The sequence below is a fragment of the Paenibacillus mesotrionivorans genome (assembly GCF_046098205.1).
Lineage (GTDB): Bacteria > Bacillota > Bacilli > Paenibacillales > NBRC-103111 > Paenibacillus_AR > Paenibacillus_AR mesotrionivorans.
In genome coordinates this window covers 1-57,671 of the sequence record NZ_JBJURJ010000028.1, presented here as the reverse complement: position 1 = coordinate 57,671, position 57,671 = coordinate 1, and the positions used below count along the sequence as shown (strand labels likewise).

At 55.4% G+C, this 57,671-nt stretch carries 51 protein-coding genes (1 of these 51 running past the window's edge); 44 read left to right on the top strand and 7 right to left on the bottom strand.

The window, feature by feature from the left end:
* Window positions 1–918: the 5' portion of a nucleoside recognition domain-containing protein gene (locus tag ACI1P1_RS28755; protein WP_416220026.1), read on the bottom strand. 309 nt of this gene lie to the left of the window's left edge; only the first 918 of its 1,227 coding nucleotides appear in the window; the start codon lies at window positions 916–918; its stop codon lies off the left edge, out of view.
* A 52-nt stretch (window positions 919–970) separates the two neighbouring features.
* On the opposite strand from ACI1P1_RS28755, the gene ACI1P1_RS28750 reads away from it, so the two are divergent.
* Complete coding sequence (locus tag ACI1P1_RS28750) at window positions 971–2,107, top strand: YlbL family protein (RefSeq protein ID WP_416220024.1); 1,137 nt, start codon at window positions 971–973, stop codon at window positions 2,105–2,107.
* Window positions 2,108–2,137: 30 nt separating this feature from the next.
* Here the strand turns inward: ACI1P1_RS28750 and ACI1P1_RS28745 are convergent, their stop codons facing one another.
* Window positions 2,138–3,412 (bottom strand): nucleotidyltransferase, encoded by a 1,275-nt coding sequence (locus ACI1P1_RS28745; protein WP_416220023.1) that lies wholly within the window; start codon window positions 3,410–3,412, stop codon window positions 2,138–2,140.
* Window positions 3,413–3,563: 151 nt separating this feature from the next.
* Here ACI1P1_RS28745 and ACI1P1_RS28740 point away from each other — a divergent pair, with 151 nt between their 5' ends.
* From ACI1P1_RS28740 to ftsY, 14 genes are all read left to right on the top strand, one after another.
* On the top strand, window positions 3,564–4,070 hold the full coding sequence (locus tag ACI1P1_RS28740; protein WP_416220022.1) for a YceD family protein: 507 nt from the start codon (window positions 3,564–3,566) through the stop codon (window positions 4,068–4,070).
* 47 nt (window positions 4,071–4,117) lie between these two features.
* Window positions 4,118–4,291, top strand: coding sequence for a 50S ribosomal protein L32 (gene rpmF, locus ACI1P1_RS28735; RefSeq protein WP_113018656.1), 174 nt, complete (start codon window positions 4,118–4,120; stop codon window positions 4,289–4,291).
* Between the two features lie 222 nt (window positions 4,292–4,513).
* Complete coding sequence (locus ACI1P1_RS28730; RefSeq protein ID WP_416220021.1) at window positions 4,514–5,107, top strand: sigma-70 family RNA polymerase sigma factor; 594 nt, start codon at window positions 4,514–4,516, stop codon at window positions 5,105–5,107.
* Window positions 5,100–6,071: a DUF4367 domain-containing protein gene (locus ACI1P1_RS28725; RefSeq protein ID WP_416220019.1), complete on the top strand. Its 972-nt coding sequence runs from the start codon at window positions 5,100–5,102 to the stop codon at window positions 6,069–6,071. Before ACI1P1_RS28730 ends, ACI1P1_RS28725 begins: the two co-directional genes overlap by 8 nt.
* Window positions 6,072–6,310: 239 nt before the next feature.
* Window positions 6,311–6,940, top strand: coding sequence for a transcription factor FapR (fapR, locus tag ACI1P1_RS28720; protein WP_416220018.1), 630 nt, complete (start codon window positions 6,311–6,313; stop codon window positions 6,938–6,940).
* Window positions 6,924–7,922: a phosphate acyltransferase PlsX gene (gene plsX / locus ACI1P1_RS28715; protein ID WP_416220017.1), complete on the top strand. Its 999-nt coding sequence runs from the start codon at window positions 6,924–6,926 to the stop codon at window positions 7,920–7,922. The genes fapR and plsX overlap by 17 nt, the downstream gene beginning before the upstream one ends.
* 2 nt (window positions 7,923–7,924) lie before the next feature.
* A complete protein-coding gene (locus tag ACI1P1_RS28710) occupies window positions 7,925–8,911 on the top strand; it encodes a beta-ketoacyl-ACP synthase III (protein ID WP_416220058.1) in 987 nt (328 codons plus the stop codon).
* A 173-nt stretch (window positions 8,912–9,084) separates the two neighbouring features.
* A complete protein-coding gene (gene fabD / locus ACI1P1_RS28705) occupies window positions 9,085–10,011 on the top strand; it encodes an ACP S-malonyltransferase (protein WP_416220016.1) in 927 nt (308 codons plus the stop codon).
* A 95-nt stretch (window positions 10,012–10,106) separates the two neighbouring features.
* Window positions 10,107–10,850: a 3-oxoacyl-[acyl-carrier-protein] reductase gene (fabG, locus tag ACI1P1_RS28700; protein ID WP_416220015.1), complete on the top strand. Its 744-nt coding sequence runs from the start codon at window positions 10,107–10,109 to the stop codon at window positions 10,848–10,850.
* Window positions 10,851–10,927: 77 nt separating this feature from the next.
* Window positions 10,928–11,161, top strand: coding sequence for an acyl carrier protein (gene acpP / locus ACI1P1_RS28695; protein ID WP_416220013.1), 234 nt, complete (start codon window positions 10,928–10,930; stop codon window positions 11,159–11,161).
* Between the two features lie 176 nt (window positions 11,162–11,337).
* Window positions 11,338–12,582 carry a beta-ketoacyl-ACP synthase II gene (gene fabF / locus ACI1P1_RS28690; RefSeq protein WP_416220012.1) on the top strand — a complete coding sequence of 415 codons (1,245 nt, stop codon included), beginning with the start codon at window positions 11,338–11,340 and terminating at the stop codon, window positions 12,580–12,582.
* Window positions 12,583–12,695: 113 nt separating this feature from the next.
* Window positions 12,696–13,397: a ribonuclease III gene (gene rnc / locus ACI1P1_RS28685; RefSeq protein WP_416220011.1), complete on the top strand. Its 702-nt coding sequence runs from the start codon at window positions 12,696–12,698 to the stop codon at window positions 13,395–13,397.
* 221 nt (window positions 13,398–13,618) lie between these two features.
* Entirely contained in the window at window positions 13,619–17,200 is a 3,582-nt protein-coding gene (gene smc / locus ACI1P1_RS28680; RefSeq protein WP_416220010.1) for a chromosome segregation protein SMC, read from the top strand.
* Window positions 17,201–17,242: 42 nt separating this feature from the next.
* Window positions 17,243–18,232, top strand: a complete 990-nt coding sequence (ftsY, locus tag ACI1P1_RS28675) for a signal recognition particle-docking protein FtsY (RefSeq protein ID WP_416220009.1) — start codon at window positions 17,243–17,245, stop codon at window positions 18,230–18,232.
* A gap of 602 nt (window positions 18,233–18,834) precedes the next feature.
* Here the strand turns inward: ftsY and ACI1P1_RS28670 are convergent.
* Entirely contained in the window at window positions 18,835–19,605 is a 771-nt protein-coding gene (locus ACI1P1_RS28670) for a hypothetical protein (protein WP_463605685.1), read from the bottom strand.
* 407 nt (window positions 19,606–20,012) lie between these two features.
* On the opposite strand from ACI1P1_RS28670, the gene ACI1P1_RS28665 reads away from it, so the two are divergent.
* The 7 genes from ACI1P1_RS28665 to gndA all read left to right on the top strand — a co-directional run bounded on the left by ACI1P1_RS28665 (window position 20,013) and on the right by gndA (window position 28,522).
* On the top strand, window positions 20,013–20,609 hold the full coding sequence (locus ACI1P1_RS28665; protein ID WP_416220007.1) for a hypothetical protein: 597 nt from the start codon (window positions 20,013–20,015) through the stop codon (window positions 20,607–20,609).
* Between the two features lie 116 nt (window positions 20,610–20,725).
* On the top strand, window positions 20,726–21,733 hold the full coding sequence (locus tag ACI1P1_RS28660) for a LacI family DNA-binding transcriptional regulator (protein WP_416220056.1): 1,008 nt from the start codon (window positions 20,726–20,728) through the stop codon (window positions 21,731–21,733).
* Between the two features lie 173 nt (window positions 21,734–21,906).
* A complete protein-coding gene (locus ACI1P1_RS28655) occupies window positions 21,907–23,394 on the top strand; it encodes a tagaturonate epimerase family protein (protein ID WP_416220006.1) in 1,488 nt (495 codons plus the stop codon).
* A 35-nt stretch (window positions 23,395–23,429) separates the two neighbouring features.
* Window positions 23,430–24,698, top strand: a complete 1,269-nt coding sequence (locus ACI1P1_RS28650) for a nickel pincer cofactor-dependent isomerase, group 22 (protein WP_416220005.1) — start codon at window positions 23,430–23,432, stop codon at window positions 24,696–24,698.
* A gap of 1 nt (window position 24,699) precedes the next feature.
* Window positions 24,700–26,253, top strand: a complete 1,554-nt coding sequence (locus tag ACI1P1_RS28645) for a gluconokinase (protein ID WP_416220004.1) — start codon at window positions 24,700–24,702, stop codon at window positions 26,251–26,253.
* A 54-nt stretch (window positions 26,254–26,307) separates the two neighbouring features.
* Window positions 26,308–27,075 carry an SDR family oxidoreductase gene (locus ACI1P1_RS28640; protein WP_416220002.1) on the top strand — a complete coding sequence of 256 codons (768 nt, stop codon included), beginning with the start codon at window positions 26,308–26,310 and terminating at the stop codon, window positions 27,073–27,075.
* 37 nt (window positions 27,076–27,112) lie between these two features.
* The gene (gene gndA / locus ACI1P1_RS28635; RefSeq protein WP_416220001.1) at window positions 27,113–28,522 is read left to right on the top strand and encodes an NADP-dependent phosphogluconate dehydrogenase; all 1,410 of its coding nucleotides are present in this window, start codon (window positions 27,113–27,115) and stop codon (window positions 28,520–28,522) included.
* Between the two features lie 51 nt (window positions 28,523–28,573).
* Here gndA and ACI1P1_RS28630 read toward each other — a convergent pair whose 3' ends face one another.
* Together ACI1P1_RS28630 and ACI1P1_RS28625 are read right to left on the bottom strand one after the other, a co-directional pair.
* Entirely contained in the window at window positions 28,574–29,218 is a 645-nt protein-coding gene (locus ACI1P1_RS28630) for a hypothetical protein (RefSeq protein WP_416220000.1), read from the bottom strand.
* A gap of 319 nt (window positions 29,219–29,537) precedes the next feature.
* The gene (locus ACI1P1_RS28625) at window positions 29,538–30,662 is read right to left on the bottom strand and encodes a YncE family protein (RefSeq protein WP_416219999.1); all 1,125 of its coding nucleotides are present in this window, start codon (window positions 30,660–30,662) and stop codon (window positions 29,538–29,540) included.
* A 344-nt stretch (window positions 30,663–31,006) separates the two neighbouring features.
* On the opposite strand from ACI1P1_RS28625, the gene ACI1P1_RS28620 reads away from it, so the two are divergent.
* From ACI1P1_RS28620 to ACI1P1_RS28605, 4 genes are all read left to right on the top strand, one after another.
* On the top strand, window positions 31,007–32,170 hold the full coding sequence (locus ACI1P1_RS28620) for a response regulator (RefSeq protein WP_416219998.1): 1,164 nt from the start codon (window positions 31,007–31,009) through the stop codon (window positions 32,168–32,170).
* 546 nt (window positions 32,171–32,716) lie between these two features.
* On the top strand, window positions 32,717–33,154 hold the full coding sequence (locus ACI1P1_RS28615) for a MerR family transcriptional regulator (RefSeq protein ID WP_416219997.1): 438 nt from the start codon (window positions 32,717–32,719) through the stop codon (window positions 33,152–33,154).
* A gap of 33 nt (window positions 33,155–33,187) precedes the next feature.
* Window positions 33,188–36,316, top strand: a complete 3,129-nt coding sequence (locus tag ACI1P1_RS28610) for a hybrid sensor histidine kinase/response regulator (RefSeq protein WP_416219995.1) — start codon at window positions 33,188–33,190, stop codon at window positions 36,314–36,316.
* Window positions 36,317–36,408: 92 nt separating this feature from the next.
* Window positions 36,409–36,912: a shikimate kinase gene (locus ACI1P1_RS28605; protein WP_416219994.1), complete on the top strand. Its 504-nt coding sequence runs from the start codon at window positions 36,409–36,411 to the stop codon at window positions 36,910–36,912.
* 2 nt (window positions 36,913–36,914) lie between these two features.
* On the opposite strand, the gene ACI1P1_RS28600 is transcribed toward ACI1P1_RS28605, so the two are convergent.
* Complete coding sequence (locus tag ACI1P1_RS28600) at window positions 36,915–37,220, bottom strand: rhodanese-like domain-containing protein (protein ID WP_416219993.1); 306 nt, start codon at window positions 37,218–37,220, stop codon at window positions 36,915–36,917.
* A gap of 261 nt (window positions 37,221–37,481) precedes the next feature.
* Here ACI1P1_RS28600 and aroA point away from each other — a divergent pair, with 261 nt between their 5' ends.
* The 15 genes from aroA (at window position 37,482) to ACI1P1_RS28525 (ending at window position 50,462) form a co-directional block, all read left to right on the top strand.
* Window positions 37,482–38,783: a 3-phosphoshikimate 1-carboxyvinyltransferase gene (aroA, locus tag ACI1P1_RS28595; RefSeq protein ID WP_416219992.1), complete on the top strand. Its 1,302-nt coding sequence runs from the start codon at window positions 37,482–37,484 to the stop codon at window positions 38,781–38,783.
* A 43-nt stretch (window positions 38,784–38,826) separates the two neighbouring features.
* Window positions 38,827–39,660 carry a C39 family peptidase gene (locus ACI1P1_RS28590; protein WP_416219991.1) on the top strand — a complete coding sequence of 278 codons (834 nt, stop codon included), beginning with the start codon at window positions 38,827–38,829 and terminating at the stop codon, window positions 39,658–39,660.
* 34 nt (window positions 39,661–39,694) lie between these two features.
* A complete protein-coding gene (locus tag ACI1P1_RS28585; RefSeq protein ID WP_416219990.1) occupies window positions 39,695–40,123 on the top strand; it encodes a CoA-binding protein in 429 nt (142 codons plus the stop codon).
* An 82-nt stretch (window positions 40,124–40,205) separates the two neighbouring features.
* On the top strand, window positions 40,206–40,868 hold the full coding sequence (thiE, locus tag ACI1P1_RS28580) for a thiamine phosphate synthase (protein WP_416219989.1): 663 nt from the start codon (window positions 40,206–40,208) through the stop codon (window positions 40,866–40,868).
* A 149-nt stretch (window positions 40,869–41,017) separates the two neighbouring features.
* Entirely contained in the window at window positions 41,018–41,785 is a 768-nt protein-coding gene (locus ACI1P1_RS28575; RefSeq protein ID WP_416219988.1) for a hypothetical protein, read from the top strand.
* Window positions 41,786–41,862: 77 nt separating this feature from the next.
* Entirely contained in the window at window positions 41,863–42,081 is a 219-nt protein-coding gene (locus tag ACI1P1_RS28570) for a hypothetical protein (protein WP_416219987.1), read from the top strand.
* Window positions 42,082–42,099: 18 nt separating this feature from the next.
* Complete coding sequence (locus ACI1P1_RS28565; protein ID WP_416219986.1) at window positions 42,100–42,420, top strand: spore coat protein; 321 nt, start codon at window positions 42,100–42,102, stop codon at window positions 42,418–42,420.
* A 161-nt stretch (window positions 42,421–42,581) separates the two neighbouring features.
* Window positions 42,582–44,477 carry a glucose PTS transporter subunit IIA gene (locus ACI1P1_RS28560; RefSeq protein WP_416220054.1) on the top strand — a complete coding sequence of 632 codons (1,896 nt, stop codon included), beginning with the start codon at window positions 42,582–42,584 and terminating at the stop codon, window positions 44,475–44,477.
* Window positions 44,470–46,185, top strand: a complete 1,716-nt coding sequence (gene ptsP / locus ACI1P1_RS28555; RefSeq protein ID WP_416219985.1) for a phosphoenolpyruvate--protein phosphotransferase — start codon at window positions 44,470–44,472, stop codon at window positions 46,183–46,185. The genes ACI1P1_RS28560 and ptsP overlap by 8 nt, the downstream gene beginning before the upstream one ends.
* 130 nt (window positions 46,186–46,315) lie before the next feature.
* On the top strand, window positions 46,316–46,849 hold the full coding sequence (locus ACI1P1_RS28550) for a type 1 glutamine amidotransferase domain-containing protein (RefSeq protein ID WP_416219984.1): 534 nt from the start codon (window positions 46,316–46,318) through the stop codon (window positions 46,847–46,849).
* Complete coding sequence (locus tag ACI1P1_RS28545; RefSeq protein ID WP_416219983.1) at window positions 46,846–47,262, top strand: VanZ family protein; 417 nt, start codon at window positions 46,846–46,848, stop codon at window positions 47,260–47,262. The genes ACI1P1_RS28550 and ACI1P1_RS28545 overlap by 4 nt, the downstream gene beginning before the upstream one ends.
* 149 nt (window positions 47,263–47,411) lie before the next feature.
* Window positions 47,412–47,834 (top strand): hypothetical protein, encoded by a 423-nt coding sequence (locus ACI1P1_RS28540; RefSeq protein ID WP_416219982.1) that lies wholly within the window; start codon window positions 47,412–47,414, stop codon window positions 47,832–47,834.
* A gap of 312 nt (window positions 47,835–48,146) precedes the next feature.
* Entirely contained in the window at window positions 48,147–48,488 is a 342-nt protein-coding gene (gene ytxJ, locus ACI1P1_RS28535; RefSeq protein WP_416220053.1) for a bacillithiol system redox-active protein YtxJ, read from the top strand.
* 129 nt (window positions 48,489–48,617) lie between these two features.
* Complete coding sequence (ccpA, locus tag ACI1P1_RS28530; RefSeq protein WP_416219981.1) at window positions 48,618–49,622, top strand: catabolite control protein A; 1,005 nt, start codon at window positions 48,618–48,620, stop codon at window positions 49,620–49,622.
* Between the two features lie 99 nt (window positions 49,623–49,721).
* Window positions 49,722–50,462 carry a 5'-methylthioadenosine/adenosylhomocysteine nucleosidase gene (locus ACI1P1_RS28525; RefSeq protein ID WP_416219980.1) on the top strand — a complete coding sequence of 247 codons (741 nt, stop codon included), beginning with the start codon at window positions 49,722–49,724 and terminating at the stop codon, window positions 50,460–50,462.
* A 703-nt stretch (window positions 50,463–51,165) separates the two neighbouring features.
* Here ACI1P1_RS28525 and ACI1P1_RS28520 read toward each other — a convergent pair.
* A complete protein-coding gene (locus tag ACI1P1_RS28520; RefSeq protein WP_416219979.1) occupies window positions 51,166–54,357 on the bottom strand; it encodes a transglycosylase domain-containing protein in 3,192 nt (1,063 codons plus the stop codon).
* A gap of 494 nt (window positions 54,358–54,851) precedes the next feature.
* On the opposite strand from ACI1P1_RS28520, the gene tyrS reads away from it, so the two are divergent.
* The 3 genes from tyrS to ACI1P1_RS28505 all read left to right on the top strand — a co-directional run.
* Window positions 54,852–56,108 carry a tyrosine--tRNA ligase gene (gene tyrS / locus ACI1P1_RS28515; protein WP_416220052.1) on the top strand — a complete coding sequence of 419 codons (1,257 nt, stop codon included), beginning with the start codon at window positions 54,852–54,854 and terminating at the stop codon, window positions 56,106–56,108.
* A gap of 112 nt (window positions 56,109–56,220) precedes the next feature.
* A complete protein-coding gene (locus ACI1P1_RS28510) occupies window positions 56,221–57,363 on the top strand; it encodes a 5-methyltetrahydropteroyltriglutamate--homocysteine S-methyltransferase (protein ID WP_416219978.1) in 1,143 nt (380 codons plus the stop codon).
* A gap of 118 nt (window positions 57,364–57,481) precedes the next feature.
* A partial coding sequence (locus ACI1P1_RS28505; RefSeq protein ID WP_416219977.1) for a hypothetical protein occupies window positions 57,482–57,671 on the top strand: 190 nt, incomplete at its 3' end.

Genomic DNA, 57,671 nt, shown 5'->3' with positions numbered 1-57,671 from the left:
CTGCATGAAGCCCATTGCCTGGGCGTGAACCGACAGACCGCTCCACGCCAAAGCGGCACCGATGGCGGCCGCGCGGAGGGCAGGCGCCCAAGAGGTGATTGTGCTGTATGCATAGGCGCCGAGATGGGGCTCCAGCACGCCGGGGGCCAGCTGGAGGAACCACTGGGCGGCGGGGCTTGATCCCAGGAATAACCCGGCCAGCCGCACGGCTACGGAAAAAGCCATGATCAGACCGCCGATGAGAAGCAGGGCATAAATGGACTGGGTGACGGAGTCACCCAGCATTTTGCCGAAAACGCGGCCGTCATTGAGGCGGGCTTCCTCCATGGCGCGGAGGGCCTTATGCGGAAGGCGGCGGAGGCGAACAGTGGACGCACGCGGTGCTTCTTTACCCCGCTGACGCGTGCAGAAGCCGGCCATAATGGCGGACAGATAATGGATGATGGCCAGTAAGATACCGCTTTCGGGGCTGTGCAAAAAGCCTGCACCCACTACACCCACAATCAGCATGGGATTGGCCAAGTGGCCCAGTGCCGCCAGTCTCTCTGCTTCGGCGGAGCTCACCCCGTGCTGCTGGCTCAGCTTGGCCGCAGCGTCAGCAGATAAGGGGTAGCCGCCGGCAATACCTGACGCCAGCACCCAGCCTCCTGAGCCGGGAAGGCGGAAGACCCTCCGCATCAGCGGCTCCAGGAATACACCCAAACCATGAACAAGGCCAAAGCCCAGAAGCAGCTCCGTCATGATAAAAAAGGGCAGAAGCGCAGGGAACACCCAATCCCACCACAGACGGAGCCCCGAGAGGGAGGCTTGGAAGGCTTGTTCGGGGTAAGTGATGACCGAAACGACGAAAGCGGCGGTCACAAGGCCCAGGAACAGGGTATACATGTATTGGCGGCTGCGTTTGTTTCCCGATTGCATAGGCAATCACCTTCCGATCATGGGTTTGTACCATATGTACGCCGTTCGGAGGATGAATAGACCAAGCCTGCTTAGGCCAACACTGCCCGCCTTGACGACACCGGCGGGGGAAGGAATGGGATCGGCCGTGAAAACGATGGACAACGGGCGGACGCTTTATGCAGCACGCGCCGTTATTTCGGGATTTCTGGCGTTGGTATTTTGCTATGTTACATTATTTGTTCCATTGCCATACTACATCTTCCAGCCGGGAACAGCGGACGATCTGCAGGGGATGGTCCATGTGCAGGGAGGCGGCTATCCGGAAAGTGGCAGGTTTCTTTTGACCACCGTTGGTGTGAGCAATGCTACATTGGCCAAAATGGTGGAGGCCCGTTTCAGAGGTTACGAGGTGCACCGGCAAACCTCCGTGCGCCAGCCGGGGGAATCGGAGGAAGAGTATGGGGAGCGCCAGCACCAGGTAATGCTGACCTCCCAATCCAATGCTATACAAGCCGCATACCGGGCTGCAGGGATTGGCTACACTATCGCCAGCAAGGGGATTGTGGTGCTGAGTACGGCGGTTGGATTGCCTGCAGAGGGAGTGTTGGAGCCGGGTGATGTGATTTTGAAGGCTGACGGCCTTCCGGTGGATGCGGGAAGCAAGCTGGATGCTCTTCTGGCGGGTAAAAAAGAAGGGGATGCGGTGCGTCTTACCTATAAGCGGGGAGGCGTGGCGATGGAGGCATCCTTCACCCTGCGGGCTTTGCCAACAGCAGTGGAGGGAGGCCGGAAGCTTGGGATCGGCATCGTCACGGCTGACCGCAAGGCGGTCCAGGCCACCACGCAGACTGACGCGGTAACCGTGGAGGCAGGGGATATCGGGGGGCCTTCGGCAGGCTTCATGTTCGCCCTGGAAACCTACGGATTGCTGCTGGCAGATGATTTGTCCCGGGGGTATACCATCGCCGGTACTGGCACCATCGATCCGCAAGGTGTAGTCGGGGCCATCGGCGGCGCCCGCCACAAGGTCTCCGCCGCCCACCAGGCAGGGGCGGACATCCTGTTTGTGCCCCGGGACGAACAGTCTGCAGGTGAAGCCAAGAAGCAGGCCGGCAAGCTGCATACGTCCATGAAGGTGGTGGAGGTAAGCACCCTACAGGAGGCTATTGCCTACCTGGAAAGTTTGCCGCCGAAGACAGCGGGCTAAAGGCTGTAGGCTAGGGGAGGCCAATCTGCTCTACACCCGGTCCAACTGCAGCGGAGGCTGTGTGAAGTCCCGCTGCCACTGGGAGGGATCCAGCTCCCGGTAGCCCAAGCTGTAGACGGCGCCGGCCCGGATATCCATCCCGAGCCAAGCGGGGTCCTCCGCGGCGGCAGCACGGGTAATAACGGGCAGGGAGGCGGTCACGCGCATCCGCTTGAGCAGGGCTCTTCCCTTGGAACTGAAGCCCAGCACCCGGATGCAGGCAGGACCGGCCTGCAGGCTCTCCCGGCTGAGGCTTTGCTGCGGGTGTCCCAGCAGAATCCGCAGGAGCATCCGCTGCAGCTTGGTGCGGGTATACCGTTTGGTTTTAAGCAAATCCAGAAGCGATTCAACCGGCGAGGCGGTATCTGGAGGCAGTTGGGTCAAGCTGTGTTTGATCCGGTGCTCCAGTCCTTCGGTAACCTCATGGAGCTGCCGCAGCTCCTCTTCCGGCCGGGAGAGCAGCTGGGTGAACAGGGGGCGTGCGTAATGCTCCCAGCATAAGGGGCCCCGCCCTGCGGCATGCTCCCGCAAGAGAATATCCAGCGTATAAGCCGGCACGTACGGAGCAACGGCCCTTAAAGCCGCTTCGTCCGGCGACTTCCAGCCCGTGCCGAAGAGAAGCTTGCGCAGGGCAGTGGCGCTGGCAATGGACGTGCCCGTAATGTCAGCCTGATGGAAACCGGCTTCCCGCCGGGGTAATGTCAGCGGTATAATGGGGCTTTGCAGACGCTGCAGCGCCAGCATGTAATGAAGGCCCAGAATGGTGTTGGGCTGGTCCAAGGGCGGCAGGGGTCCGTCAGCGTCGTTGTCTATGCCGAACCGGCGGACAGCCGCGGCATAAGCAGCCGGATAGCTGGCGCCCTGCTTCAGCTCCTCCTGCAGCAGGCTGCGGAAAGCGGCGTCCTCCCGGTGGAGCAGTCCGGCCAGTCGGGAGAGCGGCTCCAGGGAACCCTCCTCGCTGCCGAAGCACAGCGCGTCCACCACGCCGGTGGCATCCAGGAGCCTGACTGCACCGTAGGCGAACCATTCCGCCGGCTGGCAGGCATAGGCCACCGGCAGCTCGATGACCACGTCGGCGCCCATGTGGAGGGCCATTTCGGCACGGGCCCACTTGTTGACGACGGCGGGTTCGCCCCGCTGCAAAAAATGCCCGCTCATCACGGCCACACAGGATTCCGCCCCGGCGGCTTGCTTGGAAGCCTCAAAATGATGCACATGCCCGTTGTGCAGCGGGTTGTATTCTACAATAATGCCGACTGTTTTCATGACGGTCCTCCAGCTAACATTGCATTTTATCCCGTTCCTTTAGCCATACTTAAAGAATATACCACATTTTTCTTATCAAATCTTGAATGAGGCGTTGACAAAACCTACTGAAAATCGATATAATAAATTTTGTTTGTTTGGGGTGATAACAATGATGATAAGCATCCGGGAATTAGCTCAAAAAAATGCTTCTGTTGCGCTCAAGGGCGTCTTCGATCTCTCCGGTGTTTTTACCGGGCGCGAGGACATTCAGATTGTGGGCAAGCTGGAAGCCGAACTTAGCGCCCATTCCCAAGGCGGATTGGCCGAGGTGGAGGGAACACTCCGCTTCAAGGTTCACTCTCTATGCTCCCGCTGTTTGACCCCTGTGGATGAGACCCTTGCAGTTCCCTTCCGGGAACGGTTCGCATCCCGGCCTGACGCTGTCCCCCAGGAAGATCAGGACGAAGTGCATCTGGTAACGGACGATCACATTACGCTGGATCCCTATGTGGAAGAAGCGGTGTGGCTGGCATTGCCACTGGCTCCCGTCTGCAGCTCCGGCTGCAAGGGATTGTGTCCCCAATGCGGGACCAATCTCAACGAGAAGCCCTGCGGCTGCAGCAATGACAGCATTGATCCGCGGCTGGCGGGACTGGCTGATTTTTTTAAGCAATAAGCGCTCCAGGCGATTATGGATGGTAATTTGTTGAAGGAGGTGGGAACATGGCAGTCCCTTTTAGAAAAATTTCCAAGACTCGTCGCGACAAGCGCCGTACTCACTTCAAATTGGAAGTCCCCGGCATGGTTAAATGCGACCAATGCGGCGAATTGAAACTTTCGCACCGGGTGTGCAAGGTTTGCGGAACTTACAAGAAGAGAGAGATTATTAAGCAATAATCTCGCTTCCTAGCGCATGAAGCGCTCCCCCTTAACGGGCGGAGCGCTTTTTTGCTTTTTTTTTACTCCTGTTGTGTAATGAAATGCCACCTCCGGCGTATTAACAGGTGTATGAAAACGGACAACCGCCGGCTTTGGCAAAGGGCGCCCTGCCATTAAAGCCGCGGAGGTTCAAGCACATACAGCGCAAGGATGAGACGCGAGCAGAAAGAAGGGACAAGAATGACACAGCCGCAAACCATACCTCTGGCGCTTGCGGAGGAGATGTACGAAGCAGCCGCGGAACGGCCCAATGCTGCGGGTTCGCCGCAAGCCTCCTTCGGAGCGGTCTTCGAGCTGTATTATGAGCGTGTGTTCCGCTACATCCGCTACCGGGTAACGTGCGAGTACACGGCCGAGGATCTGACAAGCCAGGTGTTCGAACGTGTGATGGGCCGGTTCGCTTCCTTCCGGGCGGATAAGGCACCGTTTGAGGTGTGGCTGTTTGCTATCGCCAAGAACGCCGTCAATGATTATGGCCGGCAGCAGCGGAGACGGAGGTTTTTTTCGCTGGAGGCGATTAAACATGCGGCCTCCGCCGGCAAAACTCCCGAGGCTATGGCTCTTGCCGGGGAGGCGAAGGACAGCCTGCTCCAGGCTATGTCTGTGCTGAACCCGAAGGAGCGCAGCATTCTGGCGCTGAAGTTCGGAGCAGAGCTCAAGAACGGAGAGATTGCCAAGCTTGCCGGAATGAGCGAAAGCAATGTGGGGGTAACGCTGTACCGGTCCATGAAAAAACTGAGAGCAGAGCTGGAGAGGAAGGGCTGCCATGAGTGAAAAAAGAAGGATACGCAACTTTGTAAAAGAGCTGGATGCCTGTCTGGAAAGCGGCAAGGTCCCGCCATCCGCTGACAGATCCAAGGAATGTACCGATATGCTGGAGCTGGGGGTGGCATTATCCGGAGCCGTCCGTACTGGCGGAAGCCATAAGGATGCCGTCCGGCAACGCGTCCTAAAGGCTGCTCAACCCGGAAGCACGAGCCTCCGGCGGACTCCCCGGTGGAGGCTCGTGAGAACCGGTGCAATCGCCGCCACTTCCTGCCTGCTGGCTGTGCTGCTGCTTGCTCCCACCTCCTTTGCCGGAGATTGGATGCGTTCTGTGGTCCATACCATCTCGTTGGGACACATCACCGTCTCCCAAATGGAGGAAACCCGGCCGGAGACCATGCCGTTTCCTGCTGAGTTGAAGGGTAAAATTTTTACCAAGGACGGTAAACTCGTAGAGGAGTGGGCCGGGCACGAAAAACCCTTTTATACCGCGGAGGGTGAGGAAATAGCAGGTGTAACCAACGGGGAGATTATTACCCGGAAGCAAATGGAGGCGGAACCGGCTCCTGAAATCATTCGGATTGAGGATGCCTCGGTTATTCCGGAATACACCGCCTTTAAGGCAGGGCTGCCCGCTTATGTGCCGGAGGGGTTCGTATTTGACCGGGCTGAGGTGTACAAAAAGGGGGATAAGTACCTGGATGTGTATTATCTCAACCCGGCTACGGGCAAAACCATCCATATCCAGGAACGGCTGGCGGATGAGGAAACCGCCTATGCCATGTCCACCGAGCATAAAGTGGAGCAAGTACGGGTAAGCGGAGTTGATGCCGTGATCATAGGAGGCAAGACCATCGACTGGGAGAAGGACGGTGTTCTCTACAGCATTATGACCGGGAAATCCGGCGTGAAGCTGGATAACAGCCAATTGATCAGAATGGCCGAATCGATAGAGCCGATTTCCGCCAAATAACGGCTGCCGGTGCCTTATACAACAACATCTCTGCAATTCCGGAGCCTCCCTCATGGGGGGCTTTTCTTTTTGCGGATAATTCGTTATACTACAATTTAGCACCAGGTATTAAAACTACATAGCAAAACTCCGGCGCAGCATGCCGTGGATAATACTCGACGAGCAGTACCAAAAAGATGTAATATTAGACCTGTTGCGGATTGGAAAGTTAAAGAAGGCGGTGTTGCGCCATCGTACGGATGCCCAAGCGAGAGCGCCAGAAAAGGCTGGCGATATTGATAAAGGAAAACCCGTTTGTGACGGATGAGGAGCTGATGAAGTCCTTTCATGTCAGCATCCAGACCATCCGGCTGGACCGGCTGGAGCTGGGGATTCCGGAGCTGCGGGAGCGGATCAAGGCTATGGCCGAGCAATCCTATGACCAGGTGCGTTCCATCGGGCCTGATGAGGTCATCGGTGAAGTGATTGATCTGCAGTTGGACAAAAGCGGCATTTCCATGTTCGAAATCCGCGAGGAGCATGTGTTTTTGCGCAATCAGATTGCCCGGGGGCATCATATTTTTTCTCAGGCCAACTCTCTGGCGGTTGCGGTTATTAATGACGAGGTCGCCTTAACGGCATCCGCGGACATCCGGTTTATCCGGACCGTGAAGCTGGGGGAGCGGGTTATCGCCAAGGCGTACGTGCTCTCCCTGTCCAAGGGAAAGGCGCGGGTGGAGGTCAAAAGCTACGTGCAGGACGATCTGGTGTTTGAGGGTCGGTTTCTGATTTATCATTCCTATAAAGAACGTCAGTCGGAGGAAGCCATGCCGATTGCCATACCGGGGGAAACGGATGAAGGGGGATTACGGGATGCGGATCGCAATTGATGCCATGGGCGGGGACCATGCTCCCAAGGCAGTGGTGGAGGGGGCGCTTGCAGCGGCCAAGGAATGGCCGGATACGTCGATTATTCTGGTGGGTCCGGAGGACACCATCCGTTCCCTGCTGCCGGAGATGCCCTCCAACCTGAGCATCCGGCATGCTTCTGAGGTGGTGGAGGCGGAGGATGAGCCGGTGAAGGCCGTGCGCCGTAAAAAGGATTCCTCCATGGTGGTGGCCGGCCGGCTGGTGAAGGAAAATGAAGCGGACGCCATGATTTCGGCGGGCAATACCGGAGCGCTTATGGCCACAGGCCTGCTGATTGTGGGACGTATGGAAGGCATTGAGCGCCCTGCTTTGGCACCGATGATCCCTACCTTGGACGGCAAGGGTGTGCTTGCCCTGGATCTGGGCGCCAACATGGACGCGACTCCCGAAAACCTGCTGCAGTATGCCATTATGGGCAGTTTGTACCGCAAGGCGGTCCATGGTGTGGCGAAGCCGCGGGTCGGCCTTCTGAATGTAGGCACCGAAGCGGCCAAGGGCAATGAGCTGACCAAAGCGGCTTATCCTCTGTTGGAGAATGCGCCCATCCATTTTGTGGGCAACGTGGAGGCCCGGGATGTGCTCCGCGCAGATTGTGATGTGCTGGTTTGCGACGGCTTTGTGGGCAATATCCTGCTGAAGTCGCTGGAAGGAACGGCAGGGGCCATTTTTTCCGTGCTGAAGGAGGAGTTCACCAAGTCCTTCTTGAGCAAGCTGGCGGCAGCGGTGCTGAAGCCGGGCTTAAGCAGCTTCAAGAAGAAACTGGATTACAAGGAACATGGCGGCGCACCGCTGCTGGGGCTTAAAGGGCTGGTGATGAAAAGCCACGGTTCCTCCGATGCGCTGGCTGTGAAGAACGGGGTCCGCCAGACGCGGCTGGCTCTGGAACATAACCTGGTAGGCGCCATTTCAGCAGAGATCGCCAGCAGGAAGGGAGCAGAATGATGATGAATATGAAGTCTGTCGGGATTCTCAGCACAGGCAAGTATGTGCCGGAGAGGATCCTCACCAATGCCGACCTGGAAAAAATGGTCGAAACCAACGACGAGTGGATCGTCACCCGCACCGGCATGAAGGAGCGCCATATCGCACGGGAGGATCAGGCCTCCTCCGATCTGGCCTATGAGGCAGCCCTGATTGCCCTGAAAAAAGCCAATCTTGCCCCGGAGGATCTGGATTTGATTCTCGTGGCTACCATAACCCCGGACTCTGCATTTCCGTCGACGGCCTGTATTCTCCAGAACCGTCTGGGTGCGAAGAAAGCGGCGGCTTTTGACCTGTCTGCCGCCTGCTCCGGCTTTATCTACGGCCTTGCCAGCGCCTCCAACTTCATCGCCACCGGCATGTACAAGAATGCGTTGGTGATCGGCGCGGAATGTCTGTCCAAAATTACCGATTATACCGACCGCAATACCTGTATCCTGTTCGGCGACGGCGCGGGTGCAGTGGTGCTGGGCGAGGTGCCGGAGGGACGGGGTTTCCTGTCCTTCGAGCTGGGGGCAGACGGCTCCGGCGGCGAGCTTCTGAAGCTGGCCGGCGGCGGCTCCCGGATGCCTTCATCCCAAAGCACGGTGGACAACAAACAGCATTACATTTATATGGCCGGCAGCGAGGTATTTAAGTTTGCCGTACGCATTATGGGCAATGCGGCGGAGGAGGTCCTGCGCAAAGCAGGGTTGGAGAAGTCCGATATTGATCTGCTGGTGCCTCACCAGGCTAATATCCGGATCATTCAATCTGCTGTGCACCGGCTGAACCTGCCGGAGGAGAAGTGCATGATCAACCTGCACAAATACGGCAATGTGTCCGCCGCCTCCATTCCGCTGGCGCTGGCGGAGGCCGATGAGGAAGGTCGGATCAAGCCGGGGGATTGCGTCGTGCTGGTAGGCTTCGGCGGCGGTTTGACCTGGGGAGCCACTGCGATCCGCTGGTAAAACGGTCCCCCAAAAGTGACGCAAAGCTCTGTAGCAGATGCCGAAACTTTTGGGGGAGCCCCCGGAAAGAACCCCCCAAAAGTGAAGCGAAGCTCTGAAGCTTATTCCGATTACTTTTGGGGGAGCCCCCGGAAACGAAGACTAACGATTTTGATTTTTGAGGAGTGGGGATAATGGGTAAGATCGCATTTGTATTTCCCGGCCAGGGAGCCCAGGCCGTTGGGATGGGCAAGGACGCGTATGAAGCCCATGCCGGGGCAAAAGAGGTGTTTGAGCTGGCTGACCGGGTGCTGGGTTTCCCGTTAACGGAGCTGGTATTCGGCGGTCCCGAGGAGCAGTTGAAGCAAACCGCTAATACCCAGCCTGCTCTGGTGGCCACCAGTCTGGCCTTGTATCAGGTGTTCCGGGAAAAAGGCATCCGCCCCGATTATGTGGCCGGGCACAGCCTGGGTGAATATAGCGCGCTTGCGGTTGCTGGAGCGCTGAGCTTTGAGGACGCCATCCGTACGGTCCGGGCACGCGGTCTGCTCATGGAGCAGGCTGTACCGGGGGGACAAGGCGCTATGGCGGCAACGCTGGGCGCAGGCCGCCAGGAGCTGGCTGCTCTGTGTGCAGAAGTCAGCAGCTCGGTAGGAGCCGTGGAGCTGGCCAACCTGAATTGTCCGGGACAGATTGTAGTCTCCGGCACCAAAGAAGGAGTGGCTGCCGTAGCGGAACGGGGCAAGGAGGCCGGAGCCAAGCGGGTGATTCCGCTGGAGGTTAGCGGTCCTTTCCACTCCTCGCTGATGAAGCCTGCTGCGGAGAAGCTGGCCGCAGTGCTGGCCGCTCTTCCTGTTGCGGCTGCAGAGGTTCCGGTGGTGGCCAATGTGACCGCCCGTCCGGTAACCGAGCCGGAGGAAATCCGCAGGCTGCTGGTGGAGCAGGTGTATTCCCCCGTCCTGTGGGAGGATACTGTGACCTGGCTGATCGGCCAGGGTGTGGATACCTTCATCGAGATCGGCTCCGGCAGTGTGCTGGCGGGACTGATCAAGAAGACGGACAAGAGTGTTGCCGTCTATTCCCTGAACAGCCTGGAAGCGGTCAACGCATTTTCATTGTAAAGCTTATGAAGCCAGTTTTTGCTGGCGCAAAACCTCAAGTATATGCTTACGAAGCCAGTTTTTGCTGGCGCAAAAACTCTTAGGAGGGATCGCTTATGCTATCCGGTAAAACAGCCCTTGTCACCGGGGCGTCCCGGGGCATCGGCCGGGCCATTGCCCTGGAGCTGGCGGCGGCGGGCGCAGATGTGGCTGTCAACTACGCAGGCAGCGAGGAGGCGGCAGCCGCCGTTGCCCGCGAAATCGAAGGGATGGGCCGGCGTGCCATCACCATCAAGGCGGACGTGGGAAATGCGGCAGAAGCGGAGCAGATGGTCAGCCAGACCATCGAGGCCTTCGGCCATATCGATATTCTGGTGAATAATGCCGGCATTACCCGGGACAACCTGATTATGCGGATGAAGGAAGAGGAATTCGACCAGGTGATCAACACGAACCTGAAGGGTGTCTTCAACTGCATCAAAGCGGTCACCCGGCCGATGATGAAGCAGCGCTCCGGCAGAATTATCAATATTTCCTCGGTGGTAGGCGCCCTGGGCAATCCCGGCCAAGCCAACTATGTGGCAGCCAAAGCAGGGGTCATCGGCTTGACCAAGGCCTCGGCCCGTGAGCTGGCCAGCCGCGGGATTACCGTCAATGCTGTGGCTCCGGGCTTCATTGCCACGGATATGACGGATAAGCTCTCCGACGAGCAGAAGGGTGCCCTTCTTCCCCAGATCCCCCTTGGACGAATGGGAGGGCCTGGGGAAATCGCCCGTGTGGTGCGCTTCCTCGCTTCGGAGGATGCGTCTTACCTCACCGGGCAGACCCTCCATGTGGACGGCGGCATGTACATGGGTTGATACCCCTACATATTTTGCCGCGGGATATGGCATTTTGATTTTAATTCTCGTATAATACCAAAGAGGAGGTGAACCGGATGTCCGATATCTTGGAGCGTGTAACACGAATCGTCGTCGACCGCTTAGGGGTGGATGAAGCAGAAGTCACCCTGGAAGCTTCTTTTAAAGATGACCTGGGCGCTGATTCTCTCGACGTAGTAGAATTAGTGATGGAACTCGAAGACGAGTTCGATCTTGAAATTTCCGATGAGGATGCAGAAAAGATTACGTCTGTGGGAGAAGTAGTGAATTACATAAAATCTCATGCGTAAGATGAGCACCAAGTCCCGTTTGTTATTATGACAACGGGACTTGTCCTCGTTGGTTTACCCCGCGCCAAAAAGCGCTACTGGATGCAGCAACGGCCCCTCCGGACGGGATGGGGTTCCATATAGATGAGGCTTGTCCTGTTTTTGACCATAACGTTTGGATACCGAGGTGATAGAAGTTGACGCAACGAGTTGTAGTGACCGGAATGGGCGTAATGACTTCATTGGGCCGCGAACTGGACACCTTCTGGGGCAATTTGCTGGAAGGCAAGTCGGGCGTGTCCCTTGTGGAGAGTATGGATGTCAGTGATTATCCGACGAAAATCGCCGCTTCCATTAAGGATTTTAACCCGGAGGATTATCTGGACCGCAAGGAAGCCCGCAAGATGGACCGCTTCGTGCAATTTGCCGTTGTGACCAGCCAGGCTGCGCTGAAGGATGCAGGAATTTCCATCGGCGAGAATGCAGATCCCGAGCGGGTAGGCGTGTATGTGGGCTCCGGCATCGGCGGCCTTCAAACCTGGGAAGAGCAGCATACCATTCTGATGGAAAAGGGCCCCAAGCGGGTCAGCCCGTTTTTTATCCCGATGATGATTGCCAACATGGCCTCCGGACAGATTTCCATGCTGACCGGAGCCAAAGGCCCCAACAGCACAGCCGTTACTGCGTGTGCCACGGGAACGCACTCCATCGGAGACTCCTTCCGGCTGATCCGGGACGGCGAGGCGGATGTCATGATTTGCGGCGGTGCCGAAGCGACTATCGTTCCTATGGGGATGGCAGGCTTCTGCGCACTGCGGGCCATGTCCACCCGCAATGATGAACCCGAGAAGGCCAGCCGGCCCTTTGACAAGGACCGGGACGGTTTTGTGATGGGAGAGGGTTCCGGCATTCTGGTGCTGGAATCCCTGGAGCATGCGATGAAGCGCGGCGCCCGGATTTATGCGGAAGTGGTGGGTTACGGAATGAGCGCGGATGCGCACCATATGACCGATCCTGCTCCGGGCGGCGAAGGTGCGGCACGGTGCATGAAGCATGCCCTGCGCAGTGCGGGAATGACACCGGAGGACATCGGGTATATCAACGCCCACGGCACCTCCACCGGAGCTGGCGATAAGGCGGAGACGGCTGCAGTGAAGACCGTGTTCGGCGACTATGCCTATAAGGTTCCGGTCAGCTCCACCAAATCCATGACCGGGCATTTACTGGGGGCGGCAGGCGGTGTGGAAGCCGTCATTATTGCCTTGACCCTGAAGAACGGCATGATTCCGCCCACCATTAATCTGGACAACCCGGATGAGGATTGTGATCTGGACTATGTGCCCAACACCCCCCGCAAGGCGGAGGTGAAGGCGGCCATGTCCAATTCCTTCGGCTTCGGCGGACATAATGCCACTATTATTTTGAAGAAATACGAAGCATAAGCACCCGCCCTACGGCGTGCTGCATGAGATACGGGTTCGCGAACACGCAAGCGGGGGGCTGCAAGGCGGCTCAACTCCGCTTGCGTTTTCATTGAACCGGGGAGGGAATAATCTTGGGAAGCGATTTGAGAAAACTGGAAAAACAGCTGGGAGTGGCATTCCGCAATCAGGAGCTGCTGAGGCAGGCCTTTACCCATTCTTCTTATGTTAATGAACACCGCATGACGGTGAGCAAGGATAATGAACGGCTGGAGTTTCTTGGGGATGCGGTATTGGAATTGACCGTATCGGAATTCCTGTACGCCAAGTACCCGGAGCGCTCCGAGGGAGAACTGACCAAGCAGAGGGCCTCCATTGTCTGTGAGCCTTCGCTGGTGACACATGCGGTGGCTTTAAGCTTTGGGGATTTTGTGCTCCTGGGCAAAGGGGAGGAAATGACCGGCGGGAGGTCCCGCCCTGCTCTGCTGGCTGACGTGTTTGAGGCATTTATCGGGGCCTTGTACTTGGATCAGGGGCTGGCGGCGGTTCAAACCTTCCTGAGGGCCCATATGTTCCCGCATATTTACTGGGAAGGTAAAAGCCAAATGGCGGATTACAAAACCCAGCTCCAGGAGCTGGTGCAGCAGCAGGGCAGCGCTTCTTTGGAATACCGGATTGTGGACGAGCGCGGGCCTGCCCATGAGAAGCAGTTTTTGGCTGAGGTCTGGATGGACGAGCGCCTGCTGGGTCAAGGGAACGGACGCTCCAAGAAGGAAGCGGAGCAGGAGGCGGCGGCCAAGGCCTTGTCTCAGTTGGGCAAGGGTGCGGATGCCTGAATCCCTTCTATCCCTTTGGCTTTAGGGGCTGTCTTCAAACTCCGAGGGATGCCCTCAAGAGGGTTTGAAGACAGCCCCTAGGTGGCGCCGGTTCCTTAAGCGAGGGGGATAGGGCCTCCAGCGTGCTGTGAAGCTGTCCGCAAGGCCGGGCGAAGCGGGTAAGGGTGCCTATTTTCAACCGGGCGGGTTATGTTACAATAGCTGTGAGGTGAACGCAAAACATGCTTTTGAAGCGTATCGAATTGGCAGGCTTTAAGTCCTTTGCGGACAAAACGGAGCTGGAGTTTGTCCGTGGCATTACTGCGGTAGTCGGACCCAACGGCAGCGGTAAAAGCAATATTTCCGACGGCATCCGCTGGGTGCTGGGGGAACAGAGCGCCAAGTCGCTCCGCGGCGGGAAGATGGAGGATGTTATTTTTGCCGGAAGCGATGGCCGCAAGGCTGTGAACTTCAGCGAGGTGTCGCTGACTCTGGACAATGAGGACCGGGCGCTGCCCCTGGACTACAGCGAGGTTACGGTTACCCGGCGGGTGCACCGGAACGGGGACAGCGAATATCTCATTAACAAGCAGTCCTGCCGTCTGAAGGATATCACCGAGCTGTTTATGGATACAGGCATCGGCAAGGAAGCTTATTCCATTATCGGCCAGGGCCGGATTGAGGAAATTCTGAGTACCAAGTCGGAGGACCGCAGAGGGATCTTTGAAGAGGCCTCCGGCATTGTCAAATATAAATCCCGCAAAAAAGAGGCGGAGCGCAAGCTCTCGGATACCGAGCAGAATCTGCTGCGGATCCATGACCTGGTGTCCGAGCTGGAGGACCAGATTGCCCCGCTGCAGGAGCAGTCCCGCAAGGCCGTGAAGTTCAAGGAACTGAAGGAAGTGCTGAAGGCCAGCGAAATTGCGGTGTATGTGCATCAGATCGACCAGATTTACAGCCAGTGGTCGGACACCAACGCCAAGATGGAGGGGCTCAAAAAGGAGCAGCTGGAGCTGGCCACGGTGGTGAACGCCCATGATGCCCAATTGGAAACCCACCGGTGGGAAACCCGGCGTCTCGATGAGGAGCTGCAGAAGCTGCAGGAAACGCTGCTGGCTTTAAGCGAGGAGTTTGAGAAGTGCGAGGGCCAAGGCGAGGTGCTGCGGGAACGCGGCAAAAATCTCGGGGCCAACCGGCTGCAGATGGAGCAGGTGACAGAATCCCAGGATAAGCGTCTGGCGGAGAGAAATGCCGAGCTTACGCGGATTGCCGCCGTTATGGTGGATGTGAAGGAGCGTCTGGCCTCGGCCAGAAGTGCACTCCGGGAGGAAGAGGAGAAGCTTTTAGCCGTTGCCGGAGGGACCAAAAGCGACGAGGAGGAGCGTCTGAAGGGCGAGCTTCTGGACACGTTGAACAAAATGGCCCAGGCCAAACATGAGGCCCGTTACGCGGAGCAGCAGATCGAAAGCCTGGCCAAACGTGGCGGCCGCTTGGATGAGGAGCGGGCCCGCTGGAAGGAGGAGCTTATCCAGCTGGAGCGGCGCAAAACCGCTTTGGAGGAGGAGTTGTCCATCGTCCAGAAGGAATCCGAGGAGCTGCGCAGCCAATTCCTGCAGCTTTCCCAGAGTATGCGGGAGCGGCAGGGGCTTTTGGAGGAGCTTCAGGGGGCTGTGCGCAAGTGGGAGCAAAAGCTTGACGCACTCACCTCCCGCCGGGATACCATGCGCGAAATGCAGAATGACTATGACGGCTTTATGCATGGAGTCAAGGAGGTTCTGAAGGCGAAGAACCGGCCGATGGACGGACTGCGGGGCATTCACGGCGCCATTGCAGAGCTGGTGAAGGTGCCTGCCCAGGTGGAGCTGGCTATGGAAACCGCCCTTGGCGGAGCCATGCAGCATGTGGTGGTGGAGAACGAGGCCAACGGCCGGGAGGCCATTGCCTTCCTGAAGCGCAAGCAGCTGGGACGGGCTACTTTCCTGCCCTTGGATGTTATCCGCGCCCGTTCTGTTCCGGACCATGAGGTGCGTTCCATTTCGGGGATGGATGGGTTTGTGGGGCTGGCGGTTAATTTGGTCAGCTTCGCTCCGGCGTATGCTGATATTGTAGGCAGCCTCTTGGGTAATGTGATTGTAGCGGAGCGTCTGGAGGATGCTAACCGGATCGCCGCCCGTTGCCAGTACCGGTACCGGGTGGTAACCCTGGAGGGTGACGTGGTGAATCCCGGCGGCTCGATGACCGGGGGAAGCCTGCAGAAGAAGTCCTCCAACCTGTTGGGACGCCAGCGGCAGATTGAAGAGCTGGACGTGGAGATCAAACACTCCGTCGGCCAACTGAACGAGCTGCGCCGCAAGGCTCAGGTGATGAAGGTGGACCTGGTCAAGGATAACGAACGGCTGGAAGAGCTGCGCCAGGCTGGGGAAGCCAAACGCGGCGACGAGCAGCGCCTCCTGGCGGAGGTGGCTCCGCTGCAAAAGCAGTGGGTCCATGCCAAGGAGCAGCTGGAGCTGCATGCCCAGGACGGGGATGCGGTGTCCCTGGAGACTGATGAGTTTAGCTTAAAGCGCAAACACGCCCAGGAGCAGGCGGCTGCCCTCGAGGAAACGGAAAAGGAACTGCAGACGGCAATCCGTGAGGCCGAGCTGGTCCGTAAGCAGAGTGAGCTGGCCAAGGAAGAGCTGGTGGGCGCCTTGACGGAGCTGAAGGTGAAGGTGGCCTCCATTGCCCAGGAGCAGGAATCCTTGTCCGGCCAGGAGGAGCGGATGCGCTCCGATGTAGCCGTCCAGACCGGGGAGCTGGAGCAGAACCGGCGGATGGTGGCTCAATTGGAGCGGGAGATTGCTTTAAACGAGGAGGAGCTGGTGAAGCAGCGTGAGCTGTTGAACCATTTGTCCATTAAGAAGCGGGAATGTACGGAGCAGACAGACTTCAAGCGGGCTTCAAGGGCCGAATGGCACCGGAAGCTGGAGGAAGAGGAGAACCATACCCGGGAGCAGCGCAATGCCCTGAAGGTAGTGGAGGAGAGTCTTCACCAGACGGAGGTGCGGATGAACCGGCTGGACGTGGAGCTGGATAACCTGCTGAAGAAGCTTGGTGAAGAGTATGAGCTGAGCTACGAGCTGGCCAAGGCCCGTTATCCTGCACCGGAGGATGTGCCTGCGGCCCAGGCGAAAGTCAGGGAGCTGAAGCGGGAAATCCACGGGCTGGGCGAGGTGAATCTGGGGGCAATCGACGAGTTCGCCAGAGTCAGCGAGCGTTATGAATTCCTGAGCGGCCAGAAGAAGGATTTGCTGGACGCCAAAGCGTCGCTGTACCAGGTAATCCGGGAGATGGACGAGGAGATGTCCAAGCGGTTCCGGGCAACCTTTGAACAGATCCGCTCCCACTTTACGGTGGTATTCTCCAAGCTGTTCGGCGGCGGCCGTGCGGACCTGGTTCTGGTGGACCCGGCTATGCCTCTGGATACAGGCATCGAAATCATCGCCCAGCCTCCCGGCAAAAAAACACAGAACCTGCAGCTGCTCTCCGGCGGCGAGCGGGCCTTGACGGCGATTGCCCTGCTGTTTGCCATTCTCCATGTGAAGCCTGTTCCCTTCTGCGTGCTGGATGAGGTGGAGGCGGCCTTGGACGAAGCCAATGTAGCCCGGTATGCCGGTTACCTGCGGGAATTCTCCGATGTGACCCAGTTTATTGTGGTCACTCACCGCAAAGGCACCATGGAGGAGGCCGATGTGCTCTACGGCGTCACCATGGAGGAAGGCGGCGTCTCCAAGCTGGTTTCTGTCCGTCTCGAGGAGCTGGAGGAAGCGGCAGTATCGGCGTAGGAGCTGCAGAAGCAAGAACCATTATGACTCCAGGAGGAGACCATGAGCTTTTTTCGTAAACTAAAAGAAAGCATTACCAGCAAAACCGAAGCGGTCACTACGGTGTTTAAGGAAGGGCTGGCCAAAACCCGCGATGCATTTGTGGAAAAGGTGGAGGACCTGTTCGTCCGCCGGAAGAAAATTGACGAGGAATTCTACGAGGAGCTGGAGGAAATTCTCATCGGCGCCGACGTGGGTGTGAATACAGTAATGGATCTGATGGACGAGCTCCGCGCGGAGGTCAAAAAACGCCGGATCGAGGATGCCTCCGATCTGCGTCCGATTCTGTCCGAGAAGCTGATCGGGCTGCTGGATGCGGAAGGGGATGCCACGCTGACTATGGCCCCCTCAGGCTTAACAGTGATCCTGTTCGTAGGCGTCAACGGGGTAGGCAAAACCACCACCATCGGCAAACTCGCCCACCGCTTCAAGCAGGAGGGCAAGAAGGTACTGATGGCGGCGGGAGATACCTTCCGTGCCGGCGCTATTGAGCAGCTGGAGGTTTGGGGCCAGCGGGTAGGCGTGGATGTGATCAAGCAGCAGGCCGGCTCCGATCCCGCGGCGGTGATGTTCGACGCCATCCAGGCGGCGAAAACCCGCCAGGCGGACATCCTCCTGTGCGATACGGCCGGGCGGATGCAGAACAAGTCCAATCTGATGGAGGAGCTGAACAAGATTTTCCGCGTGATTAAGCGGGAAATTCCCGATGCTCCCCATGAGGTGCTGCTGGTGCTGGACGCCAATACAGGGCAGAATGCGCTGCAGCAGGCCCGCCTGTTCGGCGACAAAAGCGGCGTGACCGGACTGGTGCTGACCAAGCTGGACAGCACGTCCAAGGGCGGTATCGTCATCGCCATCCGCCAGGAAATGAACATTCCGGTGAAGCTGGTGGGATTGGGCGAGAAGATGACGGACCTGCAGGATTTCGATTCCGAGCAGTTTGTGCTCGCACTGTTCGCCGGTCTGGTAACGGAATTGCCGGAGGAGAAGTAAGATATGGGGGGGCCTGCAATTGTGGGCCGCCTCTTTTCTAGTTATGCGGGAGTTGGCGCTGCGAAACAAGTTCGGATAACGGAAGCTGGTTTCCGTTATCCCGGGCGCGGATCCCAAGGAAGCAGCAATAGCGGAAGCAAATTTCCGCTATTGTCCGTTAGCTGGGCTATTTCTACAGCTGCGTGCCTCCATAACGGAAAACCCCTTCCGCTAATCGATTCCGTGCCGCTCCGCCTTACACTTAGCGGAAGATCCCTTCCGCTAAACTCCCGCGCGCCTTTCTTGGACTTCCAATTGGTTCAACCAACCGATTAAGGGAAGGCAAACTTCCGCTATGAGCTGCGTCGGTCTGATAAACACCCCATAAGGGAAGTCAGACTTCCGCTATTGCCGCATCATACCGGGCAAACCGCCGGCTACACAGCCCATAGCGGAACCTACCCTTCCGCTATTCGCCCTCAGCCGTGGGCTTCACCCTAATAGCGGAAAGTTCCCTTCCGCTATCCAAACTGCAGCCCGGATGCCTTCCCGCCCCCTGCGGACAGCAAAAAACCTCCTTACCCGCAACTGCTGTAGCGGGAAGGAGGTTTAACTCTCCGGTTTTATTTGCTTTTGTCCTTGCCCTTTTCCTTATGCTCCTTCTCCAGCGGCGCCTTGCGCTCGATGGCCTTCTCCAGCGCCGGGGTAAGCTCATCCTTGATTTTGGCGATGAGCTCATCCTTGGAGATGCCCTTCTCGGCGGCGATCTCCGCCAGGGATTTCCCGGTTTTGAGCTGGGCCACCAGCTCATCCTTGCTCATCCCCAGCATCCCGGACAGCTTCTCCGGCCCCAGATGGGGAATCATGTCTCCCCGCTTATGGTGGGGATGCCCGGGCTCTTCTTCGAAGAGGCCCTTATGCTTCAGCTGCTGGGCCAGATGGCTTTGCATTTTGGTCTTGATGGTATCCGCACGCTCGCGGGTCAGCTTGCCGCTTTGCACGGCCTCCTCCAGCTTCGCCGAACGGCCGGCCATAATCTTTTCCAAGAGGGCTGTTTCGCTAAGCCCTTGTTCCTTAGCAATGTCCACAATGCTCTTCCCGGACTTCAGCTGGTCGGTCAAGGCCGCTTTCTCGATGCCGAGAATCTGGGCCGTTTCCTCGTAGAAGTGGGGTCCCGCTTTATGCAGCTCCACAGCCTGCTTGCGCCAGCGGTTCTGGAGATCCTTCAGGCTGGCATAACGCTGTACTTGCTGGCCCTTGGCGCTCAGACTGAAGGAACCGGCTGCGGAGGCGCTTGCGCTCCCGCTCCCCACCAGCAGACATCCGGACAGCACCAGGGATAAAGCCACCGCGCTTGTTAACGTTTTTCTGGCATAGAGGGTATCCAATTCCATCACCTTCCTGTTCGTTTAGGCCATAGTATCTCCGTATACCCGTCAATTATATCCGCCCAACCTTAAGATTAGGTTAATCCATCATGTTAAATTGATTACAAATCAGATTACCGCAGGATTACAACATATACGCAGGAAGACAAGGCAGCGTTGCACCGGCAATTCCTAATTTTTTCTTAAGAGGAAAATTGTATTCGCTTACATTTTTCGTTGTCCGGCAAATAAATAGTCAATAAACCAAGTTGCTAAAACATACATTTCATAATAAGATGGAGGAAAGCATTAATTTTCAGAACATTCAGTAAAAGTAATCATTCTAATCATTTCCAAATCTAAGTCTACTTGTTTTTTAAGCCGGAAACGGATCAATGAAACTTGGGGAGGACCACCATCAAGGAGGGATTGCCGTGAATAAGAGTCATGAGGTGGAATATTGCAACCTGGAGCTGAGATTTGATCGACGGCAAATCCGTTTTTTCATTAAGGCGTTGATCCAGGAGGGGTTTTCGCTGTACTGGAACGAGAGCGACCAGCATTTCATCATTTCCATCCGTTCGGGGCGCAAGCTGGTGAAGCTGAAATTTCAGCGGGTCGGTGATAAATACAAAATTGTGGGTAACTATTCCATAAAGGACGAAAAGCTGGCGGAACTCATGGAGAAAATGATCGGGGATACCCGCGGCCATGCTATAGTCAAACGCTTCCGGGACCGGCAGATCCTGATCGAAAACATTATGTTCGGGGAAATCATCCGGTCTGTGGAGATTTCGGGGGTGGAGCATAAGGTGTTATTCCAACGGGAACCAATGATTACCACGGAGCAGATCATTCAGGCGTTTAAGTCCAGACGGGCGGAGGAACGGGCACCGGTGCTGAAGCTGGAGATGGACTATGAGCTATCCACTCTGTATGAAGCCATGATGCTGGGGGACACGGAAGCTGTGGAGAAATCCAAGAGCAGGCTGGAAGAGATGAGACGGGAGTTGATCATGCTGGAATGCTGAAGGTTAGCCGAAATTTAAAAAGGTGAAAAGAGTCCGGACAATAAGTCGGGCTCTTTCAATTTTTTGGATTGTTAACGTGTGCATGATGTGGTATCATGAGTATCGAGGTGAACGCGATGAACGTTACAATCAAGGATATCGCCCGGTTGGCGCAGGTCTCCCACACCACCGTATCGCGGGCGTTGAACGATAGTCCCCTGATTAACTCCGAAACTAAGGAGAAGATCAAGCTGCTGGCACAGGAAATGGGTTATACCCCCAATTTCAGCGCCAAGAGCCTGGTAATGGACCGTTCCTATAATATCGGTTTATTCTTCTCCACACTGAATACCGGCACATCGGCCGGGTTTTTCTATGAGACGGTTCGGGGTATTAACAGTGTAGTGAAGGATGCATACAATCTGGTGGTGCGGGGGATCGACGACTACGAGCATTACCGCAGCATTCACCGCAAAAGCTTCGACGGCGTGATTGTCATGAGTCAAAGCGCCAAGGATGACCCTTTCCTGCATCACTTGTCCGAAGCGGGAATTCCCCATATCGTGCTGAACCGCAAGGTGGAGGGATTGAAGGCCATCAATATTCTATCCGACGATTCCCACGGCTCCTATAGGGTCGTGAATCATATGATCAAAAAAGGGCATCGCCGCATTGCGATTATCTCCGGTAAGCAAAACTTCCATTCTACTGTGGAGCGGAGAGACGGCTTTGTCCGCGCACTGCAGGATGCCGGAATTGAATTGAAGGAATCCTATCAGGTTGGGGCAAGCTATGACTTGAAAAGCGGGTATACGGCTATGCTCCAGCTGCTCGAACTGCCGGAACGGCCAACCGCCGTTTTTTGCATGAACGACGATATGGCGGTAGGTGCTGTGAAAGCGGTGCATGATGCGGGGCTGCAGGTCCCCGGGGATGTATCCGTGGCAGGTTTCGACGATAGCATGTTCTCTGCTTACCTGTCTCCCGCGTTGACCACCGTTAAGCGGCCCATCGAAGAGATCAGCAGACAAGGGGCACTGGTGCTCCTCACGAGCATCGAGCAGAAAACCCTGGCTCCGGATACCATCTATCTGCGTACGGAGCTGGTGGTGCGTGAATCGGTAGCAGAGCCTGCAAAGGCTTAGCTCATAAATCAGGGAACCTGGCAAGGGAAAATACAACGGCTCAGCCAATTCGATACTCCTAACCGCTTTTGACGCCTGACGCAGAAGAAGGCTGGTGGGTATAGGGCCGGTGTTTTTTGCCAAACCAAACCCTATGTAAGCGAAAACTAACCAAATTATGGAGGCGATTGACTGTGGGTGTCTATGCTAAAGCAATGGAAGGTTTGAAAAAAGGCGAGACAACTGGAGATTGGGGCGTAAAAATTTATCCGGGTTCTTATACGGTTCAAGACGGCGCTACCCTGCTCATGGTCAAACACGGTGATGAAAAGTTCATCCTGGCCGCAGGCAGCGGGTCCTTCTACGATGAATTGACCGGCCGGGAAGAGGACGGCGGCAAAATCTGTCCCCTGACCCATGAGAACCGGCTGGTGCTGAATAAATACCTCCTGTACACCGTACCGCGGGCCTTCGGCACAGGAATCTCCACCATCGGCTTGGGCGACCGGCTGGGACTGGCTTCCCCGGGTCATATCCAAACCGTCCGCGGACGGGATATCCGCCCGATTCTGGCCCAGCAAAGCATCCGCGAGCTCAGCCTGACCGGCCGCGACTACAACCAGGTTGTGGACGCCGCATGCTTCGCCGCATTCCAAGAGGGCTATAAGGACGGCTTCGGCGCCGACGGCGACCATCTGAAGGTAGAGGCTGACATCAAGATGTCCCTGGACATGGGCTTTACCATGCTGACCCTGGACTGCTCCGAGAAGATCGACAACACCATCGAAGGTTTGTCCGACGCAGAGCTGGAAGCCAAGTATCTGACTGTACCGGAGGAACGCCGCAGCTACTATGAGAAGAAATATCTGGACCTGGAATTCGAAGCAAAGGAGCACCGTCTGACCTTCGATAAGAAGAGCCTGATGAAGAATGTTCTGATTTATGGCGAAGCCATTGAATTTATGGTCTATATTTACGTAACCTATATTGTCAATGCCGGACGTGTGGTGGACTTCGAAATTTCCATCGACGAAACGGAAACCCCGACGGATCCTGCTTCCCACTATCTGGTGGCCAAGGAGCTGTATGACCGGGAAATTTCCATTCACAGCATGGCGCCCCGCTTCTGCGGTGAATTCCAGAAGGGCATCGATTACATCGGCGATCTGGAGCAGTTCGAGAAGGAACTTGAGGTTCACGCGGCTATTGCCGACCAGTTCGGCTACAAGCTCTCCATCCACTCGGGCAGCGACAAGTTCTCTGTATTCCCGCTGGTTGCCAAACATACCACCGGCCGTTTCCATGTGAAAACCGCCGGCACCAACTGGCTGGAGGCTGTGCGTATCGTGGCCAAGTTCAACCCGCAGCTCTACCGGAGGATGCACGCCTATGCATTGGAGCATTTCCTGGAAGCCAAGGCATACTATCATGTGACCACGGATATTACCGCCATAAAGCCGTTGGAGCAAACCGAGGACAGCGCCCTTCATACTTACATGGACGACAACAATGCCAGACAGCTGCTTCATATTACTTACGGGCTGCTGCTGCAAGCGAAGAACGAAGCGGGCGAGCCTCTCTTCAAAACAGAGTTTTTCCGTACACTGTCCGAGCAAGAGGAGCAGTATGACGCCGCTTTGGCCTCCCATATCGGGAAGCATCTGCGTCTGTTGAATAAATAAGAACCTAACCATTTCAATATACGGAGGTTATAGTCATGAGCATCTTGGATACACTGCTGCGCGATATTCCGGTACCACGGGTCGTGCGCATCCGCCAGCGTTTTGATAACACGAAGCTTGCCGATCCGGTTGCCACCCTCCAGGAAGAACTGAAAAAACCCGGAACGCTGGATGCTATCAAACCTGGCCAGCAGGTAGCGGTTGCCGTAGGCAGCCGGGGCATCGCCAACATTGCGGCCATCACCCGCGCCACAGTGGATGCCATCAAGGCCATCGGCGCAGAGCCCTTCATCGTACCTTGTATGGGCAGCCACGGCGGGGCTACAGCCGAAGGCCAGAAGGAAGTGCTGCATCACCTGGGCATCGATGAGGACACAATGGGGGTGTCCATCCGTTCCACTATGGAAGTGGTGAAGCTGGACGAACTGCCCAACGGTCTGCCGGTTTATGTGGACAAATACGCCAACGAAGCCGACGCTATTGTGGTGATCAACCGGGTTAAACCCCACACCGCCTTCCGCGGCCGGATCGAAAGCGGGATCATGAAGATGATCTCCATCGGCCTGGGCAAACAAAAAGGCGCCGAAGCCTGTCATCAGTTGGGCTTTAAGTACATGGCAGAGAATGTGCCGGCTATGGCCAACATTATGCTGAGCAAGCTGCCCATTGTATTCGGCATCGCGCTGATTGAGAATGCCTATGATGAAACCTGCGGAGTCGAGGCTCTAGCCGCAGCTGATATTGAAAGCCGCGAGGAGGAGCTTCTGAAGGAAGCCAAGTCCCGCCTGCCGCGGATTCTCTTCGATCAGCTGGATGTGCTGGTGATCGACTACATCGGCAAAAACATCAGCGGCGACGGTATGGACCCCAATATCACCGGCCGTTATCCCACTCCGTACGCCCATGGCGGTCCGGATGTGACCAAGATGGTGGTGATGGACCTGACGCCGGAAACCAAGGGTAATGCCAACGGTGTGGGCACAGCGGATTTCACCACCCAGCGCCTTGTAGACAAAATGGACCGTCCGGCTACCTATGCCAACGGCCTGACCTCTACCGTGTGCGCACCTACCAAAATCGCCACCACCTTGGCCAACCAGAAGCTGACCATTCAGGCGGCGGTGAAAACCTGCAACATTCTGGACTACACCACCTGCCGGCTGGTCCGTATCCGGGATACCCTGCACCTGGGTGAAATCGAAATCTCCGAAACCCTTCTGGAAGAGGCCAAGGGCCATCCGGATATAGAAATTCTGTCAGAGCCCTATGAGCTGGCATTCAACGAGGAAGGGGATCTTTTCTAACATGAGTCAACTGGCAGCGAAGCCTTATATTCTGGCAGTAGATATCGGCACCACCAGCGCCAAGACGCTGGTGATTCGCGGAACGGACGGCCACGTGATGGCCGGCCATTCCGTGGAATACCCCATGTTCACCCCCCGGGCGGATGTGGCGGAGCAGGACCCGGACGAAATCTGTGAGGCCGTAACCGGAGCGGTGGCGGCAGTGATGACCAAAGCGGATATTCCGGCGGATAAGCTGTTGTGTATCTCCTTCAGCTCCGCCATGCACGGACTCATCGCCGTAGATGAGCAAGGTAAACCGTTAACCAACCTGATTACCTGGGCGGATAACCGGGCTGTGCAAACGGCGGACATCATTAAGAAGGAGCATAAAGGCCGCTCCATCTATATGCGCACCGGTACTCCTATTCATCCCATGTCTCCTTTCGTGAAGCTGGTATGGATGAAGGACAGCATGCCGGACATCCACCGGAATGCCTACAAGTTCATCGGCATCAAGGAATATGTCATGCACCGCTGGTTCGGGCAGTATGTGGTGGATTATTCCATCGCCAGCGCCACGGGGCTGTTTAACCTGAACCATCTGGAGTGGGATAAGGAAGCGCTGGTTCTGGCCGGCATTACGCCGGACCGTCTGTCCACCCCCGTCTCTACCGTCCATGTGATGGAAGGGATTGAAGCGGGCATCGCCCGCCGCATGGGCATCAACCCCTCCACACCGGGTGTGGTGGGTGCATCTGACGGCGTATTGGCCAACCTGGGCTCCGGTGCCTTCGAGCATGGGGTCTGGGCCGTCTCCATCGGCACCAGCGGCGCTGTGCGGGCGGTGACCCGCAAGCCCTTGACCGATCCGGAGGGACGGCTGTTCTGCTACGCCCTGAAGGAGGACTTCTGGGTGGTGGGCGGCGCCATCAATAACGGCGGCATTATGTTCCGCTGGGTGCGGGACACCCTGGCAACCTTGGAGGCCGAAGAGGGGAGACGCCGGGGCATGGACCCCTACGATTACCTCACCCAATTGGCCGCGTCGGTGCCTGCCGGTTCCGGCGGTCTGATCTTCCTGCCCCTGCTGGCAGGGGAACGGGCGCCGTACTGGAATGCCAATGCCAGAGGCGTATACTTCGGCCTCTCTTTGGCTCACACCAAAAGCCATATGATCCGCGCAGTGCTTGAAGGAGTGATGTACCGCATCCACTCCGTGGCCGAGGCATTAACCGGTCTGGTGGGCGAACCGGAGGAAATCCGGGCGTCGGGCGGTTTTGCCCGTTCCGAATTCTGGCGCCAGATGCTGGCGGATGTCATGGGCACCACCCTGTCCGTTCCGGACGCCATCGAGGCATCCGGACTGGGAGCAGCACAATTGGGGCTGTTCGCCATGGGCGAGGTCAAGGATTTCTCCGGCATCCACAATTGGGTCAAAGCGGGAACGCGGCATGTAAAGCATCAGGAGAACCACGACGTCTATAAGCGTTTGACACCCCTTTACCAAAAAGTGTATCATCAGTTGAGCCGGGAATTTGACGAAATTGCCGCATTCCAGAAGGAGCAACTGTAGTTTCTTCAGCTTCAGCTTCGTCAAATTTTGAATACGGGAAGGAACGATTCAGGCGTGAACATGTTCGATTTAACCGGAAAAACGGCTGTTATTATCGGCGGCAACAGTACACTCGGCGGCTCTATGGCGGAAGGCTTGGGAGCGCAAGGCGCCCATGTGGCCATCGTCGGGCGCAATCAGGAGAAGTCCCTGGCGGTATGCGCCAAGGTGGAGGCAGCCGGCGGCAAGGCCAAGGCTTTCCAGGCGGACGCCGTCAATCCTGACGACCTGAAGCGTGTGCTTCAGGAGGTGCTGGACTGGACCGGACACGTGGATGTCCTGATGAATTGTCCGGGCGTCAACAGCGCCACTCCCTTTTTCGAGCTCCCCATGGAAGAATGGGACAAGATTATGGATGTGAACCTGAAGAGTGTGGTGCTGGCCTGCCAGATCTTCGGCAAGGTCATGATGGAATCCGGCAGGGGAGGCAGCATTATCAACATTTCCTCCGTATCCTCCGGACCGCCTCTGTCCAAGGTGTTCACCTACTCCGCCTCCAAGGGCGCAGTCAACAATATTACCCAATACCTGGCCCGGGAATTCGCTCCCGGCGGCGTCAGGGTCAATGCTATTATTCCGGGCTTTTTCCCGGCGGAGCAGAACCGCCAGATCCTCTCCGCCGAGCGGGTGGAGAGCATCATGCGGCATACACCCATGGGACGTTTCGGCAATGCCGACGAGCTTCAGGGAGCAGCGGTTTTCCTGGCTTCCGAGAAAGCGTCCAGCTTTGTCACCGGCTCGCTTCTGCGGGTGGACGGCGGCTTCGGAGCCATGACCATATAATTTTTTTTCAATGCGAATCAGAAAGGATGAGAAACCCGTGTCCAAGCAGCAAATCGGAGTAGTCGGTCTGGCGGTTATGGGCAAGAACCTGGCTCTGAATATTGAGAGCAGAGGATTTTCGGTTGCCGTATATAACCGTTCTCCCGAGAAGACGAAGGAAATTCTGGAAGAAAACCCGGGGAAGAACCTGAAGGGTGCCTTCTCTGTTGAGGAGTTTGTCCAATCCCTGGAGACGCCGCGGCGGATTCTGATCATGGTGAAGGCAGGCAAACCGACGGATGACACCATCAACCAGCTGTTGCCTTACCTGGACCAAGGGGATATTCTCATCGACGGCGGCAACGCCTATTTCCCGGACACCCAGCGCCGCAACAAGGAGCTGGAGGCCAAGGGCTTCCGCTTTATCGGCACCGGCGTATCCGGCGGCGAGGAAGGCGCATTGAAGGGCCCCTCCATTATGCCGGGCGGCCAAAAGGATGCTTATGAGCTGGTAGCCCCGATTCTGACGGCGATCTCCGCCAAGGTAAAGGGCGACCCCTGCTGCATCTACATCGGCCCGGACGGAGCCGGCCATTATGTGAAGATGGTGCATAACGGAATCGAATACGGCGATATGCAGCTGATCTGCGAAGCCTACCAGCTCTTGAAGGACGGGCTGGGACTGACTCCGGCGGAACTGCATGAAATCTTCGCAGAGTGGAACAAGGGTGAGCTGGACAGCTACCTGATCGAAATTACTGCGGATATCTTCACCAAAACCGACCCGGAAACCGGCAAGCCCATGGTGGATATCATCAAGGATACAGCTGGACAGAAGGGCACCGGCAAGTGGACCAGCCAAAGCTCTCTGGACCTGGGTGTGCACTTGTCACTCATCACCGAGTCCGTGTTCGCCCGGTTTATCTCTGCTATGAAGGACGAGCGTGTTGCGGCCAGCAAGGTGCTGAACGGTCCTGCTGCAGCTGATCTGGGTGTGGAACGCGCCGAGTTTATCGAAGCGGTCCGCCAGGCTCTCTACGCCAGCAAAATCTGCTCCTACGCCCAAGGCTTCGCCCAAATGCGGGCCGCCTCCGAGGAGTATGGCTGGGATCTGGACTACGGCGGTATCGCCATGATCTTCCGCGGCGGCTGCATCATCCGTGCAGCGTTCTTGCAGAATATCAAGGATGCCTACGACCGCAATCCGGAGCTGAAGAACCTGCTTCTGGACGAATACTTCAGCAGCGTCATCCACAAGTACCAGGATTCCTGGCGCAAGGTGGTGTCCACTGCAGTCCGTTTGGGCATTCCGGTGCCGGCCTTCTCCTCGGCCCTGTCCTACTATGACAGCTACCGTACCGCCCGCCTGCCGGCCAACCTGCTGCAGGCCCAACGCGACTACTTCGGCGCCCACACCTACGAGCGTACGGACAAGGAAGGTTTCTTCCACTACCAGTGGCTGGAATAGGATAAATAGCTTGCACCACAGAAAAACGGTGGTAATTCTCTTCACTGAGAATTACCGCCGCTTTTTGCTTTTTGTTCCTTGTCTGTTCAGCCAAGGTTTGGCCGGTTTATACTTTTTATTCCTGAGGGAAGGGGACATCAGTTGAATGCACAAGTGGATGAGGTGGTTAAACGTGCGGTTCCGTTTGCCGCTGCTTTTTGTGTTTACATAATAAAGTCTCGTCACATGGCGTTCTGCCACACGGATGGTTTGCAGAAGCCGCTCCATTCGGGCAGGTTCCGGCATGACCGTTTCATTTATTCCCGCTGAGTCTCCCTGAACTTCAGGAAGAATCGACCTAAGCCAATGCCCGCTGGAGAGGATGCTGTGCAGAATGGTCTCACCTTGATGGATAATGGTATCCGTCTGTTGGAGCAGAATGGCCCAGTCAGCTGGCTGATATTCCTTGGTCATGGGGAAGGTGCCCAGAGAAGCAAGGAGTCCCATTATATCCTCCAGTGTATCCACCATGGCCGAATTGGTCCGTTTCAGTCCGGTTTGGATTCGGTCTAGTTTCTGGTGTTCGGGATCTGCAGCAAGAGCAAGCTGGATGGCCTTCACCCTGTTGGTTGTATAAACGGTTTCTTCCCTTAGCCATACCAGCGAGCGGGTAAATATTAACCAGGTCCCTAGTAGCTCCGACACCGTTTCCGGCATTAGGCGGGCACCTCTGCGCAAGGCATGTTGAAATGTTGGCTGAAAGAGGCCGCGGCAATGCCATAGTGTGGCAATGGCGGATTCCATGGAGGCCGTCGAGTCCAAAAAGGTTACTCTGGTATCATTCGGAAGACTAAAGTTAGGCAGTTGGATCAGCTTATTTGAACTCAAGGTTTATAGCATCCTCCCATTTGAACAGGCTAAAAGTATGTCTACTGAATTATATGCAAAACTAGCAACAGGTTGTCCGTTTGGTTTAAAAAAATATAGCCGGATTTATCCGTAGTCCGGACAGTCCGGCCAGGAGTAAAGCAAAAATTCAGCTTTGCGTCCGGTAACAAGCGGCAATCCCCCGGATCCTGCCTTCGACGGCAATAGGTTCTTCCCGCATATAAGAAGCCAGATCAACGGGAGTAAGACTGTTGTCTCCCGTAACGAAGGCTTTGGAGCTGTCCTCCGTAATCCCTACGTCATAAGCGGATTGCAGCTCCACAAAGTGCGATGTTTGTTCCTCCTGTGGTTTAATGATGTGCAGTCCCGGCCGTTGATCGTGCTCCCCGGCAATAGTAATACAAATCTTGCGTTGATCCGGTGACCCCGCAATAATCCGTTGGCCTTTATAGCTTTCAATAAAATGTGGACCTGTGAACCCGGAGGAGATTTCCGCATGCAGGATACCTGGGGAAGGACCATTCCGGATAAAGTAAAAGTTGCCATGCCAACGTCCGTTGTCCGTACTGACCACACCCCAATGGGGCCCAAGAGTCCAGGAGCTGTGGTAACGGCAGCTGTTTTTTTGGATAGACCACATAACAATACGGGAAACACCGGAAACGGCAAACCAAAGTCCATTTGCAGAAACCGCTATGGGATTATGATCTGCTGAGGTCCAACATCCGCTTTCCATGTGGACCGAATGGTCTTCTGTATGAATAATGACGTAGGAATCCAGTCCGGAGGAGCTTCCTTTGCAGGCGGCAAGCACAAACCGTCCATTAGGGTCCACTGTCAGTGAAAAGGGATGGTCCTGGAGGGATATGGTGGTGATAACGGTGAAGCTTGCATTGTCAATGACTGTAATGGCTTTGCCACCATAACCGGCCACGTAGGTCCGTTTGTTATCAGGTGTAATGAGAATTGCGGTCGGATTGGTGCCGGTTGGCAGAAGGGCGGAAACCCGGTTGGTGGAAGTATCGATAACGGATAAGGTGGCATCATCCCGGTTGGCTACATAAACAGTTGTCCCATCTGGGGATAAAGCAACCGGCCCTGGATTGCGTCCAACCGGGACCGTTGCCAGAATTTTGTTCTCCTTAGGGCTGATTACACCTACGTACCCTCTCCCGTCCTGTATACGGGTATAAGTCACGTATACCAAACGGGAAGCTGCGGATGACCGGCTGCGGAAGCTGCTGTTTATACCTGCATGGGTTGGATTCACCACGTTTTAACCACTCCTCAGGGAGAAATACCGTTCGATGCTAACATTGTATTAGAGGTGTGGAATTTAGGAATGGACGTAAGCCCACCATGCAGGAATTGGTTATTACTAGTGTAGAAGCATCCAGTAATATTACATAGTTAATATATGTAAATTAAAATAAATGAGTTATTTAATTATATAAAATGGTATATAATGGAGAGACCAAAAAAACCCATAGGATACCATAAATATACATAAATGAATGGGTTTTAGTGGAAGTATAAGGATTTTTGTGAGAGAATAAATCTGAAAAGTATATATCAGTTATGTTTACATTATTTAACATCAAAGAAAGGATGTTGGGGATGCGTGCGCTATTGGTGGATGATGAACCGCTAGCCCTCAGGTGGTTGCAAAAGAAGCTGAAGGAAGTGGCCGATTGGCAACAGTTGGCCATTTGCACCGAAGCGGGCGAAGCGCTTCGGACAGCTGAAGCCATGCAGCCCGACGTGATTTTTCTCGATATCAGCATGCCGGAAAGAAGTGGACTTGAAATAGCAAGAGATATGGAAGAGGTTTGCCCGAATTCAGCAATCGTCTTTGTAACGGCTTTTGATGAACATGCTTTAGCGGCTTTTGAAGCCAATGCCATTGATTATATGCTTAAACCTGTGGAAACCAAAAGATTGGCCCGGACGGTCCAGAAATTAAAAATTGGGTCAGCCGTGCGGAAAGCGAATGCCCCGATCGAGTCCGAGTCCGTTCAGGTCTGTTGTTTTCCCTTGCTACGATACACGGATGCATCAGGAACCCCTTGCTCGTTTAAGTGGCGTACCACCAAAGCTGAGGAGCTATTTGCCTTTTTGGTTCATCAAAAGGGGCGTACCGTTAGCCGTGATAAGCTGATTGAAGCCATATGGCCTGACATCGATCCCCATAAGGCCGCAGTTCAGCTCTACACCGCCGTCTACCAAATGCGGCAGGGCCTTAAAAAATCCGGCCTGCCCATTACGGTAGAAAATGTAAGGCTGGAGGAAGGATACAGGATACCCTCTGAGCAGGTTTGTTTGGAGAGTACCGAGTGGGAACGGGAACTGCTGGAGCTTCGTGACCTTAGGGATGATGATAGTCTGGAGCGGTTATGGAAACGGGTGGAGCAGTATGAAGGCGATTATTTGGGTGAATATGATTATATATGGGCAGAGGAGGAAAATGTGCGCCTGCGCAGCTTGTGGACCTTACACGCCTTACGGCTGACGGAAGCGCTGCTCTCCAAACGGCGTTACAGGGATGCGGCGACCATCGCTGCAAGGATTCTGCGGATGCAGCCTTACTGTGAAGAGGCCCATTTTTTCCTGCTACAATCCTATGACGGCATGGGGGATTTTGCCTCCGTGATGAAACACTACCAGGTTACGGAAGGAATGTTTCAAGAGGAGTTGGGGGTAGGCCTGCATGAACGGATAGAACAATGGTTTAAGCATTGGTTTACCTCCCGAAGCGAACGGACATCCATATCCATCAATTAAGAATGACGACCGCCGGAAAAGCGATATCCGGCGGTCGTTTTGTTGTGCACTATCAGCTCATAGAAGCTGGGCTTGTAGCCTTCAGACCCGCTGGACCGGGTGGATTGGATGGACCGGACATTGCGGACGAAGGGGATGAAATGGACGGACCGGATGAACTGGACGAAACGGACGAAAAGGCAAAACCGCCATTAACCTTTTCCAGATACCAATTTTGACGGTAATGCTCTTTGCAATACCCTTTGGCATAATGCTTGCCTTCACAGTTTTTTTTCAAACATTTTCGCGGCGAGGCGGATTTGATTCTGCCCATAATTTCAACTCCTTATCTTAGGATGTATCGTAAGAAAATTGTAACGACTCCATCTGATAACAGTTTGAACAAATCCGAAGTGAAAAAGTGGACGCCAGTGGTCCGCACATTTTTTGATGGGTAATTTTTCTCATTTTTTGATGAGAATGTGAGTATCCTTTACTGTAGATGACACCAGATTACTTTAGGCGTAAAGCAGAGCTCAAAAAAATAAATTTTAAAGGAGAGAGGGCATGGGAAAGCTTTACAACCAGTTGGAGGTCATTAAAGCGCTGAGAGTATCACCAACCACTGTAAAACGCTGGATCCACTACTTTTCCGAATTCATCCCTACGGTGCGTCAGGGGGACGCAGTGATGTATGAATCGGGGGCGTTAAAGCTATTGCGGCGGGTCCGGACACTCCGCAATAACCGGTACAGCCTCAAAACCATTCTCAGCCTGCTGGAGCAGGAGGGGTTTGAGAAGTTTGCTCCCGTTGCCTCTCCTGCTGAGGACTTTTTTACCATTCCGGAAGACCGGCCAATCCGGACACAGAAGCCTGTCCGTCTAAAAAATAAGTGCATTGCCAAACCCGAGGACCTGAAGCCTCTCGTCCACTCCTTTCAGGCAGTCTCCCGGGAATTCGCACAAATTGCCAGTCAAATCGATAAACTAATAAATGAAGACTAGGGTTAATATGGATGCTTGTGGTATAATTTCCCTATGGACAAATTAGCGAACCTTCATCTAAAAGTGAACTGGCGGCTGCCGAAATATTTGGCTCTTATCATACTCTTCGTAGGTCTGATGCAGGGGGTCCGGTGGGTATGGACTGCCGAATTGCATGTTCCGAAGCATCCTAAGGCAGCAGCGGGCACTGTGGATCTTAGCGGCTGGGACTTCTCCCATTCGCCCTCCATCACCTTGGACGGAGAGTGGGAGTTTTACCCCGGACAGCTGTTGACCCAGAAGGATATTGCCCAGGGTCATCATAAGGACCGTATGCTGCTGCAGGTTCCGGTAGAGGGGCAGTACCCTCTTGAAGTAAAGGAAGGCCCGGATTCCTTCGGTTACGGAACCTACCGCTTGCTCATCCGGGTTGATCCGACCTTGAACCTGTCGTACGGCTTCTGGATTGGGGATGTCCGGACATCCTCCACACTGGAGATAAACGGGAAGGTGGTGGCGGAGGCGGGACGGGTGGGCACTGACCGGGGAACCTATGTGCCCAGTGCTGCCACGTACATGAGTGCCGCATCGGCGGAGGGCAGCGATACCCTTGAGCTCATCATCCGGTACGCCAACTTTGACGATTCCCTGAATGGCGGCATTGTCAAGTCCATCCGCTTCGGATCCCAAAGCGCCGTTACCTCCGAACGGTTTATCTCCGTCGGATTACAGCTGGGCGTGGTTTTTATCGCGCTTCTCCATTGTTTGTACGGTTTTATTCTCTATCTCTTCGACCGCAGACAACAGGCCCTCCGTACCTTCGGCGTCATGATGCTGATGGCCGCTCTGACTGTGGTCCTGTCGGATGATGTGGTGATTCTGGAATTGGTTGCCGTTCCCTATGCATGGCTGTGGAAGATCAAGCTGCTGGCGTATATGTGGATGTCCTTTTTCATGATCCAGTTGGGCCGGACATTCCTGGGCAAAACCAAGCAGAATAAGATTTTTGTCATATACACCCTTCTGGTAGGCCTGTATTCCGTCTTTATTCTGGTTGCTCCAATGACGCTGGTCCATTACTCTATCCGGGCCCGTGTCCATGCGTGCCTGTATGTGCTGCCCGTGGTCTGGTTCGGCGGGATGCTGTTCCGGGCCGTCTGGCGTAATGACAAGGATGCCGTATTTCTGGTTTTTTCTATGTCCTGTCTGGTGTCCAATGTGGTATGGAGCGTGATCAGCTACAGCTATACCGCCAAGCATATCTATTATCCGGTGAATCTGATCGGGGCCATGATCGGCTTCTCATGTTACTGGTTCAAGAAATACTTCCATAATGCTGCAGAAAATGAACGGTTGAACCGGCAGCTCAATGCCGCTTCCAAGGAAAAGGACCGGTTTCTAGCACAAACCTCCCATGAGCTGCGCAATCCGCTTCACGGGATGATGAACATTGCCCAAGCCGTGACAGCCCGCGAAAAAAACAAACTGGAGCAGCGCAGCTTTGAGGACATGGAGTTAATGCGGGTTATCGGAAAAAGAATGGCGAGCCTGCTTGATGATCTTTTGGATATGGCCCGCCTTCAGGATCACCGGATTTCGCTTCAGCCGAAGCCTGTTTCGCTTTTGTCTGTGATTTCGGGAGTTTGGGATATGCTGAGGCATAATCTGGAGGGGAAGCCCGTCCGTTTTGTGATGGATGTGCCGGAATCGCTGCCGCCTGTATGGGCGGATGAAAAAAGGCTGACCCAAAGCTTGTATAACCTGCTGCATAATGCCGTGAAGTTCACACAGGAAGGGGACATCCGGGTTTCCGCTTCCGTACGCAAGGGGATGGCGGCAGTGGAAATCACCGATACCGGCACAGGAATGGATGAGGAGATGCAGCTTCGGATATTCCGGGAATACGAGCAGAGCAAAGAGGGGGCTGAACTGGGAGGCATTGGACTTGGTCTCACCATTGCCAAACAGCTGATTGAGCTTCACGGCGGTGAAATAACGGTCCGTTCTCAGCCCGGGTTGGGCAGCAGCTTCCAGTTTACACTGCCGCTGGCGACCCTGAACATAAAAGGAGCAGCCATACCTTCAGAAGCACCAGAGTCCCTGTTGGGCCAGGAACAGCAGACTGTTGCGGATGTTCCCGTTCAGGGAATCCAACCCAATCCGCCGGCACTCTTGTCGGAGAAGCCGGTCCGTATTCTGGCTGTGGACGACGACTCCATTAATCTGAAGGTGCTGTCCAGCGTATTATCCTCCGGGGAATACCGCATCACCACTGTCCAGAAACCGGAGGATATGCTGCGGATGCTGGATAAGGAGGCCTGGGACATCCTGATTGTGGATGTGATGATGCCCCAGATGTCCGGCTATGAATTAACCCGCCTTGTACGTGAACGGTATGATATTTCCGAGTTGCCGATTCTCCTGCTTACGGCCCGCAATCAGCCGGAGGATATCTATACCGGTTTTTTGGCCGGGGCCAATGATTACCTGGTCAAACCGGTGGATGCCCTGGAGCTGAAGTACCGGTTATGGTCTCTCGCAAGGCTTAAGCGCTCTATATCGGAGGGGCTGAGGATGGAGGCGGCTTATCTGCAGGCGCAAATCTCGCCCCATTTCCTCTATAACACACTGAACTCGCTTTTGGCGTTGAGTGAAATGAATAAGGAGAAAATGCAGGAACTGGGAGAAGCGTTCATCAGCTATCTGCGGATCAGCGTGGATTTCTTGAATATGGAGCAGCTGGTTCCGCTGGAGCATGAGCTGGAGCTGGTGCGTGCTTATCTGTATATTGAGCAGGCCCGCTTCGGGTCGCGATTGTCTGTGGATATCGATATGAACATGGACAGGGATATTTTTCTGCCGCCTCTCAGCCTGCAGCCATTGGTAGAAAATGCTGTCAAACACGGCATGACCGGGCGCAAGCTGCTCAATATCCATGTCCGGATCAGCCGGGAGGAGGATGAAGTTCTGCTGGAGGTTCGGGATAACGGCAGGGGGATGCCTGCGGGGGAGATGGAACGCCTGCTGGATTTCTCACGCCAGGGCAGAAGGGGAATCGGCTTGCTGAACACAAACAGGAGACTGATCCAGCTGTATGGAAAGGGGTTAAATGTGGAAAGTGCCCCGGAGCAAGGTACGAAGGTCTGGTTCCGGGTTCCATGGAATCAACCGTTGGATAATTAATTTCGGGTCAAGATTTTCTTGCCTATTCCCTTTCTTTCGCGGTAAAATCCGAGAATGAGCACGGGTTTGAGAGAAAGGGGGAGAACAAGATTATGCAACGAAATATTGTTCTTGTTGGTTTTATGGGCACCGGAAAAACCACCGTAGGCCGGATTCTGGCCAATCGCCTTGGTTGGACCTTCACGGATACGGATGCTTTTATCCAGGAGCAGACGGGGATGACCATCAGCCGGATGTTCGAAGAGCATGGAGAGGCTTTTTTCCGTGAACGGGAAACAGAAGCCTTACAGGAACTGCTGCAGCGCCGCAACCAAGTTGTGTCTACAGGCGGAGGGGCCGTTCTTTTGGAGGAAAACCGCAGGCTTATGCTGGAGAATGGTCTTGTTGTGGCGATGAAGGCGGAGGAAGCGGTGATTGTGGAGCGGGTCCGCGGCGATAAGGGCAGACCGTTATTGCAGGGGGATGTGGTGGAGCGGGTGCATACTCTGGTGGAAGCCCGGCGCCATGCTTATGATTTTGCGCCCGTTCAGCTCCATACGGACCGCCTGCCCCCAGAGGAGGCGGCCCGCAGGATTGAGGAAATGCTGGAGGCGTGAGGTTACGGATTCCCGTAATCCAGCATCCCTCCCTCCATATTCTTAAGACCGCGGTAGCCCAGGTGCCGCAGATAATCGCATGCCCGGCCGCTGCGGCTGCCGCTTCTGCATACGAAGATGACCTCATCGGCCTGGGGAATTTCTTCATGCCGGTAAGGCAGCTCGCCCAAAGGAATATGGATAGCCCCGGGGAGCATGCCCAACGCAACCTCCTCAGGCTCGCGTACGTCTACCAAGTTTAATGCTTCACCGCGTTCCAGCCGTTGCCGGACCTCGTCAGCGGATATCCAGCCAATTTCCTGTTCCATGTCGCTGCACCTCACGATTTGGGATGTTTTTTAGAAGTCTACCGGAATTGCGGAGGAGGGTCAAGCGGACCGGGTCTTCCTCGAACAAATACGGGAAAATTCGTGTTTTTTCGGAAGGATGCGACTTGTACCGCATTCCCAAGCCCTGCCGCATATGGTAAACTGTCAGTAACTATGAACGGCCGCATGTCCGGCCGCGCTTTTCCGAAGGAAGCTATTTTTTTGCTGGAGCAAAAAACTCTCAGGAGGGGAACCTGCCCGATGAACGGTTTTAAAGCTGTGATCAAACCTACCCCGGTCCTCCGGGGTGATATACAAGCGTTATCGTCTAAGAATTATACGACCCGCTATCTTCTGATCGGAGCTCTTGCCGATGGGACAAGCACCATCTATTATCCTGCCCACAGCGAGGACAGCGATGCCATGCGCCGTTGTATCCGGGACTTGGGGGCTACTTTGACGGAGGATGAAACCAAGCTGGTGATTAACGGCTTCGGTGCCCATCCCGGCAAGGTGAAGGAGCTGGATGTGGGCAACGCCGGGGCAGTTCTGCGGTTTTTAATGTCCATTGCCGCGCTTTGCCCGGAGGAGGTCACCTTCGTAAACCGTTATCCCGAATCCCTGGGCAAACGCCCCCATCACGATCTCATCGATTCCCTCCGCCAAATGGGCGTTGAAGTTGCGGACCGGGACGGCAGACTGCCGATCACCATCGGCGGCGGTAAACCCAAGGGCGGGCATATTACTGTATCTGGCAATGTCAGCTCCCAATTTTTGAGCTCGTTGTTATTTATGACCCCCTTGCTTGAGGAAGACAGCGAAATTACGGTTCTGCATGATCTGAAGTCCAAGGTCATTGTCGGCCAAACCTTGGAAGTCCTCGAACAGGCAGGAATTCGGGTGGAGGCTGCCGAAGATTATATGCACTTCCGCATTCCGGGACGGCAGCGGTACTTGCCCAAGGACTACATTGTCCAGGGGGACTATCCCGGCTCCGCAGCCATTCTGGCTGCTGCAGCAGTCACCTCCTCAGATGTCACCGTGCGCAGGCTGGCCGAGAAGAGCCGCCAGGGTGAACGTGCGGTGGTGGATGTACTGAAGGCCATGGGTGTGCCACTGACGCATACCAACGACAGTGTCCATGTAACTGGCAACGGAAAGCTCCGCGGCGGCGAATTCGACGGTGACCATTTTACCGACGGTGTCTTGGCGATGGTGGCAGCCTCCGTTTTTGCCGAAGGAACCACCCGCTTCTATAATGTAGAGAATCTGCGCTATAAAGAATGCGACCGCATTACCGATTTTGTCCATGAGCTGAACAAGGCCGGGGCCAATGTGGAGGAGCGGCAAAGCGAAATTATTGTCCACGGCAAACCTGAAGGCGTAAAGGGCGGCGTGGAAATTAACGCCCATTATGACCACAGGGTGATCATGGCCTTATCCGTGGTGGGCTTGCGTTCGGAGCAAGGGCTTATCATCAATGATGCCCATCATGTCGCCAAATCGTATCCCGGCTTCTTCCGGCATATGCTTGATCTCGGCGCCCATATCGAACTGATCTGACCCGCATACTCGCAAGAATACTACAGCAAAAAGAGTGATCAGGATGAATGTTCTCTGGAAGACAACAAAATATGTGGCGGCCTTTGTGATGGTGGTAGGACTCGTGTTTTCCAGCGGGGTATTCAGCGTGCTGATTTATGGCAGGCTAAGTGGGAAGGAATGGGCGATTTCGCCTTATGCCGATGCAGCGCCTGCTGTTATGCGCCCGGCTGACTCCATGGTAGCCGAGCCTACACCCGTTCCGTCGCCTGCACCTGTCAAGCCGGAGAGAAAGCCATCCGTCCTTCTTGATGCGCCGATATACCGTCAGCATCCCGAGCTTCCTTCCGGCTGTGAAATTACCAGCCTGTCCATGCTGTTGAATTTCGCCGGCGTGACCAAGACCAAATTGGACCTGCTTTCCGAAATGCCTGTCGATATGACGCCGATCACTATGAATTCCGATGGCTCCCCCGCTTATTGGGGGAATCCCAACACGGGGTTTGTAGGGGAGATTTCCGGCAAGGGCAAGGGCTTTGGTATTTATCATACGGCGCTGTTTCCGGTGCTGAAGGCTAATGTTCCCGGGGCTGTGGATTTGACCGGAACGGAATTCGAGGAACTGGAGCTGCAGCTGTCCCAAGGGATTCCGGCGGTGGTCTGGACCACCATCGATTTCCGCGTGCCCGCCAAATGGGTGACCTGGGATACGCCAACCGGGCCGATCAAAACCACCTTTATGGAGCATGCGGTGCTGCTGGTGGGGTATGATGACCAATACGTATACGTGAATGATCCGTGGACCGGTAAAAAGCAGTTCCCTGTTAACCGCCAGCAGTTTCTGGAGACCTGGGAAGCCATGGGGCGTCAGAGTATTTCCTACACCCCGGGTGCCTGATTTAAAACATGCAATTACAAGGAGGCTGACCATAATGGCATTTGAGAACCCGTCGCGGGATGAGATCAGAACAATTCTGGAGAAAACAACCAATATCGCTGTGGTGGGTCTATCGGACAAACCCGACCGCACGTCCCACATGGTGGCTGCGGCCATGCAAGACCGGGGCTACCGGATTATCCCCGTAAACCCCACAGGTGCGGACACCATCCTGGGGGAGAAGCGGTATAATTCCTTGGCCGAGGTGCCGGACGCCATCGATATTGTGAATGTATTCCGCAGAAGCGAGTTTTGTGCGGAGGTGGCCGAGGAAGCCGTTAAGGCAGGAGCCAAGGTGCTTTGGCTGCAGCAGGGAATTGAGAGCGAGGAAGCCGCGGATATTGCAGCGGCGGGTGGTCTTCAGGTCATTATGGACCGCTGCATCAAGGTAGAGGATGCTGTCACACGTCCTGTACGCGGTTAATAAAAAATATAAAAAGGAACATGCAGCGAAGGGCGGTAAATCTGTCTTTCGCTGCAGTTTTGTCCGGGGAGAGGGTTCGCACATGCAACAAGCAGTAGAGTGGAACGGCCGTGCGCTGCGGGAATGGCTCCAGCTGTATTTGGTTATGGATATGCAGAGCTATGGGGGGCGTACTGCTGTGGAGATTGCCCGTGAAGCGATTGACGGCGGTGTTACCATGATCCAATGGCGGGAGAAATCGCAGCCGCTGCGGGATGTTCTGGAGATATCCAAACAGGTCAGAGCCCTGTGCCGCGGGTTGGGTATTCCCTTTGTGGTTAACGATCGAGTGGACATTGCTCTGCTGCTTGACGCTGACGGAGTCCATGTGGGCCAGGACGATCTTCCGGCCCCGGAGGTCCGGAGGCTGATAGGCCCTGACCGGTTTGTAGGAGTGTCTGCCGGCTCCTGGGAGGAGGCTTGTTGGGCCTTGGAACAGGAAGCCGATTATCTGGGTGTCGGACCCGTCTACGGGACTCCTACCAAGCCGGATGCGGGTGATGCCATCGGCTTTGAGCTGCTGGGCAGATTAAAGGCTGAATGCTCCGGGATTCCGCGGGTGGGCATCGGCGGAATTAACCGCAGCAATGCCGGTCTGGTAACAAAAGCGGGAGCGGACGGGATTGCCGTGGTATCCGCCATCACCCGCAGCAGCAATCCGCAGGAGGCGGCGGCAGAGCTAAAACGCCTAATTGCACATTCATAATTTGTATGGAAACGGTACAGAGAGTCTGTGCCGTTTTCTTTTTTTTCCCAAACATAAAACCACTGGAGGTGAAGACACTAGTAGAGGCTTCTAAGGTGAGTGAACCGGAGAAGACTAACGCGAGCAACCATTTAAAGGAGGAACCACCTGTGTATCAATCCGAGCAATTCCACACCTCCAACTACCGCGGCAATCAAGCCGGCCACGACAACTATCTGAGATCCGATTCCCAATCCCCCAGCTCCTACGGCATGGGCCAAAATGTAACCTCCCAATACAAAGGGATGCAAAGATCCTTCCAGCCTACCGGACCGGTGAATTCCGTTTATGGCCAACAAAACCAAAACCCGGCCAGCTTTCACACCGCCAATTACCGCGGTGACCAGCCGAACCATGACAACTACCTGCGCGCTGACTCCACACAGCCTTCCCAAACCGGCTTCAGTGGAGTAAACAGCTCTGTTAACTACGGCTTCACCTCCAATGTAGGTTATGGCTCTTCTTATGGCCAAAACCAACAAAATCAACAAAATCAAGCTCAATACGTTTCCCCCAACTCGTATCACACCGCCAGCTACAAGGGCGACCAAGCGAATCATGATGCCTATCTGCGCTCCGACTCCTTCCAGCCGACACAAGGACAATACACAAGCGGCTATGGTCAAACCTCCATTCCGCAGCAATACAAAACCCAAACCCAAAACTTCTCTACCGGCAGCTACGGTATGAATTCCGGGTTTGCAAATAACCAACAAAGCTATGGCCAACAACAATTTGTTTCCCCTAATTCCTTCCACACCGCCAACTATAAGGGCGACCAGCCGAACCATGACGCTTATCTGCGTTCCGATTCCGCCCAAACCTCCCAATCCCAGTTTGGCGGCACCAGCATGGGCAGCAACTTCAACAGATTTTAAGGGAAACCGCATATTTGAATAGATCTGGAAGCGGGCCGCAGGGTCCGCTTTCAGCCACAGATAAGGAGGCGTATGGCATGCAGCAGAATCAAAGCACCCTCACCCAGGACCGCAACCTGATTGGGGAAAAGGAATTGCTCTATATCAAGGATTATCTGTCATGGGAGCTGTTGGCTGTCAAAAAATGCGAGGAAACCGCCAAGACGATGGAATGCCAGCAGCTGGCCCAAATGGTGCGTGATCTGGGGAATAAGCACCAGCAGCACTATAACACGATTTTGAGTCAGCTCCATTAATTGAAGGAGGGATAGCTTGTGAGTGTGGAGATCGCCACTCCGGAATCAGCCAATCAAACTGCAGCAGGCCCTGAATTCAGCGACCGCGACCGGCTGAATGATATTCTGAGCATGGAGAAATACATGACGGCCAGCTACAACACCGGATTGAATGAAATGCAAAACCCCAAGCTCCATGAAACCATTCAAGGAATTCTGGGTGATGAGCATAACATGCAGTTCCAGGTGTTCGATAAAATGTGGCAAAAGGGCTGGTACAAGATTGAGGCGGCCGACCAGCAAAAGATCCAGCAGGCCTATCAGCAGTTTAACGGATATAAGTCACAGTTCCCCAAGTAATAAGCGGGTTGTGCAAACGAAGTCCAGGTCCGATTTTTCGGACCCGGGCTTTTTTTGACCTTTGACAAAAGTCGGGGCAGGCATTACCATTCAAAGGTAGAGCACTACGGGAGGTGGGATGCACTATGGCGCGGCAAGACAAAGTGGACCGAAACTATACGATGAACTGGATGGGCAATCTTCAGCAGCTCGGCCGTTCATTAATGCTGCCCACCATGGCCCTGCCGGTGGCGGCGATTCTGCTTTGGCTGGGACAGATGCCCTGGCACCTCATCCATTTTTCCCAGGCCGGAGAATTACTGGAGTTTGCCGGACGGCTGATTATTCAATACCTGCCCTACTTGTTTGCCGTCGGGGTGGCCATGGGGCTGACGGATAACGGTGGAACAGCAGGGATGTCTGCTGTCCTGTCTTATTTTATGTTTACACAAATTACCGAACGGTTTGCCGGAAGCACCATGCAGCTTGGGATCTTCGGAGGCATTCTCATCGGTGTGTTAGCCGCCTTATGCTACAGGCGGTTCCGGTTTATCCAGCTGCCCGAATATATCCAGTTCTTCGGCGGACCGCGGTTTGTGCCTCTGGTGACCAGTATGGCCACCATACTCCTGTCGGGAGTGGTTGTGGCAGTGGGGCCCTGGGTCCAGGAGCTGTTTGGGCGGATCGGTGAATTCCTGCTTTCGCTGGGCGGCTTCGGGGCGTTCCTGTACGGCTTCGGGTACCGGCTTCTGGTGCCATCGGGATTGCATCATATTTTGAACAATGTATATTGGTTCCAGCTGGGGGCTTTCCAACTTCCTGACGGGACGATGGTATACGGGGACATCCCCCGTTTCTTCTCCGGTGATCCCAAGGCAGGGATCTTTATGGCCGGGCTTTATCCGATTATGATGTTTGCGCTTCCCGCGGTGGCGCTGGCTATTATCCAGGAGGCGCGGGAGGACTTGAAGCCCAAGATCCGCAAAACCTTCCTGACGGCGGCGCTGGCCTCCCTGCTGACAGGGGTAACGGAGCCTATCGAATTCGCTTTTTTGTTCGTGGCGCCGTATCTGTTTTTCATCCATGCCGTTCTGTCCGGCGCATCCATGTGGATTGCTTACGAATTGGACATCCATCACGGCTTCTCCTATTCGGCAGGGGCTATTGATTTTATCATTAACATGCATCTGGCCCGGAATGAATGGCTGATCCTGCCCATTGGCATTCTCTATGCCGCTGTGTATTACTTTTTGTTCCGGTATGCCATCGTCAAGTACCAGCTGCCCACTCCCGGACGGGAGGAAGGCTCCACCATCGACGAATTCGCCGGGGATATCCCCTACCGGTCCCCGCTGATTCTGGAGGCTCTGGGCGGCAAGAACAACATCAAAACCATCGAGGCCTGCATCACCCGCCTCCGCCTTACCCTGGTTAACGATAAGCTGATGGATATCGCCACCCTCAAGCATTTGGGCGCAGCCGGTATTATCCGGCTTGGAGCCGGCAATGTCCAGGTGGTGTTCGGCACCTTCTCGGAGCTGATCCGGGAGGAAATTGTGCGGATTACCAAAAAAGACCTTCATCAGGTGCTGTTCAACTCGCCCATGCTGGGCCGGATGATCCCCCTGGAGGATGTGCCCGACCAGATTTTTTCCAAGAAGATAGTAGGCAACGGTGTTGCTTTCCTCCCGGAAAAGGGCGAGCTGGTGGCCCCGGTGAACGGAACCGTAACCTTGATCTACCCGTCGCTTCACGCGTTGGGCATCACCACCGACGACGGTCTGGAGGTCCTTCTGCATGTGGGGATCGATACCTCCCATCTAAACGGGAAGTATTTCACCTGTATGGTGAAGCAGGGGGACCGGGTGGAGGCAGGGGAGCTGCTTCTGAAGTTCAACCTGAACAAGGTGAAGCAAAATGCCAAATCCTTGGCAACGCCTATGCTGATTACCAATTCCGACCGGATCAAATCCTGGAGCTTTGCCCCGTTCAAGTCCGTTCGCAAGGGGCAGGCGTCTGTTATGTCGGTTATTCTGAAGGATGAAATACGTGCAGCGGGGGGCGAGACCAATGGTTAGGGGATTCGGCGGAGCATCGGGGTTTGCCATCGGAAGAGCGTTTGTGCTGCCCTCACTGGAGCTGGAGCTGCCGGACAAGCTGGTGGACGTGGCAGATTTGGCGGTGGAGTTCGAGAAGCTGTATGAAGGAATTCGCTGCTCCAAAAGCGAAATTGAAAATATCAAGCAGGATATCTCCGATCTGATCGGCGAAGAGGAGTCCAATATCTTCAACGCCCATCTGGCGATCCTGGAGGATCCCATTTTTATGAACGAAATCCAGGGGCTTATGCAGCGCCATTACAAGGCGGCGGAGGTGGCGGTGAAGGAAACCATCGACAAATTCGTCAGCATGTTCGATCTTCTGGACGATGATTACATGAAGGAACGGGCTGCGGACATTAAGGATGTGGGCAACCGTCTCTTGAAGCATCTTCTGGGGGAGTGGGAGGAAGCCGATCCGCCGGCGGATACACCATACATTCTGGTGGCCAAGGAGCTAAGCCCGTCCCACCTGGCCCGTCTTGATTCCGCCCAGGTGCTGGGTGTGGTCACCATGCTGGGAGGCACCACCTCGCATGCGGCCATTATGCTGCGGGCCATGGGCATTCCCTTCGTCATGGGGATGGAAAACCGGCTTCCCGCCGCCATCCAGACCGGCGATATTCTGGTTATCGACGGGGATGAGGGCAGCGTCATTGTGAATCCGCCGCAGGATGTCATTGCGGTCTATGAGGAGAAACGGAGCCGTGCCGCGGCCAATCTGGAGCGCCTGAAGCAAATAGCCCACGTGCCTACCGTCACCAAGGACAACGTCAAGATGGAGCTGAAGGTGAACATCAGCTCGGCCAAGGAGCTGGATATGGCCCTGAAGTACGGCGCCAAGGGTGTAGGGCTGTTCCGGACGGAATTCCTGTATATGGACCGGGTATCTCTGCCCCTGGAGGATGAGCAGTATGAGGTCTACCGGGAGGCAGCCGTTAAGCTGGGAGAGCGGCCGCTGGTGATCCGCACCCTGGATATCGGCGGCGACAAAAGCGTAAGCTTCATGAATTTGCCCCAAGAGGATAACCCGGCGCTGGGTTACCGGGCCATCCGCATTCTGCTGGATTGCCGGGAGCTGTTCAAGACACAGCTGAAAGCGATTCTCCGGGCATCTCTGCATGGCAACATCCGGATCATGTACCCCATGATCTCCTCAGTAGATGAGGTGCGGCAGGCCAACGAGATTCTGGAGCAGGCCAAGCAGGAGCTGATTGAAGAAGGCAAACCCTTCAAGGATAACACTCCGGTGGGCATCATGATTGAGGTGCCTGCTGCCGTGGTGGTGGCGGACTTGCTGGCGGAGGAGGTGCAGTTCTTCAGCATCGGCACCAATGACCTGATCCAGTACGCTCTGGCTGTGGACCGGATGAACGAAACCGTGGCCAACCTGTACGATCCGTATCATCCGGCGGTGTTGCGGCTGCTCAAGCAGGTGGCGGACGCCGCCAAAGCCAGCGGAATTCCTGTCAGCGTCTGCGGGGAGCTGGCCGGTGATCCGGAGGCAATCCCGCTGTGGCTGGGGCTGGGCATCCATGAGCTGAGCATGTCCGTCCAATGCCTGCTGCCGGTGAAGGAGCAGGTGCTGCAGAGCGATGCCCAAACAGGCAAAAGCTTTCTGGCGGAGGCGCTGCGGTTGAGGCGGTCCAGTGAGATTAAGGAAAGGTTAAGAGCCGCCCTTCGATAACACGGTCCAAGCCGCAGGCCGGATGTGTTATCGAAGCCTCGAAACCGGCAAAGCCGGTTTGAGGGCCAAATCTAGTCTTAACACGGTCCAGGCCGCAGACTAATTTCCAATTATAAGGAGGACGAAACGTATGGAGCTTATGGGCAAAAGGATACTGGCTTTTACGGAAGAGGAATTCGAGGATCTGGAAATGTGGTATCCCGTGCTTCGCCTGCGGGAATCCGGTGCACAGGTGGTGATTGCCGCTACGGAAGCGGGCAAGGTGCTGCACGGCAAATACGGGGTTCCCATCACCTCGGATGCGGCATTCGATGACGTCTCCTCGGCGGATTATGACGGGCTGTATGTGCCCGGAGGCTGGGCGCCGGACAAGCTCCGCCGTTATCCCCATGTGCTCCGCCTGACCCGGGAATTCCATGAGGCCGGCAAGCCCATTGCGCAGATTTGTCATGCGGGCTGGGTGCTGATTTCGGCGGGCATAGTGAAGGGCTACACCATGACCTCCACGCCGGGCATCAAGGATGATCTGGAGAATGCCGGCGCTACCTGGATCGATGAAGAGGTGGTAATTGACCGGAATATTATCTCCGGACGCCGTCCGCCGGATCTCCCCGCCTTCTCCAAGGCCTTCGTGGATGCGTTGGCAGGTGCCGGCCGGGTATGATGAAGCATCTGGTCCGATGGCTTCCTCCCGTGTTGGTGATGGGAGCCATCTTCTATTTTTCCTCCCGTACCGGAGATGAGCTGGGTTCCTTCATGCCCTTCTTCCACAGGTTGTTTCCTGCGATGGAAAGCTTCGATTGGGGCCACTTTGTCGCTTATTTTATCCTGGGATTAACCTTCGTGTGGGCCATTGCCGGTTCTAGACCAACTGCGCGGCAGCGGCTTTTGGTTGTGCTGCTGTGTACGGCTTACGGGCTGACAGATGAGTTCCACCAATTATTCGTCAGCGGCCGCTCGTCAGATTGGCATGATCTGCGCAACGACGCCATCGGCGGAACCCTGGCAATGCTGGTCCTTTACATTCCTTTCATCGCCCGCTTCTATGCCCGTTTGCCCCACCGGATGAAGCAGTAATGCGGTCCGCTTGTATGAAGAATGGCTTTTGTGCCAATAAATACTAGCTCCTTTTTGGGAGGAAAACCGGCTCCCTGGTCGAATTACAAGAGAGTGGAGGCATGTGTCGCTGCTGCCTTCTCTTTTTTTGGATGAAGGAGCTGGTTGTTTTGCAAAAGGAATGTAAGTGCGGTCAGACAATGAACATCTGTCTGCGAAGTGTCATCTACCAGGGCAAGGTAGAGATTGCCCATGTGCCGGTGCTGACATGCGAATCCTGCAGCCGCAGCGAGGTATTCGCCGCCGTTAAGCCGGATATGACGAAGCTGATAAGCCAATTGGGCAACAAACCTGAAAAACAGTATATACGCTTTGAGGAAATAAGCGAAATTTCCCATCTGATGGTGACGGTGACCGATAAGGAGCACCGCCATGAATCCGTGGGCGTTATACTGGAAGAACGAATCAACGAGCTGTTGGATATGCTGCTGCTGGCCAGATCCCTGCAGGATGATGCATGGAAGAGGGATGTGACCGAGCGTCTGTCCCAGATTACCCGCTACGCTATGAGTACTTACGAAATGAAGCTTTGACCGGTGAGGGCAAGGCGGGCTGTACAACATCCATAAGCAATGCGTAATCCGAACGGTAGATTCACGAGCTGCAGAACCGGATCGGGAGATCCGAATCGCAGAACCGGAACCACAGAAAGGGAGAAAAACAATTACAAAAAAACCTCCGGTTGACCTTGCCGATGCCGAGGTTGCCATTCTTGATCCGGCCATGGGTCCGGACCAAATTGTTCCAGTAAAGCCGCCTACAATAAGGTTGGCTTTTTTTCTTTATTTTTGATACTATTGATTGAAAGGAAATCATTTGCAGGCAGGTGAGCGTAATTGGCCGATGTGCAGGAATTGACGAAGGTTGAGGAATGGAAGCGGCTGCTGGCGGAGTCGGAGAATACGCCGGTTATGCTTATAAAGCACAGCACCCGCTGTCCCATCAGCGCCGAAGCCCATGACGAGTTTCTGAAGCATGTGCATGTGGAAGCGCTGCCGGGTGTCCGTTATGCCCGCGTTCTGGTGGTGGAGAACCGGACCGTATCCAATGCGGTGGCGGAGGATACCGGTGTGAAGCATGAATCGCCGCAGGTGCTGCTTTTGAAGAACGGCGCGTCCGTTTGGACGACCTCCCATTGGCGAATTACCGCAGCGGCCTTGAAGGAGCTGGCTTCCCGGCTGGATTGATTTCACCAAGCGGCGAAGTGGGAATCTCTTGCAAACGGGAAGGTTTCCGTTGCAAGGCGAATTATTTTGTCGTATCATATCGTTATTATACGGGAATGAAAATACGTCTATATATTGGAGAGAGATAACGTGACAGTAACTATTTACGATGTTGCCAGAGAAGCCGGAGTATCGATGGCTACCGTATCCCGGGTTGTCAACAATAATCCGAATGTGAAGCCCCAAACCAGAAAAAAGGTATTCGAAGCCATTGAGCGGCTGGGCTACCGTCCCAATGCCGTTGCGCGGGGTTTGGCCAGCAAGAAGACCACCACCGTGGGCGTTGTCATTCCCGATATCTCCAACGCCATCTTTGCTGAGGTGGCCCGGGGCATTGAAGACATTGCCAATATGTACCATTACAATATCATCCTTTGTAACGCGGACAAGCGCAAGGAAAAGGAGATCCGCGTAATCAACACCCTGCTGGAGAAGCAGGTGGACGGGCTATTGTTTATGGGCGGCGTTGTGACGGACGAGCATATGCAAGCCTTCCAGACGGCCACAGTGCCTATCGTGCTGTGCGGTACGAATGTGGAGGGTAATACCATGGCTGCAGTGGATATCGACCACCAGCAGGCCGCACATGATGCTGTGAAGCTGCTTCTCGATAAAGGCCACCGCCGTATCGGCATGATCAGCGGAAACCTGCAGGACCCCAACAACGGCTTCTCCCGGTACAACGGGTACAAGAACGCCCTGGAAGAAGCGGGGGTGGCATTTGATGAATCTTTGGTACGGATCGGCAACCACCGGTATGAATCCGGTATTGAAGCGATGAAATATTTCCTGGAGCTGCCTGAGCGTCCAACCGCTATCTTTTCGGCTACCGACGAAATGGCTATCGGCGCCATTCACGCCGCACAGGATGCGGGACTTGCCATTCCCGGCGATATCTCCGTGATCAGTGTAGATAACAGCCGGATGGCCTCTATGGTCCGCCCGCTGCTGACTACTGTAGCTCAGCCTATGTATGACATCGGGGCCGTGTCCATGCGTCTGTTGACGAAGCTGATGAACAAAGAAAATGTGGAGAAGGGCAAGGTTACCCTGATGCACGAGGTCATTCAGCGCCAATCTGTAGCTGAAGTATAATAGGCCGGATATAACCCGGATTTGACCGCAGCTCCCTTCCCGGGGAGCTGTTCTTGTATGTGCAGGGTTTTCGGGGGAAGGAACGGGAAGTTGAGAAGGATGAAGGGAGCGGCTGTGGTGTTGGGAAATCCGGGAGAGAGCGCTTACGGGGTTATCGGGATTATCGGAGCTATGGAGGAGGAGGTCCGGCTGCTTGCCGCGAAGCTGGTGCATCTGGAGGTAATCCAGCTGGCGGGGATTGAGTTCATGAAAGGGAGCTTCGCCGGGCGGCAGGTGGTGGTCTGTAAATCAGGGGTAGGCAAGGTAAACGCGGCGGTGACGGTACAGCTGCTGGTGACCGCTTATGGGGCGGAGGCTGTTCTGTTCACTGGCGTGGCCGGAGCCCTGGATCCGGAGCTTGCGGTTGGGGATCTGGTGGTGTCCCTGGATTGCCTCCAGCATGACATGGATGCCAGCCCCTTGGGCTTTGCCCGGGGAGTGATCCCCTTCCAGGAGCACTCCGTATTTGCCGCTGATCCGGAGCTGGTCAGACTGGCAGTAGAGTCCGGCGAAGCGGTGCTGCCGGGCCGGGTACGGACGGGCAGAGTTCTGTCCGGAGACCGGTTTATTGCCGACAAGGCGGAGGTAGCGGCGCTTAGGCGGGATTTCGGAGGAATGTGCGTGGAGATGGAGGGGGCCGCTGTAGCCCAGGTCTGCGGCATGAACGGCGTTCCCTTCGTCATTATCCGCTCCATGTCTGACAAAGCAGATGGCTCCGCCCCGGTGAGCTTCGCCGAGTTTACAGCCTTGGCGGCCCGGCGCTCCTGCGAGCTGGTGGAGCATTTGCTGGGAAGGCTGTAGGGGGGAAGGCTCAACTCCAACGTATGTCCGGTTCCAGTGGCCTCCAGTGGCCTCCAGTGGCCTCAAGTAGCTCAATTAGCATCAAGTAGTATAAGTAGCATCAAGAAGCATAGGTAGCATCAAGAAGCATAGGTAGCATAAGAAGCATAGGTAGCATCAAGAAGCATAGGTAGCATCAAGAAGCATAGGTAGCATCAAGAAGCATAGGTAGCATCAAGAAGCATAGGTAGCATCAAGAAGCATAGGTAGCATCAAGAAGCATAGGTAGCATCAAGAAGCATAGGTAGCATCAAGTAGCATCAAGTAGCATCAAGTAGCATCAAGTAGCATCAATTTGCCCCCAACTGCAAAAGTGCAGTTATTTCACCGCCTATGGGCTAAAACGGCGGGTTATCCTGCAAAAGTGCAGTTATTCTAGCTATAAAAAGCGTATTTCCCCGCCTGCGAGCCAAATAACTGCACTTTTGCATTTACGGATACGTATGGATGAAACTGTGCAGGAAATAACTGCACTTTTGCATTTGCGCCTCTTATGCGGAGTGAAGCGGCAGCACTAGCCATCCTGTGGAGGAGCCGCGCGGCCTGCAGCAGATAGCGCAAACAACAAAAAAGCCTGAATTCGGTGCTCCCGAATTCAGGCTTTTTATAAGCGGTTGGGGGAGGCCCCGCCCGGAGGGATCAAGGGCCAGAGGGCAGCCAACTGTTACGGTTTGGTATAATGCACGGCGCCGGTCAGGGGCGACTCGCCCAGCTCGTTGACGGCGGATATCTTGTAATAACCGTCATCGGTGGCGGCGAAGTAGATGAATTCCGTGCCCTTGGAGGTGCCGATTATTTTGTAGGCGCCATTCTCGGTATCGCTGTAATACACATTGTACTCACTCACAGCATCCGCCTTGGGATTGGCCGTCCAGGTCAGCTGGAGGGAAACACCCTTGCTTTTGGCCTTTAAGCCCTCCGGCTCTGCAGGTTCGTTCTTGGGAGCAGCCGGGGTCGGCGTAGGTTTGCCTGCCGTGCTGCTGCCCCCTGGCGTAGGTGCTTTGCCGGGAGAGCTGCTGCCTCCGGGGCTGCCTGAGGGCAGCAGACCGCCGGGGCCGTTCTGGTTGGCCTGGCTGTGATTCTGGCCGTCGGCGAATACCGGCTTGGAGGCTACGCTCTCCCGTCCCGCCACATCTACCGCGCTGACGTAGTAGCCGTAGGCTGCACCGCCCGGAGCGGTATCCGTGAAGATCGGCTCAGCCGGGTTCACCATCAGCACCTGGGGAGTGCCGGCCCGCACGAAGGTAAGCCCGTCTGTGGTCCGGTACAGCCGGTAACCCACAATATCCGGGGCGGTGACCGGCATAAAGGAGATGCGGTTCACATCCCCGTTGCGGGTGACCACAATGCTGCCTGGCTGCGGCGGAATAATGCCGTCGTCCGTCCGCGGGTCCGTCTCGGAAGGGGCGTCACTGTTGGCATCCAACGGCACAAACTGATCCAGGGGCTTTCGGCTTTTCTCTGGAAGTTTATCCATGGCTTCTTTAATCTCGCTAAGAATCTTGCTTATGGATTTCTCCCGGCGGATCACCACCTGCTCACTCAGGAAATCATCCGGCGTACCCGGCTGGGGAACATAGTTCACCCCATTGAAGGTAATGTACTTCATTTTGACCATCACATCATCTTCCTGGGTAGGCACATACTTCTTGTTGAACAAATCGGTAACGGATTTGCCCGCGGCGGAGGTAAGCTCATTGGGGAGCTTGCCGGACACGCTGGATACGGTCATCTGCACAATATCCTCGGGTTTGGTGAAGGCTTTGGTAGGGAACAGCTCGGCGCGTTTCTCCACCGCCTCGTTCATCACCTGCGCCCACACATTCAGGGCCCGTTTAGTGCCACTTCCCTTAATCAGCTTGTTGACGGGCTGGTCATACCCCGCCCATACCCCCAGGGTAATGTCGGGGGTAAAACCTACAAACCAGGCGTCAGCGTCATCCTGGGTAGAGCCTGTTTTGCCGGAGACCGCCATGTTCTTGTAATGCTTGAAGTTATTCTTGATTTCCGGAGCGGTGCCGTTGGTAATAACGGTGCGCAGCATATCGGTCATCAGGTAGGCGGTCTGCTCGGAGTACACCCGGGACGGCTTGCGGTCATGCTGGTACACAACCTTGCCGTTGCTGTCCACGATCCGGTCGATCAGATAGGCATCGTAGAACACCCCTTGGTTGGGGATGGTGGTATAAGCGTTGGTCATTTCCTCCACGTTCACACCCTTGTAGAGGCCGCCGATAACCCCGGTTTGGGCAACGGCATCCTCCTTGGTGATGGAGGTAATCCCCATCTTGGCGGCATAATCCCATGCTTCCTTAATGCCTACCTGGTACAGGAAGAGCTTCAAGGCAGGGATATTATAGGATTGGTTCAGCGCCTCCCGTGCAGTTACCAGACCTTGGAACTTGTTGTTCCAGTTCATCGGGATATGGACACCCTTCTGTCCGTCCGGCAGAATTATCGGCGCATCATCGATGACGGTGGCCGGCTGGATGGCGCCCTTCTCCATGGCGGGGATGTACGCCGCAATGGGCTTCATGGTGGAGCCGGGCTGACGGTAGGCCTGGGTGGCATGGTTCAGCTGCTCCGTATAGAAGTCGCGGCCCTCCATCATGCCGAGAATCGCGCCGCTTTTGTTATCGATCATCACTGCGCCGATCTGCTCCAGCCCATCCTTTTCCTTCTCCACATTCTTCAGGTTCGGGGTGAAGTTCTTCGGATTCTGCGCGATGGACTGCATGGAATCATAGATGGTCTTGTCGATGGTGGTATGAATATGATAGCCGCCACGCAAAAGCTGATTCAGCGCATCCTTCTGGGCCTCGTTAAAGGCGGTTTTTTTGCTGTCCGTATCCAGCTTCAGATCCGGGTATTGGGCCTTGACCATGGCTTCCGCGGCCTTGCGCTCCACCTCCATCATCAGGTAGGGGTAGGTGTTGTAGGCCTTTTGGGTGGTTTTGGCAAGTGAGCCCTTCAGATCAAAGGCCAGGGCCTCATCGTACTGCTGCTGCGTGATCTTGCTTTCCTCCAGCATCCGGCGCAGCACCAGCTGCTGGCGCTTCACAGCCCGGTTGAAGGCGGCAGAATCGAACTCGCCCTTGCCGGAGAAGGCGGAATAATCGCTGGGAAGCTGCGGCAGCCCGGCCAAATAGGCGCTTTGGGCAATGTTCAGCTCATTCAGATCATCCTTGTCGAACAGTCCCTTGGCAGCGGCCTTGATGCCGTACACGGTGTAACCGTTGGACCCGTTGCCGTAAGGGATTTTGTTCAGATAAGCCAGCAGGATCTCGTCCTTGGTCAGAATCCGCTCCATCCGCACAGCCAGGAAAATTTCCTTGAACTTCCGGGTCATCTCCCGGTCCAGGGTAAGGAATACCCGTCTGGCCACCTGCTGGGTAATGGTGCTCCCGCCGGTCTGGACATCCTCGTTCAGCAGCTTCTGCTTCACCGCCCGGATGAGTCCGTTCACATCCACCCCGATATGCTCATTGAAGGAGTTGTCCTCAATGGCCAGTGTGGCGTCGATAATTTGCGGCGGAATATCCGCCTTGGTGGCCATGCGCCGGTCCTCTTCGGTCCGCAGCTGGCCGATGGGGGTGTCGTCATTGAAATAGACAAAACCGGTCAGCATGTTCTGCTCAATCTGCTCCCGCATAAACGCCTCGTTGCGGATTGGCTCGTCCTTCAATACGGAGGCCAGATAGCCGAAGGCGGCTCCGCCTGCGGCAAAACCAGCGATAATGATGCCGATAATCATCCATTTTACCGTCATAAACAGGATCAGCCCGGTTCGGCGGACCGCCCGTTTCCGGAAAAATGCGCCGATGCGCTTCCAGATGGATGTGTTGGTTTGGGTCATTCAATTTCCTCCTGTACGTCCGACCCTATAAAGGATAGCCTGACGGCGGTATGTATGAAATTCGGGTTTCTTCGGACTGTATCCATTATACCGGGCCTGATTGACTTTTCCAAGCTGAGTATGGTATAAAAGGTGAAATGCTGGCGCAGGAATGCGTCTCTATATGGCAAAAAAGCGTTGAAGGACAGGGCATAATCCATGCCCCAGTAGGCAGCCGCAGATGTCTTGAAGAGAATCGGTGGGTGGTGCGAACCGGTACATGGCGGATGCTGAATTACACGGTCCTGAGCTTGGAGCAGCCTTATCCGATGGCCGAACAGGCTTGTCTGCGGCTTCTCTCACGGGTTCTCCGTTATCCGGTTCAAGTGAAAGCATCGGCTGCGATGCTTTAATCAGGGTGGTACCGCGGGTTAACCTTCTCGTCCCTTTGTTTGGGGATGGGAAGGTTTTTTTATTTTTTTCAAAAGAACCAATGAAAAGGGGGAGCAGCAATGGTGGAGTGGAATAAGTTGACCAAAGAGCAGCAGCAGGAGGTGGAGCGCCAATATTCCATTCTCCGGAGCGGCGCCGCCCAAGTGGTACCGGAGGAGGCGTTGAAGCAGAAAATCGCCGACGCCATAGCGGAAGGCAGGCCCCTAAACGTGAAGCTGGGCATGGACCCTTCGGCGCCGGATATTCATGTGGGCCATACGGTGGTGCTCCACAAGCTCCGCCAGTTCCAGGAATGCGGGCACCGGGTGCAGCTGATTATCGGAGATTTTACCGGCCGGATCGGGGATCCCACAGGCAAATCGGAAACCCGCAAGCAGTTGACTGAGGAGGATGTGGGCCGCAATGCGGAAACCTACCGCAAGCAGATCTACAAGATTCTCGACCCGGTGCTGACGGAGGTGCACTTCAACTCCAAGTGGCTTGCTCCGCTAACCTTCGCCGATGTGGTAGGACTGGCGGCCAAAACCACAGTGGCCCGGATGCTGGAGCGGGACGACTTCCAGAAGCGCTACACCGGCGGCCAGGCTATCCATATCCATGAATTCTTTTATCCGCTGATGCAGGGATATGATTCCGTTGCGCTGCAGACGGACGTGGAGCTGGGTGGAACGGACCAGACCTTCAACCTGCTGATGGGCAGAACGCTGCAGAAGGAATACGGGCTGTCGTCCCAGGTGGCGATGACCATGCCGCTTCTGGAGGGATTGGACGGCGTTAACAAAATGAGCAAAAGCCTAGGCAACTACATCGGGATCGATGAGGCGCCTAACGAGATCTACGGCAAGGCCATGTCCATTCCCGATGAGCTGATGCTGAAGTTTTACCAATTGGCCACGGACCGCACACCGGAGGAGCTGGAAGTCCTGGCTGCCGGTCTGCAGGAGGGGCGGATTCACCCCAGGGATGCCAAGATGGCTCTCGCCCATACGCTGGTACGCCTTTACCACGGGGAAAAGCAGGCTGAAGCGGCAGAGCGGCATTTTGTGACGGTTTTCCGGGAGAGGAGATTGCCTGCGGAGATTCCGGAGGCGGTGCTGAACCGCAGTGAGCTGGGCGAGAATGGAGCCATCCGGGTAACCAAGCTGCTGGTATCTCTGGGGCTTACACCCTCCAATGGGGAGGCCCGCCGAAGCATTCAGGGGGGAGCTGTCAGGTTGAATGAGGTGAGGGTGGAGGAGCCTCTGGCGGAAGTGGCGCCAGCAGACGGTGATGTGATCCAGGTTGGCAAACGCAGCTTTGCGCGGATCCGGTTGCTATAGCTTTAATCTATACCCGACCATAATTTTTAAGTGTTACGCTATAGAGACTCCTGTATGCCACAATAAGAGAAACCTTCCTGAAGGAACTTATGGTGCAAAAGGAGACATGACTATGACAGCCTTATTCGGACATACCACCTTAAGGGGAACCGCCCCTTACCGCTATGATGTAGTCGGCAGCTTCCTGCGTCCGGCAGCGCTGAAGGAAGCACGGGAGCAGTTCGCCGTCGGAGCCATTACCCGGGAGGCATTGACGCAGGCGGAGGACAATGAAATCCGCAAGCTGGTGGAGAAGCAGAAGGAGCTGGGCCTGAAGGCCGTGACGGACGGGGAATTCCGCCGCAGCTACTGGCATCTGGATTTCTTCTGGGGCTTCGATGGTGTGGAGCATGTGATGATGGACCAGGGTTACATGTTCCACGGCGTGGAAACCAGAGCGGATTCGGCCAGACTGTCCGGCAAAATCCGCTTTACCGGGCATCCGTTCCTGGAACATTACCGCTTCCTGAAGCAGGAGGCGGGGGAGGAAACAGCCGCACGGCAAACCATTCCCGCACCCGCCCAGTTTTTCGCCGAGCTGGTGCGCGGGGTGAATGAAAACAGCGTCAAGGCCATCTACCCCGATCGGGAGGAGCTGTACCGGGATATTGCCGACGCCTACCGCCAAGTGATCCTGGCCTTTTATGATCTGGGCTGCCGGAACATCCAGCTGGATGACTGCACGTGGGGGATGCTGTGCGACGAGGGATTTTGGTCCACCATGGCGGGGCAGGGTTATGATATCCAGCAGCTGCAGGAGCTGTATCTGCGCCTGAACAATGATGCGATTGCGGAGCTGCCGGAGGATCTGACGGTGACCACCCATATCTGCCGGGGCAATTACCACTCCACCTGGGCAGCCTCCGGCGGCTACGACAATGTGGCGCCGGCCCTGTTCGGCGGTGAGAATGTGTCCGCCTACTATCTGGAGTATGATACGGAGCGCTCCGGGGACTTCCAGCCGCTCAAGCAGGTGCCGGACAACAAGCTGGTGGTGCTGGGGCTGGTTTCGTCCAAAACGGGCGAGCTGGAGGATAAGGAGCAGATTAAGGCGCGGATCAGAGAGGCGGCCCGTTATGTGCCGGCCGATCATCTGTGCCTGAGCCCCCAATGCGGCTTTGCCTCCACGGAGGAGGGGAATATCCTCACAGAGGAGGAGCAGTGGAACAAGCTCAAGCTGATTAAGGAAATCGCCGACGAGGTGTGGGGCGAATAGGATAAAGCCGCTGGACGGGGATGTATGGCATCCCTGCACCGGCGGTTTTTTTATGCGCTCAAACCGGCTTAGGGCTCTCGTATGGCTTCAAGGGGGTAGAACCGGGTTAGGGTGCTTTATGGCTCCAGCAGTGGTTTCGGATTCTAACGGCGGCCAGAGCACTGGCGATGCACTAAACTTAACATGGCTAGGTGGATGCCTAGAGATAGGGATAAACATGCTTTTGTTGAAAATATTTACATGTTCTTCTCTGCTCTTCATCAAAAAAGAGAATAGGCAACTAAACATGGCGGCATTTTCCTTTTTTT

Coding starts and splice junctions, on each gene's coding strand:
- ACI1P1_RS28550 (WP_416219984.1), top strand. CDS start 46,316: ATGGAGCTTATGGGCAAAAGGATACTGGCTTTTACGGAAGAGGAATTC.
- acpP (WP_416220013.1), top strand. CDS start 10,928: ATGTCCGATATCTTGGAGCGTGTAACACGAATCGTCGTCGACCGCTTA.
- ACI1P1_RS28660 (WP_416220056.1), top strand. CDS start 20,726: ATGAACGTTACAATCAAGGATATCGCCCGGTTGGCGCAGGTCTCCCAC.
- ACI1P1_RS28560 (WP_416220054.1), top strand. CDS start 42,582: ATGAACTGGATGGGCAATCTTCAGCAGCTCGGCCGTTCATTAATGCTG.
- ACI1P1_RS28585 (WP_416219990.1), top strand. CDS start 39,695: ATGGCATTTGAGAACCCGTCGCGGGATGAGATCAGAACAATTCTGGAG.
- ACI1P1_RS28545 (WP_416219983.1), top strand. CDS start 46,846: ATGATGAAGCATCTGGTCCGATGGCTTCCTCCCGTGTTGGTGATGGGA.
- ftsY (WP_416220009.1), top strand. CDS start 17,243: ATGAGCTTTTTTCGTAAACTAAAAGAAAGCATTACCAGCAAAACCGAA.
- ACI1P1_RS28570 (WP_416219987.1), top strand. CDS start 41,863: ATGCAGCAGAATCAAAGCACCCTCACCCAGGACCGCAACCTGATTGGG.
- ACI1P1_RS28525 (WP_416219980.1), top strand. CDS start 49,722: ATGAAGGGAGCGGCTGTGGTGTTGGGAAATCCGGGAGAGAGCGCTTAC.
- ACI1P1_RS28610 (WP_416219995.1), top strand. CDS start 33,188: ATGGACAAATTAGCGAACCTTCATCTAAAAGTGAACTGGCGGCTGCCG.
- plsX (WP_416220017.1), top strand. CDS start 6,924: ATGCGGATCGCAATTGATGCCATGGGCGGGGACCATGCTCCCAAGGCA.
- ACI1P1_RS28600 (WP_416219993.1), bottom strand. CDS start 37,220: ATGGAACAGGAAATTGGCTGGATATCCGCTGACGAGGTCCGGCAACGG.
- ACI1P1_RS28740 (WP_416220022.1), top strand. CDS start 3,564: ATGATGATAAGCATCCGGGAATTAGCTCAAAAAAATGCTTCTGTTGCG.
- ACI1P1_RS28605 (WP_416219994.1), top strand. CDS start 36,409: ATGCAACGAAATATTGTTCTTGTTGGTTTTATGGGCACCGGAAAAACC.
- ACI1P1_RS28750 (WP_416220024.1), top strand. CDS start 971: ATGAATAGACCAAGCCTGCTTAGGCCAACACTGCCCGCCTTGACGACA.
- ACI1P1_RS28745 (WP_416220023.1), bottom strand. CDS start 3,412: ATGAAAACAGTCGGCATTATTGTAGAATACAACCCGCTGCACAACGGG.
- rpmF (WP_113018656.1), top strand. CDS start 4,118: ATGGCAGTCCCTTTTAGAAAAATTTCCAAGACTCGTCGCGACAAGCGC.
- aroA (WP_416219992.1), top strand. CDS start 37,482: ATGAACGGTTTTAAAGCTGTGATCAAACCTACCCCGGTCCTCCGGGGT.
- ACI1P1_RS28520 (WP_416219979.1), bottom strand. CDS start 54,357: ATGACCCAAACCAACACATCCATCTGGAAGCGCATCGGCGCATTTTTC.
- ACI1P1_RS28620 (WP_416219998.1), top strand. CDS start 31,007: ATGCGTGCGCTATTGGTGGATGATGAACCGCTAGCCCTCAGGTGGTTG.
- ACI1P1_RS28670 (WP_463605685.1), bottom strand. CDS start 19,605: ATGGAATTGGATACCCTCTATGCCAGAAAAACGTTAACAAGCGCGGTG.
- ACI1P1_RS28645 (WP_416220004.1), top strand. CDS start 24,700: ATGAGTCAACTGGCAGCGAAGCCTTATATTCTGGCAGTAGATATCGGC.
- ACI1P1_RS28590 (WP_416219991.1), top strand. CDS start 38,827: ATGAATGTTCTCTGGAAGACAACAAAATATGTGGCGGCCTTTGTGATG.
- ACI1P1_RS28650 (WP_416220005.1), top strand. CDS start 23,430: ATGAGCATCTTGGATACACTGCTGCGCGATATTCCGGTACCACGGGTC.
- ACI1P1_RS28730 (WP_416220021.1), top strand. CDS start 4,514: ATGACACAGCCGCAAACCATACCTCTGGCGCTTGCGGAGGAGATGTAC.
- thiE (WP_416219989.1), top strand. CDS start 40,206: ATGCAACAAGCAGTAGAGTGGAACGGCCGTGCGCTGCGGGAATGGCTC.
- ACI1P1_RS28710 (WP_416220058.1), top strand. CDS start 7,925: ATGAATATGAAGTCTGTCGGGATTCTCAGCACAGGCAAGTATGTGCCG.
- ACI1P1_RS28725 (WP_416220019.1), top strand. CDS start 5,100: ATGAGTGAAAAAAGAAGGATACGCAACTTTGTAAAAGAGCTGGATGCC.
- smc (WP_416220010.1), top strand. CDS start 13,619: ATGCTTTTGAAGCGTATCGAATTGGCAGGCTTTAAGTCCTTTGCGGAC.
- fabG (WP_416220015.1), top strand. CDS start 10,107: ATGCTATCCGGTAAAACAGCCCTTGTCACCGGGGCGTCCCGGGGCATC.
- ACI1P1_RS28615 (WP_416219997.1), top strand. CDS start 32,717: ATGGGAAAGCTTTACAACCAGTTGGAGGTCATTAAAGCGCTGAGAGTA.
- fapR (WP_416220018.1), top strand. CDS start 6,311: ATGCCCAAGCGAGAGCGCCAGAAAAGGCTGGCGATATTGATAAAGGAA.
- ptsP (WP_416219985.1), top strand. CDS start 44,470: ATGGTTAGGGGATTCGGCGGAGCATCGGGGTTTGCCATCGGAAGAGCG.
- fabD (WP_416220016.1), top strand. CDS start 9,085: ATGGGTAAGATCGCATTTGTATTTCCCGGCCAGGGAGCCCAGGCCGTT.
- ACI1P1_RS28510 (WP_416219978.1), top strand. CDS start 56,221: ATGACAGCCTTATTCGGACATACCACCTTAAGGGGAACCGCCCCTTAC.
- ACI1P1_RS28630 (WP_416220000.1), bottom strand. CDS start 29,218: ATGCCGGAAACGGTGTCGGAGCTACTAGGGACCTGGTTAATATTTACC.